The organism is Streptomyces sp. NPDC056600, assembly GCF_042792855.1.
Classification (GTDB): domain Bacteria; phylum Actinomycetota; class Actinomycetes; order Streptomycetales; family Streptomycetaceae; genus Streptomyces.
In genome coordinates this window covers 1-57671 of sequence record NZ_JBHTVQ010000011.1, presented here as the reverse complement: position 1 = coordinate 57671, position 57671 = coordinate 1, and the positions used below count along the sequence as shown (strand labels likewise).

The 57671-nt window shown below is 72.3% G+C and carries 48 protein-coding genes (1 of these 48 running past the window's edge); 38 read left to right on the top strand and 10 right to left on the bottom strand.

What is annotated here, in order from left to right; genetic code table 11:
* The 3 genes from mnmA to ACFRAV_RS08600 all read left to right on the top strand — a co-directional run.
* A protein-coding gene (gene mnmA, locus ACFRAV_RS08610) for a tRNA 2-thiouridine(34) synthase MnmA (RefSeq protein ID WP_382552783.1) crosses the window boundary here: on the top strand, nucleotides 1-913 show its 3' portion. The gene continues 218 nt to the left of window position 1, outside the view; only the last 913 of its 1131 coding nucleotides appear in the window; its start codon lies off the left edge, out of view; it ends in the stop codon at nucleotides 911-913.
* 144 nt (nucleotides 914-1057) lie between these two features.
* Nucleotides 1058-1267: a hypothetical protein gene (locus ACFRAV_RS08605; RefSeq protein WP_382552781.1), complete on the top strand. Its 210-nt coding sequence runs from the start codon at nucleotides 1058-1060 to the stop codon at nucleotides 1265-1267.
* A gap of 94 nt (nucleotides 1268-1361) precedes the next feature.
* Nucleotides 1362-2015, top strand: a complete 654-nt coding sequence (locus ACFRAV_RS08600) for a class I SAM-dependent methyltransferase (protein WP_382552779.1) — start codon at nucleotides 1362-1364, stop codon at nucleotides 2013-2015.
* Nucleotides 2016-2074: 59 nt separating this feature from the next.
* Here the strand turns inward: ACFRAV_RS08600 and ACFRAV_RS08595 are convergent, their stop codons facing one another.
* Both ACFRAV_RS08595 and ACFRAV_RS08590 read right to left on the bottom strand, forming a co-directional pair.
* Complete coding sequence (locus tag ACFRAV_RS08595) at nucleotides 2075-2605, bottom strand: SRPBCC family protein (RefSeq protein WP_382552777.1); 531 nt, start codon at nucleotides 2603-2605, stop codon at nucleotides 2075-2077.
* Nucleotides 2606-2726: 121 nt separating this feature from the next.
* Complete coding sequence (locus ACFRAV_RS08590; RefSeq protein ID WP_382552775.1) at nucleotides 2727-3656, bottom strand: ketopantoate reductase family protein; 930 nt, start codon at nucleotides 3654-3656, stop codon at nucleotides 2727-2729.
* A 181-nt stretch (nucleotides 3657-3837) separates the two neighbouring features.
* Between ACFRAV_RS08590 and ACFRAV_RS08585 the strand changes: the two genes are divergently transcribed.
* From ACFRAV_RS08585 to gatB, 12 genes are all read left to right on the top strand, one after another.
* Nucleotides 3838-4842: an ABC transporter ATP-binding protein gene (locus ACFRAV_RS08585; RefSeq protein ID WP_382552773.1), complete on the top strand. Its 1005-nt coding sequence runs from the start codon at nucleotides 3838-3840 to the stop codon at nucleotides 4840-4842.
* Complete coding sequence (locus ACFRAV_RS08580) at nucleotides 4839-5585, top strand: ABC transporter permease (protein WP_382552771.1); 747 nt, start codon at nucleotides 4839-4841, stop codon at nucleotides 5583-5585. The genes ACFRAV_RS08585 and ACFRAV_RS08580 overlap by 4 nt, the downstream gene beginning before the upstream one ends.
* A gap of 39 nt (nucleotides 5586-5624) precedes the next feature.
* On the top strand, nucleotides 5625-6164 hold the full coding sequence (locus ACFRAV_RS08575) for a TIGR00730 family Rossman fold protein (RefSeq protein WP_351111944.1): 540 nt from the start codon (nucleotides 5625-5627) through the stop codon (nucleotides 6162-6164).
* A gap of 27 nt (nucleotides 6165-6191) precedes the next feature.
* A complete protein-coding gene (locus tag ACFRAV_RS08570) occupies nucleotides 6192-6881 on the top strand; it encodes an SDR family oxidoreductase (RefSeq protein ID WP_382552769.1) in 690 nt (229 codons plus the stop codon).
* 5 nt (nucleotides 6882-6886) lie between these two features.
* Complete coding sequence (locus ACFRAV_RS08565) at nucleotides 6887-7303, top strand: hypothetical protein (protein ID WP_382552767.1); 417 nt, start codon at nucleotides 6887-6889, stop codon at nucleotides 7301-7303.
* A gap of 37 nt (nucleotides 7304-7340) precedes the next feature.
* On the top strand, nucleotides 7341-8345 hold the full coding sequence (locus tag ACFRAV_RS08560; protein ID WP_382552765.1) for a methionine synthase: 1005 nt from the start codon (nucleotides 7341-7343) through the stop codon (nucleotides 8343-8345).
* Nucleotides 8346-8359: 14 nt separating this feature from the next.
* Nucleotides 8360-10636 (top strand): NAD-dependent DNA ligase LigA, encoded by a 2277-nt coding sequence (gene ligA, locus ACFRAV_RS08555; RefSeq protein ID WP_382552763.1) that lies wholly within the window; start codon nucleotides 8360-8362, stop codon nucleotides 10634-10636.
* A 299-nt stretch (nucleotides 10637-10935) separates the two neighbouring features.
* A complete protein-coding gene (locus tag ACFRAV_RS08550; protein WP_382552761.1) occupies nucleotides 10936-13215 on the top strand; it encodes a putative bifunctional diguanylate cyclase/phosphodiesterase in 2280 nt (759 codons plus the stop codon).
* A gap of 111 nt (nucleotides 13216-13326) precedes the next feature.
* Complete coding sequence (gene gatC / locus ACFRAV_RS08545; protein ID WP_108954271.1) at nucleotides 13327-13626, top strand: Asp-tRNA(Asn)/Glu-tRNA(Gln) amidotransferase subunit GatC; 300 nt, start codon at nucleotides 13327-13329, stop codon at nucleotides 13624-13626.
* A gap of 2 nt (nucleotides 13627-13628) precedes the next feature.
* The gene (gatA, locus tag ACFRAV_RS08540; protein WP_382552759.1) at nucleotides 13629-15122 is read left to right on the top strand and encodes an Asp-tRNA(Asn)/Glu-tRNA(Gln) amidotransferase subunit GatA; all 1494 of its coding nucleotides are present in this window, start codon (nucleotides 13629-13631) and stop codon (nucleotides 15120-15122) included.
* Entirely contained in the window at nucleotides 15119-15358 is a 240-nt protein-coding gene (locus ACFRAV_RS08535) for a hypothetical protein (RefSeq protein WP_351111954.1), read from the top strand. Before gatA ends, ACFRAV_RS08535 begins: the two co-directional genes overlap by 4 nt.
* A gap of 15 nt (nucleotides 15359-15373) precedes the next feature.
* Nucleotides 15374-16888 carry an Asp-tRNA(Asn)/Glu-tRNA(Gln) amidotransferase subunit GatB gene (gene gatB / locus ACFRAV_RS08530; protein WP_382552757.1) on the top strand — a complete coding sequence of 505 codons (1515 nt, stop codon included), beginning with the start codon at nucleotides 15374-15376 and terminating at the stop codon, nucleotides 16886-16888.
* A 110-nt stretch (nucleotides 16889-16998) separates the two neighbouring features.
* On the opposite strand, the gene ACFRAV_RS08525 is transcribed toward gatB, so the two are convergent.
* Together ACFRAV_RS08525 and ACFRAV_RS08520 are read right to left on the bottom strand one after the other, a co-directional pair.
* Entirely contained in the window at nucleotides 16999-18162 is a 1164-nt protein-coding gene (locus ACFRAV_RS08525) for a PQQ-dependent sugar dehydrogenase (protein ID WP_382552755.1), read from the bottom strand.
* Between the two features lie 203 nt (nucleotides 18163-18365).
* A complete protein-coding gene (locus ACFRAV_RS08520; RefSeq protein WP_382552753.1) occupies nucleotides 18366-19364 on the bottom strand; it encodes an aldo/keto reductase in 999 nt (332 codons plus the stop codon).
* Between the two features lie 97 nt (nucleotides 19365-19461).
* Between ACFRAV_RS08520 and ACFRAV_RS08515 the strand changes: the two genes are divergently transcribed.
* The 6 genes from ACFRAV_RS08515 (at nucleotide 19462) to serA (ending at nucleotide 29548) form a co-directional block, all read left to right on the top strand.
* On the top strand, nucleotides 19462-20403 hold the full coding sequence (locus tag ACFRAV_RS08515) for a 2-hydroxyacid dehydrogenase (protein WP_382552751.1): 942 nt from the start codon (nucleotides 19462-19464) through the stop codon (nucleotides 20401-20403).
* 373 nt (nucleotides 20404-20776) lie between these two features.
* Nucleotides 20777-23977, top strand: a complete 3201-nt coding sequence (locus ACFRAV_RS08510) for a putative bifunctional diguanylate cyclase/phosphodiesterase (RefSeq protein ID WP_382552749.1) — start codon at nucleotides 20777-20779, stop codon at nucleotides 23975-23977.
* Nucleotides 23978-24220: 243 nt separating this feature from the next.
* Nucleotides 24221-26071 carry an acetolactate synthase large subunit gene (locus tag ACFRAV_RS08505; protein WP_382552747.1) on the top strand — a complete coding sequence of 617 codons (1851 nt, stop codon included), beginning with the start codon at nucleotides 24221-24223 and terminating at the stop codon, nucleotides 26069-26071.
* 20 nt (nucleotides 26072-26091) lie between these two features.
* Complete coding sequence (ilvN, locus tag ACFRAV_RS08500) at nucleotides 26092-26616, top strand: acetolactate synthase small subunit (RefSeq protein WP_108954261.1); 525 nt, start codon at nucleotides 26092-26094, stop codon at nucleotides 26614-26616.
* A gap of 117 nt (nucleotides 26617-26733) precedes the next feature.
* Nucleotides 26734-27732 (top strand): ketol-acid reductoisomerase, encoded by a 999-nt coding sequence (ilvC, locus tag ACFRAV_RS08495; protein WP_382552745.1) that lies wholly within the window; start codon nucleotides 26734-26736, stop codon nucleotides 27730-27732.
* A gap of 226 nt (nucleotides 27733-27958) precedes the next feature.
* Nucleotides 27959-29548: a phosphoglycerate dehydrogenase gene (gene serA / locus ACFRAV_RS08490; protein ID WP_351111969.1), complete on the top strand. Its 1590-nt coding sequence runs from the start codon at nucleotides 27959-27961 to the stop codon at nucleotides 29546-29548.
* A 135-nt stretch (nucleotides 29549-29683) separates the two neighbouring features.
* Here serA and ACFRAV_RS08485 read toward each other — a convergent pair whose 3' ends face one another.
* Nucleotides 29684-31204 carry an MFS transporter gene (locus ACFRAV_RS08485; RefSeq protein ID WP_382552742.1) on the bottom strand — a complete coding sequence of 507 codons (1521 nt, stop codon included), beginning with the start codon at nucleotides 31202-31204 and terminating at the stop codon, nucleotides 29684-29686.
* Between the two features lie 95 nt (nucleotides 31205-31299).
* Between ACFRAV_RS08485 and ACFRAV_RS08480 the strand changes: the two genes are divergently transcribed.
* Nucleotides 31300-31887: a TetR/AcrR family transcriptional regulator gene (locus tag ACFRAV_RS08480; protein ID WP_382552740.1), complete on the top strand. Its 588-nt coding sequence runs from the start codon at nucleotides 31300-31302 to the stop codon at nucleotides 31885-31887.
* 25 nt (nucleotides 31888-31912) lie between these two features.
* Here the strand turns inward: ACFRAV_RS08480 and ACFRAV_RS08475 are convergent, their stop codons facing one another.
* On the bottom strand, nucleotides 31913-33043 hold the full coding sequence (locus ACFRAV_RS08475; protein ID WP_382552738.1) for a PucR family transcriptional regulator: 1131 nt from the start codon (nucleotides 33041-33043) through the stop codon (nucleotides 31913-31915).
* A 149-nt stretch (nucleotides 33044-33192) separates the two neighbouring features.
* Between ACFRAV_RS08475 and ACFRAV_RS08470 the strand changes: the two genes are divergently transcribed.
* The 7 genes from ACFRAV_RS08470 (at nucleotide 33193) to ACFRAV_RS08440 (ending at nucleotide 42314) form a co-directional block, all read left to right on the top strand.
* Nucleotides 33193-34119, top strand: coding sequence for a proline dehydrogenase family protein (locus tag ACFRAV_RS08470; protein ID WP_382552736.1), 927 nt, complete (start codon nucleotides 33193-33195; stop codon nucleotides 34117-34119).
* Between the two features lie 57 nt (nucleotides 34120-34176).
* Nucleotides 34177-35817 carry an L-glutamate gamma-semialdehyde dehydrogenase gene (pruA, locus tag ACFRAV_RS08465; RefSeq protein ID WP_382552734.1) on the top strand — a complete coding sequence of 547 codons (1641 nt, stop codon included), beginning with the start codon at nucleotides 34177-34179 and terminating at the stop codon, nucleotides 35815-35817.
* A gap of 371 nt (nucleotides 35818-36188) precedes the next feature.
* A complete protein-coding gene (locus tag ACFRAV_RS08460) occupies nucleotides 36189-36341 on the top strand; it encodes a hypothetical protein (protein WP_382552732.1) in 153 nt (50 codons plus the stop codon).
* Nucleotides 36342-36430: 89 nt separating this feature from the next.
* Nucleotides 36431-37474 (top strand): 3-isopropylmalate dehydrogenase, encoded by a 1044-nt coding sequence (locus ACFRAV_RS08455; protein ID WP_382552730.1) that lies wholly within the window; start codon nucleotides 36431-36433, stop codon nucleotides 37472-37474.
* A gap of 269 nt (nucleotides 37475-37743) precedes the next feature.
* Entirely contained in the window at nucleotides 37744-38838 is a 1095-nt protein-coding gene (locus ACFRAV_RS08450; protein WP_382552728.1) for a branched-chain amino acid aminotransferase, read from the top strand.
* A gap of 392 nt (nucleotides 38839-39230) precedes the next feature.
* The gene (gene cimA / locus ACFRAV_RS08445) at nucleotides 39231-40829 is read left to right on the top strand and encodes a citramalate synthase (protein WP_382552726.1); all 1599 of its coding nucleotides are present in this window, start codon (nucleotides 39231-39233) and stop codon (nucleotides 40827-40829) included.
* Between the two features lie 69 nt (nucleotides 40830-40898).
* Entirely contained in the window at nucleotides 40899-42314 is a 1416-nt protein-coding gene (locus ACFRAV_RS08440; RefSeq protein WP_382552724.1) for a hypothetical protein, read from the top strand.
* 81 nt (nucleotides 42315-42395) lie between these two features.
* On the opposite strand, the gene ACFRAV_RS08435 is transcribed toward ACFRAV_RS08440, so the two are convergent.
* Complete coding sequence (locus tag ACFRAV_RS08435; RefSeq protein ID WP_382552722.1) at nucleotides 42396-43532, bottom strand: serine hydrolase domain-containing protein; 1137 nt, start codon at nucleotides 43530-43532, stop codon at nucleotides 42396-42398.
* Between the two features lie 339 nt (nucleotides 43533-43871).
* Between ACFRAV_RS08435 and ACFRAV_RS08430 the strand changes: the two genes are divergently transcribed.
* Nucleotides 43872-44333, top strand: a complete 462-nt coding sequence (locus ACFRAV_RS08430) for a hypothetical protein (RefSeq protein WP_382552720.1) — start codon at nucleotides 43872-43874, stop codon at nucleotides 44331-44333.
* Nucleotides 44334-44405: 72 nt separating this feature from the next.
* Here ACFRAV_RS08430 and gltX read toward each other — a convergent pair whose 3' ends face one another.
* From gltX to ACFRAV_RS08415, 3 genes are all read right to left on the bottom strand, one after another.
* On the bottom strand, nucleotides 44406-45881 hold the full coding sequence (gene gltX / locus ACFRAV_RS08425) for a glutamate--tRNA ligase (protein WP_382552718.1): 1476 nt from the start codon (nucleotides 45879-45881) through the stop codon (nucleotides 44406-44408).
* Nucleotides 45874-46650 (bottom strand): fumarylacetoacetate hydrolase family protein, encoded by a 777-nt coding sequence (locus tag ACFRAV_RS08420; RefSeq protein ID WP_351111997.1) that lies wholly within the window; start codon nucleotides 46648-46650, stop codon nucleotides 45874-45876. Before ACFRAV_RS08420 ends, gltX begins: the two co-directional genes overlap by 8 nt.
* 117 nt (nucleotides 46651-46767) lie before the next feature.
* A complete protein-coding gene (locus ACFRAV_RS08415) occupies nucleotides 46768-46950 on the bottom strand; it encodes a hypothetical protein (protein ID WP_351111999.1) in 183 nt (60 codons plus the stop codon).
* A gap of 630 nt (nucleotides 46951-47580) precedes the next feature.
* Between ACFRAV_RS08415 and ACFRAV_RS08410 the strand changes: the two genes are divergently transcribed.
* From ACFRAV_RS08410 to ACFRAV_RS08375, 8 genes are all read left to right on the top strand, one after another.
* The gene (locus ACFRAV_RS08410; protein ID WP_382552716.1) at nucleotides 47581-51240 is read left to right on the top strand and encodes a nitrate- and nitrite sensing domain-containing protein; all 3660 of its coding nucleotides are present in this window, start codon (nucleotides 47581-47583) and stop codon (nucleotides 51238-51240) included.
* A complete protein-coding gene (locus tag ACFRAV_RS08405; RefSeq protein WP_108954246.1) occupies nucleotides 51241-51663 on the top strand; it encodes a roadblock/LC7 domain-containing protein in 423 nt (140 codons plus the stop codon).
* Between the two features lie 108 nt (nucleotides 51664-51771).
* Nucleotides 51772-52164, top strand: a complete 393-nt coding sequence (locus tag ACFRAV_RS08400) for a DUF742 domain-containing protein (RefSeq protein ID WP_108954245.1) — start codon at nucleotides 51772-51774, stop codon at nucleotides 52162-52164.
* Nucleotides 52145-52723: an ATP/GTP-binding protein gene (locus ACFRAV_RS08395; RefSeq protein ID WP_382552715.1), complete on the top strand. Its 579-nt coding sequence runs from the start codon at nucleotides 52145-52147 to the stop codon at nucleotides 52721-52723. Before ACFRAV_RS08400 ends, ACFRAV_RS08395 begins: the two co-directional genes overlap by 20 nt.
* A 462-nt stretch (nucleotides 52724-53185) precedes the next feature.
* Entirely contained in the window at nucleotides 53186-56248 is a 3063-nt protein-coding gene (locus ACFRAV_RS08390; RefSeq protein ID WP_382552713.1) for a nitrate- and nitrite sensing domain-containing protein, read from the top strand.
* Between the two features lie 10 nt (nucleotides 56249-56258).
* Nucleotides 56259-56672, top strand: coding sequence for a roadblock/LC7 domain-containing protein (locus ACFRAV_RS08385; RefSeq protein ID WP_166021041.1), 414 nt, complete (start codon nucleotides 56259-56261; stop codon nucleotides 56670-56672).
* A gap of 96 nt (nucleotides 56673-56768) precedes the next feature.
* Entirely contained in the window at nucleotides 56769-57371 is a 603-nt protein-coding gene (locus ACFRAV_RS08380; RefSeq protein ID WP_382552712.1) for a DUF742 domain-containing protein, read from the top strand.
* Nucleotides 57352-57671 (top strand): ATP/GTP-binding protein (locus tag ACFRAV_RS08375; RefSeq protein ID WP_382552710.1); only part of this gene is annotated, 320 nt, incomplete at its 3' end. The genes ACFRAV_RS08380 and ACFRAV_RS08375, both read left to right, overlap by 20 nt.

Below are 57671 nucleotides of genomic sequence, written 5' to 3'. Positions count from 1 at the left end.
CATCCCCTTCTACGTGTGGGACCTCGCCGACCGGTTCAAGGAGGACGTGGTCGACGACTTCGTCGCCGAGTACGAGGCCGGGCGCACCCCCAACCCCTGCCTGCGCTGCAACGAGAAGATCAAGTTCGCCGCGCTCCTCGACAAGGCGCTCGCCCTCGGCTTCGACGCCGTCTGCACCGGCCACTACGCCAAGGTGGTCCTCCGCGAGGACGGCTCCCGAGAGCTGCACCGCGCCTCGGACATGGCCAAGGACCAGTCCTACGTCCTCGGCGTCCTCGACGACCGGCAGCTCGCGCACGCCCTCTTCCCGCTCGGCGACACCGTCACCACCAAGGACGAGATCCGCGCCGAGGCCGCCCGCCGGGGCCTCGCGGTGGCGAAGAAGCCCGACTCGCACGACATCTGCTTCATCGCCGACGGCGACACCCAGGGCTTCCTCGCCAAGCGGCTCGGCAAGGCCGAGGGCGACATCGTCGACGAGTCCGGCGCCAAGCTCGGCACCCACGAGGGCGCCTACGGCTTCACCATCGGCCAGCGCAAGGGTCTGCGGATCGGCACGCCGGCCGCCGACGGCAAGCCGCGCTACGTCCTGGACATCTCCCCGGTGAACAACACGGTCACCGTCGGCCCCGCTGCCGCGCTCGACGTCACCGCGCTGACCGCGATCAAGCCCCGCTGGTGCGGCACGGCGCCCTCCGGCCCCGGCGCGTACACGGCCCAGCTGCGCGCCCACGGCGACGAGACCCCGGTCACCGCGGAGCTGGTCGACGGCACCCTGCACGTCGCCTTCGCCGAGCCCGTCCGCGGCGTCGCCCCCGGCCAGGCCGTGGTCCTCTACGACGGCACCAGGGTCGTCGGCTCGGCGACCATCGCCTCCACCACGCGGGCGACGGAGCCGGCCGCCACGGCCTGACGCCGTCGGCGCCCCGGGGCCGAACGGGACTCGTGGCGAGGGGAGTCGGTCCGACTGTTCCCGGAAGTGCCGGGCACCCGTACCTCCGACGATCCCGGTGCCGGAGGTGGACAGCCGCCCCGGTCACAGCTGAAGGGCGGCCTCATGCCTCGTTTGAGCTGGACCATGGAACAGCGGGCCACGGTGAAGCGGTACATGCTTCTCACCACGCTGTTCGCGGTGGCGGGCGTCGCCCTCGGGGTCTTCCTCGCCGCCTCCGGGAACGCCGGAGGATGGGTGGTGCTGGGGATGTGCCTGTGCATATGGGCGGCGTGCGTGCTGTTCGTCGGCTCCGTCCGGCGCGACCAGCCGTGAGAGTCCGGCCGTCGCGGCACGGGTCATGACGAAGGGCGTGCGGGCCCTCTTCCTCGCCCGGGGCGCTGTCGGACCCCACTGGCACGATGACCGGATGACCCACTCCACCGCGATCGCCGCCTACTGGAACGCCGCCGCCCACGCCTTCGACGAGGAGCCCGACCACGGGCTGCGCGGGGAGGCGACCCGCGCCGCCTGGGACCGGCTGCTGCGCCGGTGGGCGCCGCCGCTGCCCGCGGACGTGCTCGACCTGGGCTGCGGCACCGGCTCCCTTTCCGTGCTGCTGGCCGGGGCCGGGCACCGGGTGACCGGTGTGGACCTCGCCCCCGCGATGGCCGAGGCCGCGCGTGCGAAGCTGGCCGCCGCCGGGCTGCCGGGGGTCGTCCACGTCGGGGACGCGGCCGCGCCGCCGGTGGGGGAGGACCGCTTCGACATGGTCGTCGTGCGGCACGTGCTGTGGACGCTGCCCGACCCCGAGGCAGCCCTGCGCCACTGGGCGGGCCTGCTCCGCCCCGGCGGCACGCTGCTGCTGGTCGAGGGCCGCTGGCGACAGTCGGCCGACGCCGCCCCGTACGTCGACGGGGCGGAGGCGCTGCCGTGGACCGGCGGGGTGCGGCCGGAGACGCTGCGGGAGGCGGTCGCGCCGTACGCCTCCGAGACCGAGATCGAGGACCTGACGACCGACCCCGACCTGTGGGGCCGCGAGGTGGACGACATCCGCTACGCGCTGGTGGCGCGCGTGGGGTGAACCACGAGGGGGACCGGGCGGCCCGGAGGACGCCCTCCCGGCCGCCCGGTCCACAGCGTCTACTCCGCCTTCTCGGCCGTCTCCTTGACCGCCCGCAACGTGGCGTCCATGCCCTCGCCCATCTCGCGGAGGCGGTAGGCGATCACGGCCTCCTCCTTCTCCGGCATCTTCGCGATCACCCGGGTGAGCCCTGAAGGACCCGGCCCGATCACCGTCGACTCCCGGAGCAGCGTGCCGCCCTCGACCGGCGTGAGACCGAACGACCAGGTGGCCATCCGCTTCTCCAGCGCCTCCGCCGGGTCGCCGAAGCGGCCGTCGACGTCCAGGACGGCCCAGGTGAGCCGTCGGCCGGGCTCGAACTCCGTGATGTGGGCCATGGTGCGGCCCTTGCCGGCGATCGGGTGTTCGTTGTGGCCGATGTACCGCGCGCCGAGGGCCGGGCCGGTCGCCCCGTCCAGCCACTCGGTGCGCTTCAGCTCCGGGCTGCCCTTGGACATCTCCTCGATGTCGCTGACCACGGCCCACACCCGGGCGGGCTCCGCCGCGATGTGGATCTCGCGCTCGGTCGCAGGACCGTCGGAATAGCGCACCTCAACCCCCACTTCCGGGGCACGGTCGCTCGCCGGCCCCGCAGGGCGATGCTAGGCCCGCCAACTTCCCCGCGAAGGTGTGCGGTTGGCCACACCGTCGACCTTGGCGGGACGCGGCGGATCAGGCTCCCGCACCGCCGTACCGCTGCCCGACCTCGGCCACCAGCCGCGCCGTGACCGGCGCCGCCACCCCCTCGCCCTCGGCCGCGCGCAGGACGGCGCCGCCGATGGCGTCGAGCTCCAGGGCCCTGCCCGCCTCGGCGTCCCGCCGCATGGAGGACAGCATCCCGGGCGGGCAGTTGTCGTACATGGCCAGGGTCTTCGCCGGGGCCAGCGAGGCTCCGCGGGCGGACGCCACCGCGGCGATCTCCTCGGTGAGCGCGACCAGATCCTCCCGGTGCGTGGTGCGCACGCCCTGCGCGTCGGTCAGGTGGCGGGTGGTCAGCAGCGCGAAGGGGGCGAGGAACGCCAGCTTCCCCCAGAGCGCCGAGGCCTCCGAGGAGGCGATCCGCGCCCGCACCCCCGCCGACCCCAGCAGCTCCGCCACCCGTCCGAGCACCGGCTCGGGCAGCCCTGCCAGGTCGACGTCGCAGAACGGGCTGCCGTGCTCCACCACACCCGGCGCGACGCGGGTCGCCTCGACCCGGATCACTCCCGCCGCCACCTGCTCCGCGCCGTAGCGGGAGCGCAGCAGCTCGACGTGCTCCACCCCGTTCAGCAGCGGCACCACCACCGTGCCGGGGACCACGACCGTGGCCGGCACGCGCTCCAGGGCGGCGTCCAGCGAGGTCTGCTTGACGGCGACGAGGAGCAGGTCCACCGGCTCGCGCAGCTCGGTGTCCGCCTCCACCGCCGCGGTGAAGTCGCCGAAGGCCCCGCTGCGCACGGTGATCCCGCTCTCCCGCAGCACCGAGGCCGTCTCCTCGCGGGCCAGGCAGATCACCCGGTGGCCGGCGCGGGACAGCACGGCGGCGAGCAGCCCGCCGACACCGCCCGGGCCGAGCACCGCGACGGTGGCGGGGGAGGTGGTCTGGTGGGTGGGGGACGACATGGCGGTGGGGCTCCTTCCGGACGACCGGAGCCCGGACCCGGGCCCCACCGAGATGATCAGGGGCCGATGCCCCCAGGGCAAGCCCAGGCTTCGATGGCCGTACCCGAGCGAAGACTTGGGTCCGACGGCCCGTTCCGGTAACTCCCGGCGGCGTGCGGTGATCGCGTTTAGGGTGCGCCCCATGACAACCACGCGGGGGAGTACGCCAGTTGTGGCGTTCAAGGGCGCCGTCAAGGACTACGGCGCCGTACGCGCCGTCGACGGGCTGGACCTGGAGTTCAGGGCAGGGGAGCGGGTCGCCCTGCTGGGGCGCAACGGCGCGGGGAAGTCGACCTCCATCGCGCTGATGCTGGGGCTCGACGAGCCCACGGCGGGGACGGTCGAGCTCTTCGGGGGACCGCCGCGTGACGCGGTGGAGGGCGGCCGGGTCGGAGCGATGCTCCAGGACTTCAAGCCGGTCTCCCGGATCACCGTCGGGGAACTGATCGGCTTCGTGGGCTCCGCCTACCCGGCGCCGCTGCCCGTCGCCGAGGTACTGGAGCTCGCCGGGATCGCCCACCTCGGCGGGCGCCGGGTGGAGAAGCTCTCGGGCGGCCAGATCCAGCGGGTCTGCTTCGCCGTCGCGCTGTCCGGCGACCCGGACCTGCTGGTCCTGGACGAACCCACCGCGGCCCTGGACGTGCAGGCGCGGCAGGAGTTCTGGCGGTCGATGCGCGCCCTCACCGACCGCGGCAAGACGGTGCTGTTCTCCACCCACTATCTGGAGGAGGCCGACCGCAACGCCGACCGCATCGTGATGATCGACCGCGGCCGGCTGATCGCCGACGGCGGCAGCGCCGAGATCAAGCGGACCGTCGGCAGCGGTTTGGTGACCTTCGACGCGGTGTTCGGCACGCTTCCCGAGGGCGTCGCGGCGCTCCCCGGAGTGCGGACGGCGGAGGTGCGGGACGACAGGGTCGTGTTGCGGACCACCGACCCGGACGCGACCACGATCGCCCTGGTCGGGCTGCTGACACCGACCGGCCTGGAGGTCACCCAGGCCGGTCTCGAGGAGGCCTTCCTCACCCTGACGTCCGAGGCGTCCGACGCCTTCGGGGCGTCCCGTGCCTCCGAGACGTCCGGGTCCCCGGCGTCCGGCCCCGCGGTAGCGACCGCCACCCCCGCAGAGAAAGGTTTCACCCGATGAGCGCCGGAACCGCGGTCGTCTCCCGTTACGTCGGTCTCGAACTCAGGCGCACCTTCCGCGACCTCGGCTTCGTGATCTTCGGCATCGGCACGCCGGTGCTGATGTACAGCATCTTCACCTCGGTGGGAGACCAGGGCGAGGCCGCCGGCGGCTGGGACGTCCTCGCCATGGTCGGCATGGCGTCCTACGGTGCGCTGGGCGCCGCACTGACCGCCGGTTCGGCCGTCGCCGAGGACAAGGCCAACGGCTGGCTGCGGCAACTGCGCGTCACCCCGCTCACGCCCGCCCAGGTGGTCGCCGGGCGGACGCTGACCGGGTCGCTGATGGTGCTTCCGGCGGTCATGGCGGTCCTGCTCACCGCCCGGCTGCTCAACGGGGTGGACCTGGCGCTGTGGCAGTGGCTCGCCCTGACCGGGCTGCTCTGGCTGGGGTCCCTGCCGTTCACCATGCTCGGCATCGCCAACGGCTACCTGCTCTCCCAGCAGGCCGCCAACGTCACCAACGTCACCTGCAACCTGGCGCTCGCCCTCATCGGCGGACTCTGGTTCCCGCTCACCGAGTTCCCCTCCGGCCTGGCCGCCGTCGGCGAGTGGACCCCCGGGTACCTCTTCGCCCGGCTCGGCCACGACACCGTCGCCGGGCACGCCCCCGGCCTGGTCACCGTGGCCGGACTGGCCGCCTGGCTGCTGGTCTTCGGCGCCTACGCGGCGCACGGCTACCGCAGGGCGGGCCGCCGGGCCTGACCGTCCGGCCTGTGGGGGTGAACGAGTACGGTGAACGGCATGAACATCTGCGTCTTCCTCTCCGCCGCCGACCTCGACGAGAAGTACACCCGGCCCGCCCGGGAGTTCGCCGAGCTCATAGGCCGGGGCGGGCACACCCTGGTGTGGGGCGGGTCCGACTCCGGTCTGATGAAGGTGGTCGCGGACGGCGTGGAGGAGGCCGGGGGCGGGCTGTACGGCGTCTCCGTCGACTTCCTGTCGGCCAAGGCGCGGCCGGGCCTGGACACCATGGTCGTGGCCAAGGACCTGCCCGAGCGCAAGCGGCTGATGCTGGAGCGGGCCGACGCGGTCGTGATCATGGTGGGCGGAACCGGCACGCTGGACGAGGCCACCGAGATCATGGAGCTGAAGAAGCACGGGCACACCGAGATGCCGATCGTGCTGCTCAACACCGCGGGCTTCTACGACGGCCTGCACCAGCAGTTCCTGCGGATGGAGGCCGAGGGCTTCCTGTTCCGGCCGCTCACCGAGATGATCTTCTTCGCCGAGGAGCCGCTGGGCGCGATGGCCTACCTGGAGGAGAGCCTCGGGCACGTGTGACGAGGGCCGGATGCGAGCATGGGGCGCATGGCAACTCATGTGATCACCGGTGCCGGCTCCGGCATCGGCGCGGCCGTCGCCCGTCGGCTCCTGGAGCGCGGCGACGAGCTCGTGCTGCACGCCCGCGACGCCGGCCGGGCCAAGGAACTCGCGGCCCGCTTTCCCGGGGCGCGCACCCTGGTCGGCGACCTGAACGACCCGGACAAGCTGTCCTGGGCCTTCTCCCACCAGACCCTGCCCGAGCGGATCGACTCGCTGCTGCACGTCGCCGGCGTCGTCGACCTCGGGCCGGTCGGCGACCTCACGCCCAAGGCGTGGCGGCACCAGCTGAACGTCAACCTGATCGCCCCCGCGGAGCTGACCCGGCACTTCCTGCCGCAGCTGCGGGTCGCCAAGGGGCACGTCGTCTTCGTCAACTCCGGCGCCGGGCTCGCCGCCCACGCCCACTGGTCCGCGTACGCCGCCTCCAAGCACGGCCTGAAGGCGCTCGCCGACTCCCTGCGCCAGGAGGAGCACGGCAACGGCGTGCGGGTCACCTCCGTCTACCCGGGCCGCACCGCCACGCCCATGCAGGCCAAGGTCCACCAGCAGGAGGGCAAGGAGTACGACGAGGCCCGCTGGATCGACCCCGGGTCGGTGGCCACCAGCATCCTCATGGCCCTCGACCTGCCCCGCGACGCCGAGGTCAACGACCTCACCGTCCGCCCGGGCCGCTGACCGGCGTGCCGGCCGCCGCCGAGGAAGCGATACGCGCCTGGCTCGAGGACGTCCGGTCCCGGGCCGGGGCCGCGCTGCTCCTGGCCGGGGGCGAGCTCGGGCCGCCCCTCGACCGGCGGCCGGTGCTCGCCGAGGTCTTCGACCCGGGCGCCCTCGCCGGGCTGCTGGCGCTGACCACCCGTGGCGCCTTCACCGGCGACGTCTGCCGGTGCCTGGGCAGCGTGACGGTGGCTCTGCTCGACCAGGACGCCGAGTTCACGGCGAGCGCGTCGCTGCACGGCACGGACACCGTCTCGTGGGAACGGACCCGTTTCCGCAACGACCTCACGGTGGCCGACCCGGCCGGCCTCGCGGCGTGGCTGAGGCGGGCCGGGCTCGACCTCGGGCCCGGCCCGAGCGGGCCCGCCCGCGGCGGTGCCTGACTTTCCGCCCCACCGGCCCCTTCCGTACGCTTCCGACGTGAGCGAAAAGCGCAGGTACACCTTCGGGGCCGCCACCGGGGTCGGCTCCCTCCCCGGCGAGGACGCGCAGGAGGCCGCGAGGACCGCCGTCGGGTCCTTCGAGACGTTCGCGTTCCTCCCCGAGCTGCCCGCCCGCGGCCCGGGCGCCGACATGATCGGCCGGACCGCCGGCCTCCTGGTCGAGATGTACGCCCGCGTCGAGCCGAGCGGCTGGCGCCTCGGCGACCGCCCCGGCCGCGACACCCGCCGCGCGCACGCCTGGCTGCGGCAGGACCTGGACGCCCTCGAGGAGCACACGCAGGGCTACCAGGGCCAGTTGAAGGTGCAGGCCGTCGGGCCGTGGACGCTCGCCGCCGCGCTGGAGCTCAGGAACGGCGAGGCGGTCCTCTCCGATCCGGGCGCCGCACGCGACCTGACCGGCTCCCTCACCGAGGGCCTGCGCGACCACCTCGCCGGACTGCGCCGCCGTGTCCCCGGCGCCGGGATCGTGCTGCAGCTCGACGAGCCCTCCCTCACCGCCGTGCTCCGCGGCCAGGTGCGCACCGCCAGCGGCTACCGCACCCACCGCGCCGTCGACCGGCAGGTGGTGGAGGCCGGGCTGCGCGAGGCGATCGGCGTCCACGACGGCCCCGTCGTCGTCCACTCCTGCGCCCCCGACGTCCCGTTCGCCCTGCTGCGCCGCTCCGGCGTCGACGCGGTGTCCTTCGACTTCTCGCTCCTCACCGAGCGTGACGACGACACGATCGGCGAGGCCGTGGAGGACGGCATGCGGCTGTTCGCCGGAGTCGTGCCGGGGACCGACGCCCCGTTGTCGGACCCTGCGGGTAGCGTCATGGGTGTCAGGACGCTGTGGCGCAGGCTGGGACTGCGTCCGGGACTGCTCCCGGAGGCGGTCACGATCACGCCCGCGTGCGGACTCGCGGGGGCCACCCCCGGGTACGCGCGCAAGGCGCTCGCGCATTGTGTCCGGGCGGCGACATCGCTCGCGGACAACCCTGAGTGACGGGAGGACCGACAGTGGCCGGCGACGAGCAGGCGAACACGGCGGACGGCGTGGCGGGCGGCACGCCGGAGAGTGCGGTGCCCAGCGAGGCCCGGGACCGGCACGCGCAGCTGGCCGAGCAGATCGAGGAGCACCGCTTCCGTTACTACGTGAAGGACGCTCCCGTCGTCAGCGACGCGGAGTTCGACCGGCTGCTGCGCTCGCTCGAGGCGCTGGAGGAGGAGTACCCCGAGCTGCGCACGCCCGACTCGCCGACCCAGAAGGTCGCCGGGGCGTACGAGACGGAGTTCACCGCCGTCACCCACCGCGAGCGGATGCTCTCCCTGGACAACGCCTTCGACGCCGAGGAACTCGCCGCCTGGGCGGACCGCGTGGCCAAGGAGATCGGCGCCTCCGCCCACCACTTCCTCTGCGAGCTCAAGGTCGACGGCCTCGCCGTCAACCTGACCTACGAGCAGGGCCGCCTCACCCGCGCCGCCACCCGCGGCGACGGCCGCACCGGCGAGGACATCACGCCCAACGTGCGCACCATCGCCGAGATCCCGCACCGGCTGCACGGCGAGGACCTCCCCGACCTGGTCGAGATCCGCGGCGAGGTCTACTTCCCGATGGAGGCGTTCGAGGAGCTCAACGCCCGCCTGGTCGCGGCCGGCGACAAGCCCTTCGCCAACCCCCGCAACGCGGCGGCCGGTTCGCTGCGCCAGAAGGACCCCAAGGTGACCGCCACCCGCCCGCTGCACATGGTGGTGCACGGCATCGGCGCCCTGGAGGGCTACCGCGGCTCGGGCATGTCCCGGCTCTCCGAGGCCTACGACCTGCTGCGGTCCTGGGGGCTGCCGACGGCCCGGCACAACAAGGTGGTCGACGGCCTCGACGGGGTGCGCGCGTTCATCGCCCACTTCGGCGAGAACCGCCACTCCGTGGAGCACGAGATCGACGGCGTGGTCGTCAAGCTCGACGAGATCCCGCTGCAGGGCCGCCTCGGCTCCACCTCGCGCGCGCCGCGCTGGGCGATCGCCTGGAAGTACGCCCCCGAGGAGGTCAACACCAAGCTGGTCAACATCCGCGTGGGTGTCGGCCGCACCGGCCGCGTGACGCCGTACGCCCAGGTGGAACCGGTCACGGTGGCCGGCTCCGAGGTCGAGTTCGCCACCCTGCACAACCAGGAGGTCGTCAAGGCCAAGGGCGTCCTCATCGGCGACACGGTGGTGCTGCGCAAGGCCGGCGACGTCATCCCGGAGATCCTCGGCCCGGTCGCCGACCTGCGGGACGGCAGCGAGCGGGAGTTCGTGATGCCCGCCGAGTGCCCCGAGTGCGGCACGGCGCTGCGGCCCATGAAGGAGGGCGACATCGACCTGCGGTGCCCCAACGCCCGGGCCTGTCCCGCCCAGATCCGCGAGCGCCTCTTCTACCTGGGTGGCCGCAAGGCGCTGGACATCGAGAACTTCGGCTACGTGTCCGCCGCCGCGCTCAGCCGGCCGCTGGAGCCGTCCGAGCCGCCGCTGCGCGACGAGGGCGACCTCTTCGACCTCACCATCGAGCAGCTGCTGCCCATCAAGGCGTACGTCCTGGACAAGGACAGCGGACTGCCCAAGCGGGACCCGAAGACCGGCGAGGACAAGATCGCGACGCCCTTCGCCAACAAGGAGGGCGAGCCGCGGAAGAACGCCGTGGCCATGCTGGAGAACATCGCCGCCGCCAAGGAGCGGCCGCTGGCCCGCGTCCTCACCAGCCTCTCCATCCGCCACGTCGGCCCGGTCGCCGCCGAGGCGCTGGCCCGTGAATTCCGTTCGCTGGAGCGCATCGAGGCGGCCACCGAGGCCGAACTCGCCGCCACCGAGGGCGTCGGGCCCATCATCGCCGCCTCGCTCAAGGAGTGGTTCGCCGAGGACTGGCACCAGGAGATCCTCCACAAGTGGCGCGCGGCCGGCGTCCGCACGGAGGACGAGGCCACCGGCGAGGACGAGGGCCCGCGCCCGCTGGAGGGTCTGACCGTCGTGGTCACCGGGACGCTCACCGCCTACACCCGGGACGGCGCCAAGGAGGCCCTGGTGAGCCGGGGCGCCAAGGTGACCGGGTCGGTGTCGAAGAAGACCTCCTTCGTGGTGGTCGGCGACAACCCGGGGTCCAAGTACGACAAGGCGATGCAGCTGAAGGTGCCGGTGCTCGACGAGGACGGGTTCGCCGTGCTGTTGGAGCGGGGCCCGGAAGCCGCCCAGGAGGCCGCCCTCCCCGCCGAGGGGGCCGCGGAGCCCGCAGCGGCCGAAGCCGGTGCCGAGGAGGCGGAGTAGCGGCGCCCGGGCGCCCGGCAGCGGGCGCCGCCCTCGCTCCGCCCCTCGCGGAGACCGGACGAACAGGTGGGGAACGGGCCTTCCGGGCAGTTCGGGGGCAAGCGGGCAACCGTCGGTGACCGGTGCCCAGGAGGCCGTCCGCCGCCTACTGTGGGGACGGTGCACCGACCGCCTCCAGGCGTCGGGGCACGCCCACCGCCGCGGGATCGGCCGCGGACCAGAGGGTTCGGACACGCGCGGCCGCGAGGTCGCGCGCCGGCCGTGCGGCGTGGCGCCGCCGGCCGGGAGAGGGACGGGGTATGGAACCGACCGAGAACGCCGCGTCGGGCCCTGGGCTGCGCGCACGCGTGACAGGCGCCCTGCGGCGGGTGTTCTCCCGGCTCGCCCCCGCCACCGCCGGCCGTCCCGACGCCCCCGCCCTCCGTCCGGTCCGCCCGGCCCCCGCGCCGTTCGGCGGGCAGTGGGCCGGCACCGGGCCCGCCACCCTCGCGGCCGCCCCCCTCGCCCGCCCCGCGTCCACCGTGCGCCGGGACCTCGGCGAGGACGGCGACCGGCAACCGCCCGCCTGGCCCGTACTGCCCGTGGTGGTGGTCGCCGCCGCCGGTTTCGTGCTGGGGGCCGGCTTCTACCGCGCCTTCTCCGGCCCGCACGCCCTCTTCCCGCCCGGCGCCGTCGGCTGGTCGCTGGCCCTGCTCACCGGCGTGATCGTCGGCCACCTGGTGCTCCTCGGCCGGACCCGCTGGTGGGGCGGCACCGGAGCCGGCGCCGCCCTCACCCTCGCCGTCCTGCTGCTCTACGGCTGGGTGCCGGCCGGCCTGGTCAGCATCACCGTGGTCGTCTTCTCCGGAATGGCCCGCAGACGCAGCAGACGTCAGAACCTGCTGTGCGGCGCCGTCGACATCCTCGGCATCGCCGTGGGGGCGCTGGTGCTCGCCCTGTTCGGCAGGTTCCCCTCCGTCGAGGCCCCCTGGCAGGCGCAGTACTGGACCGGGTCCGTCGCCCCCGAGGTCGCCGCGGTCGCCGTCGCCTACCTCGCCGTCACCCGCGTCCTGCTCTGGTACCTCCAGGCGCCCTGCGGCGACAGCCTCCCCGTCCTCACCCGCACCGACGTCACCCGGCAGGGGCTGCTCGCCGCCGCCCTGTTCGGCATCGCCCCGCTGATGTGCGTGGTGGCCTCCGTGCAGCCGATGCTGCTGCCGCTCTTCGCCATCCCGCTGATCGCCCTGGACCGCACCCTGTGGATGGCCCGGGCCCGCGCCGAGGAACAGCTGCGCGACCCGCTCACCGGCCTGCCCAACCGTCAGTGGCTGCTGGAGCGCACCTGGAGCGCCCTGGACGACGCCGAACGGATGGACGCCCGGACCGCTTTGGTCCTCATCGACCTGGACCGCTTCCGCTCGGTCAACGACACGCTCGGCCACATGGCGGGCGACCGCCTGCTGGTGCAGACGGCCGACCGCCTGCGCCGCGCCCTGCCCGACGGGGCCGAGGCCGCCCGGCTCGGCGGCGACGAGTTCGCCGTCCTGCTGCCGCTCACCGACTCCACCACCTCGGCCACCCGGGCCGCCCGCGCCCTGGTCGCCGAACTGGGCTCCCCGCTCGACCTGGACGGGCTCACCCTGGTCCTGGAGGCCAGCGCCGGCGTGGCGCTCTTCCCCGACCACGCGCCGGACGCCGAAGGGCTGCTGCGCCGGGCCGACGTCGCGATGTACCAGGCCAAGCGCGACCGCACCGGCGTGGAGGCCTACGAGTCCAAGCGGGACTCCAACACCCCCGACCGCCTCGGGCTCCTGGGCGACCTGCGCAGGGCGCTCGACGCCCACGAGGTCGAGCTCCACTACCAGCCCAAGGTGCGCTTCGACGGACAGGTCGCCGGCCTGGAGGCGCTGGTGCGCTGGGTGCACCCCGACCGGGGCAAGGTGCCGCCCGACGAGTTCATCGCCATCGCCGAGTCCTCCGGGCTGATGCCGCACCTCACCGAGTACGTCCTGGAGACCGCCCTCGCCCAGGTCGCCCGGTGGCGCGCGCAGGGCCTGATGGTCCCGGTCGCCGTCAACGTCTCGCCGCGCGACGTCCACACCCCCGGCTTCGCCGGGTCGGTGGCCGCGCGGCTGGCCCGGCACGGCGTCCCGACGGGCGCCCTCCAGCTGGAGATCACCGAGCACGTGCTGCTGGAGGACCCGCAGCGGGCCGCCGACACGCTGGCGGCGCTCAGCGGCCACGGCGTCAAGCTGTCGCTGGACGACTTCGGCACCGGATACTCCTCCCTGGTCCACCTGCGGCGGCTGCCGGTCAGCGAACTGAAGATCGACCGTTCCTTCGTCGCCAGGCTGGCCGTGGACTCCCAGGACGCCGAGATCGTGCGCTGCACGGTCGACCTGGCCCACTCGCTGGACCTGCTGGTCGTCGCCGAGGGCGTGGAGGACGACGAGACCTGGGAACGCCTGCGGGACCTGGGCTGCGACGCCGTCCAGGGCTGGCTCGTCTCCGCGGCGATGCCTCCCGACGAGACCACCGCGTGGCTCAAGGCCCGGGGCGTCCGGCGCTCCCCGGCCGCACTCGACCCGGGCCGGGGCTGAGGCGGGCGGCCCGGAAACGGCTCCCTGGGGGAAACCGGTGCGTGGTCACCTGGCCGTGAGCCATAGGATTGGGGTCCACACCACAGAACTCTCACCCCAGAGGATCGCTGCATGCCTGGCATCACGCGCGAGGAGGTCGCCCACCTCGCCCGGCTGGCGCGTCTGGAGCTGAAGCCCGAAGAGCTCGACCACTTCGCAGGCCAGCTCGACGACATCATCGGCGCGGTCGCCCGCGTCAGCGAGGTCGCCGACCAAGACGTGCCCCCGACCTCCCACCCGCTCCCGCTGACCAACGTCATGCGCGCGGACGAGGTCCGTCCCTCGCTCACCCCCGAGCAGGCGCTCTCCGGCGCCCCTGCCCAGGAGCAGCAGCGTTTCAAGGTGCCGCAGATCCTGGGTGAGGAGCAGTAGTCATGACCGACATCATCAAGCTCACCGCGGCCGAGACGGCCGCGAAGATCGCCTCCGGCGAGCTCACGGCCGTCGAGGTGACCGAGGCCCACCTGGCCCGTATCGAGGCCGTCGACGAGAAGGTCCACGCCTTCCTGCACATCGACCGCGAGGGCGCGCTCGCGCAGGCCCGCGAGGTCGACGCCAAGCGTGAGCGCGGCGAGAAGCTCGGCCCGCTGGCCGGCGTGCCGCTGGCGCTCAAGGACATCTTCACCACCGAGGGCATCCCGACCACGGTCGGCTCCAAGATCCTCGAGGGCTGGATCCCGCCGTACGACGCCACGCTGGTCAAGCGCCTGAAGGCGGCCGACGTCGTCATCCTCGGCAAGACCAACATGGACGAGTTCGCGATGGGCTCCTCCACCGAGAACAGCGCCTACGGCCCGACCGGCAACCCCTGGGACCTGACCCGGATCCCCGGCGGCTCCGGCGGCGGCTCCTCTGCCGCGCTGGCCGCCTACATGGCCCCGCTGGCCATCGGCACCGACACCGGCGGCTCCATCCGCCAGCCGGCCGCCGTCACCGGCACGGTCGGCGTCAAGCCGACCTACGGCGCGGTCTCCCGCTACGGCATGGTGGCGTTCTCGTCCTCCCTGGACCAGGGCGGCCCCTGTGCCCGCACCGTCCTCGACGCGGCCCTGCTGCACGAGGCGATCGCCGGCCACGACCCGATGGACTCCACCTCCATCGACGCCCCGGTCCCGCCGGTCGTCGAGGCCGCCCGCAACGGCTCGGTCGCCGGCATGCGCGTCGGCGTGGTCAAGCAGTTCCGCGGCGAGGGCTACCAGGCCGGCGTGGTGCAGCGGTTCGAGGAGTCGGTCGAGCTGCTGAAGTCGCTCGGCGCCGAGATCGTCGAGCTGGACTGCCCGTCGTTCGACCTCGGGCTCTCCGCGTACTACCTGATCGCGCCCTCCGAGTGCTCGTCCAACCTGGCCCGCTTCGACGGCCTGCGCTACGGCCTGCGGGTCGGCGACGACGGCGGCAACTCGGCGGAGACGGTCACCTCGCTCACCCGCGAGGCCGGCTTCGGCGACGAGGTCAAGCGCCGCATCATGCTCGGCACCTACGCGCTCAGCTCGGGCTACTACGACGCCTACTACGGCAGCGCGCAGAAGGTCCGCACGCTGATCACGCGCGACTTCGAGAAGGCCTTCGAGCAGGTCGACGTCATCGTCTCGCCGACCACGCCGACCACCGCCTTCCCGATCGGCGAGCGCGCCGACGACCCGATGGCGATGTACCTCGCCGACCTGTGCACCATCCCCACCAACCTGGCGGGCAACGCGGCCATGTCGCTGCCCTGCGGACTCGCCCCGGAGGACAACCTCCCGGTCGGTCTGCAGATCATCGCCCCGGCGATGCAGGACGACCGTCTGTACAAGGTCGGAGCGGCCGTCGAGGCCGCCTTCGTGGAAAAGTGGGGACACCCGCTCATCGAGGAGGCTCCGTCGCTGTGAACTCGCTGAAGAAGGCCAAGGGCTTCAAGAAGTCCCGCAACGGGACGTACCTGTCCATCGCCACCACCGCCTTCGGTGCCGTGACGGTCGTCAAGCAGATCCGCAGGGCCCGTCAGGAGAGCGACTCGCTGCGGCTGCTGGACGCCGCCGTCTCCGGCGTCGCCATCGTGACCGGCATCGCCCTGCTGCTGCGCGACCTGAAGCAGCTGGGCGACGACGACGTCCTGCTGGGCTGAGAGGGAAGTTACACCGTGACCACCACGACCGACCTGGTGTCGTACGAGGACGCGCTGGCGTCCTACGACCCCGTCATGGGCCTCGAGGTCCATGTCGAACTCGGCACCAACACCAAGATGTTCTGCGGCTGTTCGACCGCGCTCGGCGCGGAGCCGAACACCCAGACCTGCCCGATCTGCCTCGGCATGCCCGGCGCCCTCCCGGTCGTCAACGCGACCGGCGTGGAGTCGGCGATCAGGATCGGTCTCGCGCTGAACTGCGAGATCGCCGAGTGGTGCCGCTTCGCCCGGAAGAACTACTTCTATCCGGACATGCCGAAGAACTTCCAGACCTCCCAGTACGACGAGCCGATCGCCTTCAACGGCTACCTCGACGTGCAGCTGGAGGACGGGGAGACCTTCCGCGTCGAGATCGAGCGCGCCCACATGGAGGAGGACACCGGCAAGTCGACGCACGTCGGCGGTGCCACCGGCCGCATCCACGGCGCCTCCCACTCGCTGCTGGACTACAACCGCGCCGGCATCCCGCTGATCGAGATCGTCACCAAGCCCATCGAGGGCGCCGGCGAGCGCGCGCCCGAGGTCGCCCGGGCGTACGTGCGCGAGCTGCGCGAACTCATCCGTGCCCTCGGGGTGTCCGAGGCCCGCATGGACAAGGGCCAGATGCGCTGCGACGTCAACCTGTCGCTGCGCCCGCACGGCCGGGAGAAGTTCGGCACCCGCAGCGAGACCAAGAACGTCAACTCGCTGCGCTCGGTGGAGCGCGCCGCCCGCTTCGAGATCCAGCGGCACGCGGCGGTGCTGTCCTCGGGCGGCACCATCGTGCAGGAGACCCGCCACTTCCACGAGGACACCGGGTCGACGACCTCGGGCCGCGTGAAGGAGGAGGCGGAGGACTACCGCTACTTCCCCGAGCCGGACCTGGTCCCGGTCGCCCCGTCCCGCGAGTGGGTCGAGGAGATCCGGGCCCAGCTGCCGGAGATGCCGCTGGCCCGCCGCAACCGGCTGCGCGAGGAGTGGGGCGTGTCGGCCACCGACATGCAGGCCATCCTCAACGCCGGTGCGCTGGACCTGATCGTCGGGACGATCGACGCCGGTGCCGACGCGGCCTCCGCCCGCAAGTGGTGGATGGGCGAGCTGGCCCGCAGCGCCAACGAGGCGGGCGTCGCGCCCGAGCAGCTGGCGATCACCCCCGCCCAGGTGGCCCGGGTGTCCGAGCTGGTCGCCAAGGGCGAGCTCAACGACAAGCTGGCCCGCCAAGTCATCGAGGGCGTGCTGGCCGGCGAGGGTTCGCCGGACGAGGTCGTGGAGAAGCGCGGCCTGAAGGTCGTGTCCGACGAGGGCGCGCTCGGCGCGGCCGTGGACGAGGCGATCGCCGGCAACCCGGGCGTCGCGGACAAGATCCGCGGCGGCAAGGTAGCGGCGGCCGGCGCGCTGGTCGGCGCGGTCATGAAGGCCACCCGCGGCCAGGCCGACGCGGCCCGCGTCAAGGAGCTCATCCTCGAGAAGCTCGGCGTCACCGAGGGCTGACCCCTTCGACCGCCCGCGTGACGCACGGCGCCCCGAGCCCTCCGGCCCGGGGCGCCGTCGCGTCCGGCGGCCGCCGTGCGGGCGCCCCTGACCGCCATCCGTGGAAACCGTCAGGTGACCCGGAGCTCCAGGACGCGGTCGTCGCCCTTGCGCGGCTCGCCGCGGGTGTCGGTGTTGGAGGTGACCAGCCACAGCCGGTCCCCGCCCGCCGCGAGCACCGTCCGCAGACGCCCGTACTTCCCCTCCAGGAAGGACTGCGGTTTCGCCGACGCCTTGGTGCCGTCCAGCGGGATCCGCCACAACCGCTCGCCGCGCAGCCCGGCCAGCCACAGCGAACCCTCGGCGTAGGCCAGGCCGCTGGGGGAGGCGTCCTCGGTCCTCCACTGGGCGAGCGGGTCGCGGAACTCCGGGCCGCCTCCCTTGCCCTCCTGCTCGGGCCAGCCGTAGTTGCCGCCCGGCACGATCTGGTTCACCTCGTCCCAGGTGTCCTGCCCGAACTCCGCCGCGAACAGGCGTTGCTTGCCGTCGAAGGCCAGACCCTGCACGTTGCGGTGACCCCACGAGAAGACGGGGGAGTCCGGGAAGGGGTTGCCCGGCGCGGGCTCGCCCTCCGGGGTCAGCCGGAGGATCTTGCCGCCGAGCGACTCCCGGTCCTGCGCCAGCGGTCGGTCGCCCGCCTCGCCGGTGCCGACGTACAGCAGCTTGTCGGGCCCGAAGGCGATGCGTCCGCCGTTGTGCACGAAGGCCTTGGGGATGCCCCGGAACACCGTGTCCGGCTCGCCGAGTTGCTCTCCCGCCGGCCGGTCCGGGCGGTAGAGCATCCGCACGATCCGGTTGTCGGAGGCCGAGGTGAAGTAGGCGTAGAGGTAGTGGTCCGAGGAGAAACCCGGGGACAGCGCCAGCCCGAGCAGCCCGCCCTCGCCCTCGGGGGACACCCCCGGTACCTCGCCGACCTCGGTCTTCTTCCCGTTCCTGGTGTCGATCCGGGTGATCGTGCCCTCGTCGCGGGAGGCGACCAGCAGCGCGTCGTCGCTCGGCGCCGCCACACCCCAGGGCGACTTCAGCCCGGTGGCGACCGTCCGCACCACCTCCACCGACCCCTTGGCCGGAGGCGTCCTCGGGCCCGGGCTCGCCGACGGCGAGGGGGCCGCCGCTCCGCTGCTCGTGGACGTGGGGGACGGTCCCCTCCCGCCCTCGTCACCGGAGGAGCAGCCGGCCGTCAGCAGGAGCGCGGACGCGGTCAGGGCGGCGGCCGCGGCAGTTGGACGTCGCACGAGGAGGTCCCTTCGGTCGGGTCGGTCACGGCGGGGGCCGAGCGGCACCGCACGGGTTTCGGGCCCACCCTGTCCTACACCGGACGGCCGCCGAAAGTTCCCGCACCGCGCGGACCGCACCGCGCGGACCGCACCGCGCGGACCGCGCCGCTCGCCCCCGGATCCTCCGCGCCGACCGCGCCGCCCGCGCCGACCGCGCGCGTTCAGTCCAGCGCCGCCGGCAGGTCCCGCAGCTCCGCGAGGTCCTCGGCGGTGAGCCGCAGCGCGGCCGCGGCGGCGTTCTGCCCGGCCCAGCGCTCCTGCTTGGTGCCCGGCACCGCCACCACGTGCGGCCCCTGCGCGAGCACCCACGCCAGGGCCACCTGCGCCGGGGTCACGTCCTCCCCGTGCCGCGCGGCGACCCGGCGCAGCCCGGCGACGATCGGCTGGTTGGCGGCCATCATCTCCGCGGTGAACCGCGGGTGACGGGCCCGCGCGTCGTCCGGCTCGAAGCCCTCGCCCGGGGTGAGCGTGCCGGTGAGGTAGCCGCTGCCCAGCGGCGTCGCGGCCAGGAACGCGACCCCGTGCCCCGTGCACCAGGGCAGCAGGGTCTCCAGCGCCTCCCGCGACCAGACGGACAGCTCCGCCTCGACCGCGGTCACCGGGAACACCCGCTGCAGGCGGCTCAGCTGCTCCAGCGTCCCCCGGTGGGGTCTCGCCCCCGGCCGCCGCCCGGAGCGGGCGCCGCCCACCGCGCACAGCCCGAGCGAGCGGACCTTTCCCTCGCGCACCAGCTCGGCCATGGCCCCCCAGGTCTCCTCGACCGGGACCTCGGGATCCGCGCGGTGCAGCTGATAGAGGTCGATCACGTCGGTCTGCAGCCGCCGCAGCGAGGCGTCGCAGGCCCGCCTCACGTAACCGGGACGGCCGTTGGCGACCAGATGCCCCTCGCCCACGAGGAGCCCCACCTTGGTGGAGACGAACGCCTCGGAGCGGCGCTCCTTGAGCACGCGGCCCAGCAGCAGCTCGTTGGTGAACGGCCCGTACATGTCGGCCGTGTCGAGGAGGGTGGCCCCGCCGCCCAGGTCCAGGGCCCGGTGCACGGCGCGCAGCGACTCCCCGCCGCGCTGCCGCGAGGTGCTGTACGCCCAGCTCATCGGCATGCACCCCAGCCCGACGGCGCCGACCTCGAGCGTCGTCGAGCCCATCCTCCTGCGCTCCACCTGCCCGCGACCCTCCCTAGGCCTGCCCTGCCCGCCACCGCACGCGGGATCCCAACCTAACGTCTGCCGTCCGGCGCCACTCACCTAGCCTCGGGGCATGACTGCTGACGTGTGGCTGCCCTACCGCGAGGACGAACTGGAAGGACTGCCGGAGGGCCTCGTCCCCTGGTTCTGGGACGGCCAGGACGCGTACCCCGCGGACCCCGCCGACTGCGCCCTCTATGTCGTGCCGTACCTCAGGCCCGGTTCCGTGGCCGTCCGCCCGATGCCCGAGATGACCTCGCTGAAGGTGGTGCAGACGCTGTCGGCCGGCATCGACCACATCGAGACGGGACTCGCCTCGCTGCCCGGCGGCGTCCAGGTCTGCAACGCCCGCGGCGTCCACGACGCCAGCACCGCGGAGCTCACCCTGGCCCTGATCCTCGCCCAGCTGCGCGGCATCCCCGACTTCGCGCGCGCCCAGGAACGGGGCGAGTGGCTGGGCGGTTTCCGGCCGGCGCTCGCCGACCGGACCGTACTGATCGTCGGCTACGGAGCCATCGGCTCGGCGGTCGAGGACCGGCTCGTGCCTTTCGACGTCGCGCGGGTGGTGCGCGTCGCGCGCTCCGCCCGCGCCACGGCGCGCGGCCCGGTGCATCCGCTCTCCGAGCTCCCGGGGCTCCTGCCGGAGGCGGACGTGGTGGTACTGCTCACCCCGCTCACCGAAGCCACCCGGGGCCTGGTGGACGCGAAGTTCCTGGCCGGGATGAAGGACGGGGCCCTGCTGGTGAACGTCTCGCGCGGTCCGGTGGTGGACACCGAGGCCCTGCTCGCGGAGGTGCGGACCGGCCGGCTCCGGGCCGCCCTGGACGTCACGGACCCCGAGCCGCTGCCGCCCGGCCACCCCCTGTGGACCGCGCCCGGAGTTCTGATCAGCCCTCATGTCGGCGGCCCCACCAGTGCGTTCGCCCCGAGAGCCAAGAGGCTGCTGGTGGACCAGTTGTCACGGTTCGCCGACGGACGCCCCCTGCGCAATGTGATGCTGACGACCGGTCCCTGACGCATGGTCCGGTCCGGTTCGGGTACTCTCCGCTGTCCCATGGACGCGGAACGTTCCGAACTTCCGGTACGTCATCACGGAGAGTAGATGAAGTATGTCCCTGAGTGACGATGCTGGTGTATCGTCACTCGGGGGCTGCGCCGCGCACCGGGGCGCCGGAGAGGATCTGGACCGAACTGCGAGGGGGGCGACGGGCGATGTACGGCCGAGCGACCGGACCACGGACCCATCATGCCGCGGCCTGCCGCGCCGCGACCCGCAACTCGGCGCCGCAGGGCGGCCGTCGGGGGCCCAGGTGCGCGACGGCGCACGCCAGGGCCTTCCGTCGCCGATCGAGTGCCGCCCGCCGCCCCGGCGCCTGCGGGAGGCCCCGGTGAGCTCCCCGTCCCTTTCCCCGCCCGTGCTCGACGGCGGAGGGTGCGCGGCCCAGGAGCCGCGCCTGCCGTCGGTCGCGTCCGTCCCGTCCCGGACGGAGACCGGGCTGCGCCGGGCCGCGGCGCTGGCGCCGCTGCTCCTCCTCGCCGTCGTGTGCGCGGGCTACGCACTGGGCTCCGCGGTGGGCTGGGGCTCGCCCCGCGCGGCTCTGGTGATGGGGGACTTCGGTCTGAGCGCCGCCGGCGCGGCCGCGGCCGTCTCCTGTTTCCTCTACTCCCGCCGCCAGGGCGACGAAGTCCGCCCGGCGTGGCTGCTGTTCGCCCTCTCCTCGGCCATGGCCAGCCTGGGCAACCTCGTCTGGGGCTGGTACGAGGTCGTGCTCGAGGCGGAGATGCCGCGGCCCAGCCTCGCCGACCTCTTCTTCCTGTGCTTCGCCCCGCCCGCCATCCTCGGCCTGCTGATGCTGGCCCGTCGCCCGCTGACCAGGGCGGGCTGGGTCTGCCTGGTGCTCGACGCCTGGCTGATCGGCGGCTCGTTGCTGACGCTCTCCTGGAGCCTGGCCCTGAGCCGCAAGGCCGGGGCGGCCGACCAGGGTGTCGCGCACGCCGCCTTCCAACTGGCCTATCCGATACTGGACATCGCGCTGGTGAGCGTGGTCCTCGCGCTGCACTTCCGGCGCACCGCGGCCAACCGCGTCGCCGTCAACACCGCGGTCGGCGCCCTCGCGCTGACCGTGGTCTGCGACGCCCTGTTCACCTCGCCCCTGCTCCACCAGAGCTACCGCTCCGGACAGTTGCTCGACGCCGGCTGGTTCGCCGGCTCGCTGCTGCTCGCCTACGCCCCCTGGGCCGCGGCCTCCTCGCGCGAGCAGGACGGCCGCGGTGGCGACCGGCCGCGCCGGGGCGGCCGCACGTGGTGGTCCGGGCTGTCGCCGTCGCCGAGGCGCCACACGGCCGGGGCGGAACCACCGGGCGAGCCCGCCGCCCAGGGGCCCACGTCCGGGCCCGCGGCGGCCCCGGCCGGCGCCTGTCCCTCCACCCCGGGGCCCCCTGCGCCGGGTGTGGAGGCCGGTTACTACGAGCCGACACGGCCCATAGCGGGATCGCTGGCCGCGCTGCTGCCCTACCTGGCCGCCGCCGTCTGCACCCTGGGCATCCTCTACAACGTCCTGGCCGGCCGCAGCGTGGACCAGGTCGTGCTGCTCACCGCGGGCGCCGTGGTCCTGGCGCTGCTCGTCCGGCAGGGCATCATGCTGCTGGACAACATGGCGCTCACCCAGAAGCTGGCCGAGAAGGAGAACCACTTCCGGTCCCTGGTGCAGGGCTCCAGCGACGTCATCATGATCGCGGCCCCCACCGGCCGCCTGAAGTACGTCAGCGACGCCTCCCAGGGCGTCTACGGCCTCCGTCCGCAGGAGCTGGTCGGCCGTGAGCTGGCCGCGCTGATCCACCCCGAGGACCTGCCGGGCGTCCTGCACGAGCTGCGCCGCTTCCTGGCCGCCGGCCCGCCGGACGACCCCACCACCCGCATCGAGTACCGCTTCCGGTCCGGCGGCGGAGGCTGGCTCAACGTCGAGTCGACGGTCAACCGGCACCAGGGCGGCCTCATCCTCAACAGCCGGGACGTCACCGAACGCGTCCGCCTGCAGGCCCAGTTGCAGCACAACGCGGAGCACGACCCGCTCACCGACCTGCCCAACCGGGCCCTGTTCACCCGGCGCGTCGGGCAGGCGCTCGCCGGCCGCCGGACCTCCGACCAGGGCACCGCGGTGCTCTTCATCGACCTGGACGGCTTCAAGGCGGTCAACGACACCATCGGTCACCAGGCCGGGGACGAGCTTCTGGTCCAGGCGGCCCGCCGGCTGCACGAGGCCGTCCGCAAGGGTGACACCGCCGCCCGGCTCGGCGGTGACGAGTTCGCCGCGCTGATCATCGGCGACGGCGTCAGCGGGCGGGCCGCCCGCGAGCGGCACATCGTGGAGCTGGCCGACCGGCTGAGGCTCCGGCTCTCCCAGCCGTACGACATCGAGGGCAACGACGTCCGGGTGGCCGCCTCCATCGGCGTCGCCTTCGCGGAGCCGGGCCTCGGCGCCGGCGAGCTCCTGCGCAACGCGGACCTGGCGATGTACCGGGCCAAGGCGGCCGGCAAGGACCGGGTCGAGCTGTACGCGCCCCAGATGCAGCAGGACGTGGTGCGCCGGGCCGAGGTCGCCGCCCGGCTGCGCACCGCCCTGCACCGCAAGGAGTTCGCGCTCCTCCACCAGCCGGTGGTGGCGCTGTCCGACGGCCGGATCACGGCCCTCTCGGCGCAGGCCCGCTGGCGGTCGGGGCAGGGCTCGCTCTTCACCCCCGCGGAGTTCCTGCGGGTCGCCGAGGAGGGCGACCGGACGGCGGCGCTCGGCCGCTGGATGCTGGAGGAGGCCGTCGTCCAGGCCGCCGACCGGTCCCGCGCCGGCCTGCGCACGCCGGTCTCGGTCCGCATGGCGGCCCGGCGCCTGCTGGACCGGTCGCAGACGCTCACCTCCATAGAGGAGCTGCTGACCCGGCACGGTCTCGCGCCCGGGTCCCTGATGATCGAGCTCACCCAGCTCGGACCCGGCACCGCCCTGGACGAGCTGGAGAGCCGCCTGAAGGTGCTGCGCCGCCTCGGCGTCCGCTTCGCCCTGGACGGCTTCGGCGTGGGCTTCGGCGGCGTCACGGCGCTGCGGCGGCTGCCGGTGGAGATCATCAAGCTCGACCGGAGCATGGTCGAGGGCGTGGTGGAGTCGGCCCGCCTCTACAAGATCACCAGTGGTCTGCTGAGGATCGCCGCCGACCTCGGGATGCAGACGGTCGCCGACGGTGTGGACCTGCCCGACCAGGTGAGCGTGCTGCGGGCCATGGGCTGCACCCACGGCATGGGCGGCGCCTTCTCCGCGCCGCTGGACGAGTACCGCATCCGCCGGGCGCTCGCCGAGGGGCGCTGTCCCGTGCCGCCCGACGTCGTCCGGCACGGCGCGGGCGGCAGCGGCAGGCCCGGCGGCCCGGGGGCGCACCGCGCCTCCGCCGCGGGCCGTACGGCGCCGTCCACGGCCGGTCCGGGCGGCGGTCCCGGCAACCGCCCTCCGCTGCCTCCCGCGCGGGCCGGGGGAGTGCCGTACGGAGGCTGGCAGTACGGCGGTCTTCGGCCACATAGTGAGACCGTCGTCCCACCCACTTGACACCCGACAGGCGTCGGGGGGAGGGTCAAGGTCATGCGCACCCGAATTCTCGTACTTGGACAGCGCGTCGGCTGAGCTGGACCTCCGGAGGAGAACCGGAGATCCAGCGCCCTACCGCCCGACGCGCTCCCCTCGCTTGCCTCACGGCACGAGGGGTTTTTTGTTGCACGGGGGCGACGCGCCCAGAGAACAGAACTCGCGAACAGCTCGCACACACCACCTCGCATCGAGAAGAGAATGCCGATGACCGAGCAGGCCACCGGGGCCCACCATCCGCAGCCGCGGCCCCGCAACGGAGGACTCCAGCAGTCGCCGACCGAGCACGTCACGGGCGCCCAGTCGCTCATCCGCTCGCTCGAGGAGGTAGGGGTCGACACGGTCTTCGGCATTCCCGGCGGCACGATCCTTCCGGCGTACGACCCGATGATGGACTCCACCCGGGTGCGCCACGTCCTGGTCCGGCACGAGCAGGGCGCCGGCCACGCGGCCACCGGCTACGCGCAGGCCACCGGCAAGGTCGGCGTCTGCATGGCCACCTCGGGACCGGGCGCCACCAACCTGGTCACCCCGATCGCCGACGCCAACATGGACTCGGTGCCGCTGGTCGCGATCACCGGGCAGGTCGTGTCCGCGGCGATCGGCACGGACGCCTTCCAGGAGGCGGACATCGTCGGCATCACCATGCCGATCACCAAGCACAGCTTCCTCGTCACCCGCGCCGAGGAGATCCCCCGGGTCATCGCCGAGGCCTTCCACATCGCCTCCACCGGCCGCCCCGGCCCGGTCCTGGTCGACATCCCGAAGGACCTCCTCCAGACGAAGACCACCTTCTCCTGGCCCCCGGCCGTCGACCTGCCGGGCTACCGTCCGGTGACCAAGCCGCACGCCAAGCAGATCCGCGAGGCCGCCCGGCTGATCACCTCGGCGAAGCGTCCCGTGCTCTACGTCGGCGGCGGCGTCCTCAAGGCCGGCGCCACCGCCGAGCTGAAGGTGCTCGCGGAGCTGACCGGGGCGCCGGTCACCACCACGCTGATGGCGCTGGGCGCGTTCCCCGACAGCCACCCGCAGCACGTGGGCATGCCCGGCATGCACGGCTCGGTCGCCGCGGTCACCGCGCTGCAGAAGGCCGACCTGATCGTCGCCCTCGGCGCCCGCTTCGACGACCGCGTCACCGGCAAGCTGGACAGCTTCGCCCCGCACGCGAAGATCGTCCACGCGGACATCGACCCTGCGGAGATCGGCAAGAACCGCGAGGCGGACGTCCCGATCGTCGGCGACGCCCGAGAGGTGATCGCCGACCTGGTCCAGGCCGTGCAGAAGGAGCACTCCGAAGGCCACCGCGCCGACCTGGGCGCCTGGTGGGCGGACCTGGACCGGTGGCGGGAGAACTACCCGCTGGGCTACGAGCTGCCCTCCGACGGCTCGCTCTCCCCGCAGCAGGTCATCGAGCGGATCGGGCAGCTCGCTCCCGAGGGCACGATCTTCACCGCGGGCGTCGGCCAGCACCAGATGTGGGCGGCCCACTTCCTGCAGCACGAGACGCCGGCCACCTGGCTGAACTCCGGCGGCGCCGGGACCATGGGCTACGCGGTCCCCGCCGCGATGGGCGCCAAGGCCGGCCGGCCGGAGCGCGCGGTCTGGGCGATCGACGGCGACGGCTGCTTCCAGATGACCAACCAGGAGCTCACCACCTGCGCCCTGAACGACATCCCGATCAAGGTCGCCGTCATCAACAACGGCGCCCTGGGGATGGTCCGCCAGTGGCAGACGCTCTTCTACAACCAGCGCTACTCCAACACCGTGCTGCACTCCGGCCCCGGCGCCGACCAGACGGGCCCGAGCGCCGGCACCCGCGTCCCCGACTTCGTCAAGCTGTCCGAGGCGATGGGCTGCTACGCCATCCGCTGCGAGTCGCCCGAGGACCTCGACAAGGTCATCGAGGAGGCCAACTCCATCAACGACCGCCCCGTCGTCGTGGACTTCATCGTCCACGAGGACGCGATGGTCTGGCCGATGGTCGCGGCCGGCACCTCCAACGACGAGATCATGGCCGCCCGGGACGTCCGCCCCGACTTCGGCGACAACGAAGAGTGATGGGACGAGGAACACCTGACATGTCGAAGCACACGCTCTCCGTCCTGGTGCAGAACACCCCGGGCATCCTGGCGCGGATCGCCGCGCTCTTCTCCCGCCGCGGGTTCAACATCGACTCGCTCGCCGTGGGCGTCACCGAGCACCCCGACATCTCCCGCATCACCATCGTGGTCGGCGTCGAGGACCTGCCGCTCGAGCAGGTCACCAAGCAGCTCAACAAGCTGGTCAACGTCCTGAAGATCGTCGAGCTGGACCCGGTCCAGTCGGTCCGGCGCCAGCTGGTCCTGGTCAAGGTGCGCGCGGACAACGAGACCCGTTCGCAGATCACCCAGATCGTCGACCTGTTCCGCGCCAAGACGGTGGACGTCTCCCCGGAGGCCGTCACCATCGAGGCGACGGGCGGCAGCGACAAGCTCGAGGCCATGCTCCGGATGCTGGAGCCCTACGGCATCAAGGAGCTGGTGCAGTCCGGGACGATCGCCATAGGGCGTGGCGCGCGGTCGATCACCGACCGCTCGCTGCGCGCCGTCGAGCGCGCCTCCTGACCCGCTCCGCACCTCAGGAACCACCGGCTCGCCCGCATGGCGAGACCGTCAGCCCTCTTCCGCCGCCCGGTCATACGCTGGGCGCAGCACCTGTGACACAACTAGGAGTGAACCGAAGTGGCCGAGCTGTTCTACGACGCCGATGCCGACCTGTCCATCATCCAGGGCCGCAAGGTCGCGGTCATCGGCTACGGCAGCCAGGGCCACGCCCACGCCCTGTCGCTGCGTGACTCGGGTGTCGACGTGCGCGTCGGTCTGCACGAGGGCTCCAGGTCCAAGGCCAAGGCCGAGGAGCAGGGCCTGCGCGTGGTCACCCCGGCCGAGGCCGCGGCCGAGGCCGACGTCGTGATGATCCTGGTCCCGGACCCGATCCAGTCGCAGGTCTACGAGGAGTCCATCAAGGACAACCTGAAGGACGGCGACGCGCTGTTCTTCGGCCACGGCTTCAACATCCGGTTCGGCTTCATCAAGGCCCCGGCCGGCGTCGACATCTGCATGGTCGCCCCCAAGGGCCCGGGCCACCTGGTGCGCCGTCAGTACGAGGAGGGCCGCGGCGTCCCGTGCATCGCGGCCGTCGAGCAGGACGCCAGCGGCAACGCCTTCGCGCTGGCCCTGTCGTACGCCAAGGCGATCGGCGGCACCCGCGCCGGCGTCATCAAGACGACCTTCACCGAGGAGACCGAGACCGACCTGTTCGGTGAGCAGGCCGTGCTCTGCGGCGGCACCGCGGCGCTGGTCAAGGCGGGCTTCGAGACCCTCACCGAGGCGGGCTACCAGCCGGAGATCGCCTACTTCGAGTGCCTCCACGAGCTGAAGCTGATCGTCGACCTCATGTACGAGGGCGGCCTGGAGAAGATGCGCTGGTCGGTCTCCGAGACCGCCGAGTGGGGCGACTACGTCACCGGCCCGCGGATCATCACCGACGCCACCAAGGCCGAGATGAAGAAGGTCCTGGCCGAGATCCAGGACGGCACCTTCGCGCGGCAGTGGATGGACGAGTACCACGGCGGTCTGAAGAAGTACAACGAGTACAAGGACCAGGACTCCCAGCACCTGCTGGAGACCACCGGCAAGGAGCTGCGCAAGCTCATGAGCTGGGTGGACGAGGAGGCCTGAGCCGCCTCACGGGGCCGGAGCGCCGCTCCGGCCCCGTTCACCCGTCCGTGCGGAAACCGCACGGACGGGTGATCCTTCCGCAGGGGCGCGGGACGACGACCGGGGCCCCACTACACTGCACTGCATACGCGTCAGGCCCACAGCGTCGTGCGTCTTCCACGCGGCTAGCACCCCTCCACGCCTGCGGCCGTCGGGACGGCCGTCCGCAACGCAATTGAGGACTCACGTGAGCTCGAAACCTGTCGTACTCATCGCTGAAGAGCTGTCGCCCGCCACTGTCGACGCGCTCGGTCCGGACTTCGAGATCCGGCACTGCAACGGAGCCGACCGGAGCGAACTGCTCCCGGCCATCGCCGACGTCGACGCGATCCTGATCCGCTCGGCCACCAAGGTCGACGCCGAGGCCATCGCCGCCGCGTCCCGCCTGAAGGTCGTCGCCCGCGCGGGCGTCGGCCTCGACAACGTCGACGTCTCCGCCGCCACCAAGGCCGGCGTGATGGTCGTCAACGCCCCCACCTCGAACATCGTGACCGCGGCCGAGCTGGCCTGCGGTCTGCTCCTCGCCACGGCCCGCAACATCCCGCAGGCCAACGCCGCGCTCAAGAACGGCGAGTGGAAGCGCAACAAGTACACCGGCGTCGAGCTGGCGGAGAAGACCCTCGGCGTGGTGGGCCTCGGCCGCATCGGCGCCCTGGTCGCCCAGCGGATGTCGGCCTTCGGCATGAAGGTCGTCGCCTACGACCCCTACGTGCAGCCCGCCCGGGCCGCGCAGATGGGCGTCAAGGTACTCACGCTGGACGAGCTGCTCGAGGTCTCCGACTTCATCACCGTCCACCTCCCCAAGACCCCCGAGACGCTCGGCCTGATCGGCGACGAGGCGCTGCGCAAGGTCAAGCCGACCGTGCGCATCGTCAACGCCGCGCGCGGCGGCATCGTCGACGAGGAGGCGCTGTACTCGGCGCTCAAGGAGGGCCGGGTGGCCGGCGCCGGCCTCGACGTCTACGCGAAGGAGCCCTGCACGGACTCCCCGCTCTTCGAGTTCGACCAGGTCGTCTCCACCCCGCACCTCGGCGCGTCCACGGACGAGGCGCAGGAGAAGGCCGGCATCGCCGTCGCCCGCTCGGTGCGCCTGGCGCTCGCCGGCGAGCTGGTGCCGGACGCGGTCAACGTCCAGGGCGGCGTGATCGCCGAGGACGTCAAGCCGGGTCTGCCGCTGGCCGAGCGGCTGGGCCGCATCTTCACGGCGCTGGCCGGCGAGGTCGCGGTGCGGCTCGACGTCGAGGTGTACGGCGAGATCACCCAGCACGACGTCAAGGTGCTGGAACTCTCGGCGCTCAAGGGCGTGTTCGAGGACGTCGTCGAGGACACCGTCTCCTACGTCAACGCCCCGCTGTTCGCGCAGGAGCGCGGTGTCGAGGTGCGGCTGACCACCAGCTCCGAGTCCCCGGACTTCCGGAACGTGGTCACCGTCCGCGGCACGCTGGGCAACGGCGCGGAGGTGTCGGTCTCCGGCACGCTGGCCGGGCCGAAGCACCACCAGAAGCTGGTGGCGGTCGGCGAGTTCGACGTGGACCTGGCGCTCACCGACCACATGGTGGTGCTGCGCTACGCGGACCGTCCCGGCGTGGTCGGCACCGTCGGCCGGGTGCTCGGCGAGTCCGGTGTCAACATCGCCGGCATGCAGGTCGCCCGCGCGGCGGCCGGCGGCGAGGCGCTCGCGGTGCTGACGGTCGACGACACGGTGCCGGCGGCGGTGCTGTCGGAGCTGGCCGAGGAGATCGGCGCGACCTCCGCCCGGGCCATCAACCTGACCTGAGCGAGAGCCCCTCGGGGCACGAGGAAGGACCCGCCCGCCGCGTGAAGCGGTGGACGGGTCCTTCCCCGTTTCCCGGACGACCGGTGACGTCCCCTTCCTGCCTGTTGCCGTTCCTGCCTGTTCCGGGCCGGCCGCTCAGTCGCGGTCGCCGCAGTCGGCGGCCGGCCGGATCCCGCGGAGGGTGAGCGCGGCCGCCACCGCGGCCACGGTGAGCAGCGCCGCACCGGTCAGGCCCGCCACGTGCATGCTGTCGGTGAACGCCGCCCGCGCCGCCTCGGCCAGCGACTCGCCCGCCCGGCCGGGCAGTTCGGCGGCGGTGGCCAGCGCGCCGCCGAGGGTCTCCCGTGCCGTCCCGGGGGCCGAGGCCGGCATGGCGTCCCGGTACACGGCGGTTCCCACGGATCCCAGCACCGCCATGCCCAGCGCCCCGCCGAACTCCGCGCCCGTCTCCAGCACCGAGGAGGCGGCGCCCGCCTTGTCCACCGGCGCGGCGCCCAGTGCCAGGTCCGTCATCTGCGACATGACCAGGACGATGCCGCAGGCCAGCACCCCCGCGGCGACCAGGATCAGCACCAGCGAGTCGGTCCCCGGGGCGGCGAGCAGCGCGTAGCCGGCGGCGGCGACGGCGAACCCGGCAGTGACCACGTGGACCCGGGGCACGCCCCTCTGGACCGCCGCGGCGGCGGCCGGCGCGGCGGCGGCGATCGGCAGGGAGGGCGCCAGCGACCACAGGGCGGCCTCCAGGGCGCTCATGCCCAGCACCGACTGCAGGTACTGCGTGGTGAAGAGGGAGGAACCCATCATGCCCAGCGCGGAGACGGCGTTGAGCGCCACCGCCGGGCCGAAGCCGCGTGAGCGGAACAGGCCGCGCGGGATCATCGGGGAGGCCGCCCTCCTCTGACGCCACACGAAGAGCGCCCCGAACAGCAGTCCGGCTCCGAGGAACGCGCCCTGCTCGGGCTCCCAGCCGTGGGAGGCGAACTCCTTGACGCCGTGGATCAGCGGCAGCACCGCCGCCAGCGAGAGCGGCACGCTCAGCAGGTCGAACCGGCCCGGCGAGGGGTCCTTGGACTCCGGCAGCAGCACCGGACCGAGGACCAGCAGCAGCGCCATGGCCGGCAGGTTGACCAGGAACACCGAGCCCCACCAGAAGAACTCGACCAGCAGACCGCTCATCACCGAGCCGAGCGCGACGCCGCCGGTCATCACCGCGCTCCACACGCCGACCGCCTGGGCGCGCTGGCCGGGGTCGGCGAACATCGTGCGCACCAGCGCCATGGTGGACGGCATCAGGGTGGCCCCGCCGATGCCGAGGACGGCGCGGGCGGCGATCAGCGTCGGCGCGCTGTCGGCGTAGGCGGCGACCAGCGAGGCCGCGCCGAACGCCGCCGCCCCGAACAGCAGCAGCCGGCGGCGGCCGATGCGGTCGCCGAGCGAGCCCATGGTCATCAGCAGGCCGGCCAGGACGAAGGCGTAGATGTCGAACATCCAGAGCTGCTCGGTGCCGGTGGGCGCGAGGTCCGCGTTGATCGCGGGGATCGCGAAGAACAGGACCGAGACGTCCATCGAGACCAGCAGCAGCGGCAGCATCAGGACCGCCAGCGCGGTCCATTCACGGCGTCCGGCCCGGGCCGGAGAAGGCGTTGTCGTCGTCATGGCGGTGACGGTACACGCGTCTTATACGCTTGTCTATGACGCTTGTACAAGACGAGCGTCAGGGACGCTTGTACAGGGACGGATAGGGTGGGCGCATGGGTCATCGTGAGGATCTGCTCGACGGCGCCAAGCGCTGTCTGCGGGAGAAGGGTTTCGCCCGGACCACCGCGCGCGACATCGTGCGGGAGTCGGGGGCCAACCTGGCGTCGATCGGCTACCACTACGGGTCCAAGGACGCCCTGCTCGCCCAGGCGTACGTGGGGCTGATGGAGGAACAGGCCGAGCACTTCGACTGGGAGGCCGGTGCGGCCGGGACCGCCCCGGGCTCGCCGGAGCGGATCCGGAAAGTGCTGAAGACGGTCCTCGAGTCGTTCGACCGGCCCGACTCGGTCTGGCACCTCAGCATCGAGGTCATCACCATGGGGGACCGGTTCCCGGAGATCACCCGCAACCTGGTCGCGGCCCAGCGGGAGGGCGGCCGCGGCCTCGCCGCGCTGCTGCTGGGGCTTCCGGAGGAGAGCCTCGACGACGAGACCACCGACACCGTCGGAAGCCTGATCATGGTGCTGCTCGCGGGCATGATCGCCCAGCACTCGCTGGACCCCGCCCTCGCCCCGACCGGCGATCAGCTCACCGACGGCCTGTTCCGGCTGGCCGGCGGCCCGCCCGCGCAGGAGCGCTGACCGGTGGCCGCCCTGGCGCCGGCGGTCAGAGGCGGGCGGCCTTGACGCCCATGTGGAGCAGCAGGCGGTGCTCGCCGTCGTCGAGGTCGAGGCCGGTGAGCTGTTCCACGCGGGAGAGCCGGTAGTAGAGCGTCTGCCGGTGGATGCCCAGGGCGGCGGCGGTGCGGCCGGCCTGGCCGGCGTGGTCGAGGTAGACCTCGACCGTGCGGGCGAGTTCCGGACGGTCGAGCAGCTCGCGCAGCGCCGTGTCCTCGGCCGCGCCCGCGGGGAGCCGGGTGAGCAGGCGGTACGGGCCGATCGCCGACCACTGCGCCACCGGCCCCAGACGCGGTTCCGCCGTGACGGCGCGGGCCGCGGCCAGCGCCTGGTCCCACAGCTCGCCCGTCTCCCCGGCCCCGCGCCGCGGCCCGCCCACCCCGGCCGCGGAGCCGGGCGCCAGCCGGGCCGCGGCGGTCAGTACCGAGGCCGGCACCTCGGCGCCGGTGCGCACCCGCACCAGCAACGCCAGCATCTGCGGGCCGCCGGTCAGCGGTGCCGCGACGGCCGCCGCGGTGCCCGGCACCCGGCGGGCCGACGGCGGCTCCTCCTCGGTCCACGGCGTCACGCACAGCACGGTGTACAGGTCGCCCGCGTCCGGCCCGAGCGCCGACCGGAGCGCGCCCAGCGCCGTCTCCCGCTCCCGCCCCGCCCCGCCGCTCTCCAGGACCCGGCGGAACTCCCGGGTCACCGCGTCCTCGGCGGAGGCCTCCTCGGCGAGCAGCGCGCCGATCCGCCCGGCGACCCGCATGGCCGCCGCCAGTTGGGCCTCGGTGGGACCCGGATCCGGCTCCAGCAGCCAGACGTATCCCTGGACGACGTCCCGGGACCGGGCCGGCAGGCAGATCCGGCCCCGCAGCACACCGGCCTCCGGCGCCGGCGGGATGCGCACGGGGCCCGTCGCCCGGGCGATGCCGAAGCCCTCGAACCAGGCCCTGACCTGCGCCGACGAGCTGCGCGCCAGGATGGTCCTGGTCCGCACGGGGTCCAGCGCCGCCTCGTCGCCGAGGCCGTCGTGCACCCCGAAGGCGATCAGACCGAAGTCGCGCCCCTCGAGGGTGGCCGGCACGCCCAGCAGGGCGGAGATCTCGTCGACCAGTTCCTGGTAGTCCGGTTTCACGGCTCCATTGTCCTCCCTCTTCATACAGATGTCTGAGAGGAAAGGCGTCGACTCGTGACAGGTGTCGATAGGTGAAACACAACCCGGATCCCTACCGTTCGAATCGGCGGTCCACGCCCTCGTCACTTTCGTATTTCCAGGAGGTCCCCGTGCTGGGTCCCGTGATTCTCGCCGCCTCGCGCAGCGACAGGATGCGTCGTCTGGTCACCGCGGCCCCCGGCACCAAGCAGGTCGTGGACCGGTTCATCCCCGGCGAGACCGTCGGCGACGTCCTGCCGATCGTGCGCGAGCTCACCGAGCAGGGCCTGGAGCTCACCATGGACGTGGTGGGCGAGGACATCACCACGCCCGAGCAGGCCGAGGCGGCCCGCGACGCCTACCTGGAGCTGATCGCCCGCCTCGAGGAGCTGGAGCTCGGCGCCCGCGTCGAGATGTCCGTCAAGCTGTCGATGTTCGGCCAGGACCTGGAGAACGGCGTCGAGCTCTCCCGCGCGAACGTCCGTCCGGTCGTCGAGGCCGCCGCCGCGATCGGCACCACGGTCACCCTGGACGCCGAGGACCACACCACCATCGACAAGATGCTGGCCACCCACGCCTGGCTGCGCGAGGACTTCCCGCAGACCGGCTGCGTGATCCAGGCGATGCTGTACCGCACCGAGGAGGACGCCCGCGCTCTCGCGGCGAGCGGCAGCCGGGTGCGCGTCGTCAAGGGCGCCTACAAGGAGCCCGCCGAGGTGGCGTACCAGTCGAAGGCCGAGATCGACAAGGCGTACGTGCGGATCATGAAGATCCTCATGGAGGGCGACGGCTACCCCATGATCGGTTCGCACGACCCGCGGATGATCTCCATCGGACAGGAGCTCGCACGCCGCGCAGGGCGCAAGATGGACGAGTACGAGTTTCAGATGCTGTTCGGCATCCGCGGCGACGAATCGCTGCGTCTCGCCGCCGAGGGTCACCGGATGCGTGTCTACACCGCGTACGGCACCGACTGGTACGGCTACTTCATGCGCCGTCTCGCGGAGAAGCCGTCGAACCTCCGGTTCTTCCTGCGTTCGATGGTCAGCAAGGGCTGAGCCCCGCACCGCCCGACCGCACCCACCGCTCAGAGCTCTCACAAGGAGAAGGAACCCATGGACGCTGTGACCCAGGTCCCCACGCCCGTGAACGAGCCGGTGCACGGCTACGCCCCCGGCTCGGCCGAGCGCTCCCGGCTGGAGGCCAAGCTCAAGGAGCTGGCCGACAACCCGATCGAGCTCCCGATGACCATCGGCGGCGTCAAGCGCCTCGGTGGCGGCGAGGAGTTCAAGGTCGTCCAGCCGCACAACCACCAGGCGGTCATCGGCACCGGCCGGGGCGCCACCCGGCAGGACGCCCAGGACGCCATCGACGCGGCCCTGGCCGCCGCCCCGGCCTGGCGCGCCATGTCCTTCGACGACCGCGCCGCGATCATCCTGCGCGCCGCCGAGCTGCTGTCCGGCCCGTGGCGCGAGACGCTGGCCGCCTCCACCATGCTCGGCCAGGGCAAGACCGCCCAGCAGGCCGAGATCGACACCCCCTGCGAGCTGGTCGACTTCTGGCGCTTCAACGTGCACTACGCGCGCCAGATCCTCGCCGAGCAGCCCCCGGCCAACTCCCCGGGCGTCTGGAACCGGCTGGACCACCGCCCGCTCGAGGGCTTCGTCTACGCGATCACGCCGTTCAACTTCACGGCCATCGCCGCCAACCTGCCGACCGCGCCCGCGCTGATGGGCAACGTCGTGGTGTGGAAGCCGTCCCCGACGCAGACCCACGCCGCCGTCCTCACCATGCGCCTGCTGGAGGAGGCCGGTCTGCCCAAGGGCGTCATCAACCTGGTCACCGGTGACGGCATCGCGGTCTCGGAGGTCGCGCTGAACCACCGCGACCTGGCCGGCATCCACTTCACCGGCTCGACGAAGACCTTCCAGCACCTGTGGAAGACGGTCGGCGCCAACATCGAGAACTACCGCGCCTACCCCCGTCTGGTCGGCGAGACCGGCGGCAAGGACTTCGTCGTCGCCCACCCGAGCGCCGACCGCGCCGTGCTGAAGACCGCGCTGACCCGCGGCTCCTTCGAGTACCAGGGCCAGAAGTGCTCCGCCAGCTCGCGCGCCTACATCCCGGCCTCCATCTGGAACGACGGGTTCAAGGAGGAGTTCGCGGCCGAGGTCGACGGCATCACGATGGGTGACGTCACCGACCTGTCGAACTTCATGGGCGCCGTGATCGACGAGCGCGCCTTCGCCAAGAACAAGGCGGCCATCGACCGCGCCAAGGCCGACGACGCCTGCACGATCGTGGCCGGCGGCACCTACGACGACTCGGTCGGCTACTTCGTCCGCCCGACCGTCATCGAGTGCACCGACCCGGAGAACGAGGTGTTCACCACCGAGTACTTCGGCCCGATCCTCGCGGTCCACGTGTACGACGACAGCTCTCCCGAGAAGTACGAGGAGATGCTGACCCAGATGGAGTCGGCCTCCGACTACGCCCTCACCGGCTCGGTCATCTCCGGTGACCGAGCCGCGGCCGCGTACACGATGGACAAGCTCCGCTACGCGGCGGGCAACTTCTACATCAACGACAAGTCGACCGGCGCCGTGGTCGGTCAGCAGCCGTTCGGCGGCGGCCGCGCCTCCGGTACCAACGACAAGGCCGGCGCCCCGCAGAACCTGCAGCGCTGGACCCTGACCCGGGCCATCAAGGAGACCCTGGTCGCGCCGACCGAGTACGGCTACCCGCACATGGGCTGACCGCTCGCACCGGACCGGCTCCGCCCCCGCCTCTCCCCCACGAGGCGGGGGCGGAGCCCTTTGCGCACCGCCCGCCGCCACGGCCGCCGCCCGCCGCCACGGCCGCCGCCTGCCGGGCGCCGCCCGCCGGGTGGGCCCTTCGTGCACATCTGAGCCCGTTGGGGTGGCATCTGTCTCGGATAGTAGGACGTCCGACTAATGGTGGAGACAACGGCGCTCGGCTCGCCTAGCTTTGTAGGAGCCGAACATGTCGCCCCATCCGGCGAACGGCGTTGGCGAGCCACGCCCCCGCGCAGGCCACCCCTGCGGCGTGACGCTCCCCGCCCCTTCCGGCGCTTCCGCCACTCTTCCTCCGAAGGAGCCGACGCGTCATGCCCGAGACCACAGCAGTCCAGCACGCCCACTCCGCCGCCCGTTCCCGCGCCCGCCGCGCCCGGTTGGCCGACGCCGACCGCCGCAACGCCGCGGCCGCCCTCCAGCGCGCCCTCGACCGTCGTGACAACGGCGGCGCGACCGGCCACTGAGCAGGCCGGACGACTGGACCCCGAGGACCCGCTGTCCGCATCGCGGACGGCGCGTGCCACCCCTTGGGACGACGCATTAGGGTGCCGACATGTCTCGCAGCATCGATCTCGCAGTGATCCCCGGTGACGGCATCGGGCAGGAAGTCGTGGCCGAAGGCCTGAAGGTCCTCTCCGCCGTCCTCCCGCAGGATGTGAAGCTGGAGACCACGGAGTACGACTTCGGCGCCCGCCGCTACCACGCCACCGGTGAGACCCTCACCGACGACGACCTGGCCGCGCTCAAGGGGCACGACGCCATCCTGCTCGGCGCCATCGGCGACCCCTCCGTGCCGTCCGGCGTGCTGGAGCGCGGCTTCCTGCTCAAGCTCCGCTTCGCCTTCGACCACCACGTCAACCTCCGCCCGTCCAAGCTGCTGCCGGGTGTCGCCACGCCGCTGGCCGGCGAGCCGGAGATCGACTTCGTGGTCGTCCGCGAGGGCACCGAGGGCCCCTACACGGGCAACGGCGGCACCATCCGCAAGGGCACCGAGCACGAGGTGGCCACCGAGGTCTCGGTGAACACCGCCTACGGTGTCGAGCGCGTGGTCCGCGACGCCTTCGCCCGCGCCCAGGCCCGCCCGCGCAAGAAGCTGGCGCTCATCCACAAGAACAACGTGCTGACCTTCGCCGGTCACCTGTGGACCGACGTGTTCAACCGCGTCGCCCAGGAGTTCCCCGAGGTCACCACCGAGTACATGCACGTCGACGCGGCGACCATCTACCTGGTCACCCAGCCCGAGCGGTTCGACGTGATCGTCACCGACAACCTCTTCGGCGACATCGTCACCGACCTCGCCGCCGCCGTCTCCGGCGGAATCGGCGTGGCCGCCTCGGGCAACATCAACCCGAGCGGCGCCTACCCGTCCATGTTCGAGCCGGTCCACGGTTCGGCCCCGGACATCGCCGGCCAGGGCAAGGCCGACCCCACGGCCACCGTCCTGTCCGTCGCCCTCCTGCTGCGCCACCTCGGCTACGAGGCCGAGGCCGCGCGCATCGACGAGGCCGTCGCCGCCGACCTGGTCGAGCGCACGGGTCTGCCCGCCCGCTCCACCGAGGAGATCGGCGACGCGCTCGCCGCACGAGTAGCCGGCTGACGCCCGGCTCGCTCACCTACGAAAGCCGCCGGGACGCACCTCGCACCCGGCGGCTTCCGCCATGTCCCGCCGGGTGCCACCATCGAAACGCAGGGTCGTACCACCGCACCGTCCTTCACCGGGCACCCTCTTGCGATAATCGGACGTGGAGTCGCGTTCGATCATCGCCAGAACGTGCCGACCGGGCGTCCTGAGAGACGTCCGACGACGGCGGGAAGCACGAGCGGAGACGCGGCCCGTCACTACAACGGTGAAGGACAGTTCTGCTGATGACGACGACGCCCACGATCGAGCTCAAGCCCACCTCGCACCCGCTGCCCGCGGCCGAGCGGGAGGCCGTCCTGGCCAACCCCGGGTTCGGCCGCCACTTCACCGACCACATGGTGTCGGTCAAGTGGACCGAGGGCCGCGGCTGGCACGACGCCGAGCTCGTCCCCTACGGCCCGCTCTCCCTCGACCCGGCCAACATGACCCTGCACTACGCGCAGGAGATCTTCGAAGGGCTCAAGGCCTACCGCCGCGCCGACGGCTCGGTGGGCATCTTCCGCCCGGAGAAGAACGCCCTGCGCTTCCAGGCCTCCGCCCGCCGGCTGGCCATGCCGGAGCTCCCGGTCGAGACCTTCATCGAGGCGTGCGACGCGCTGGTCCGGCAGGACGAGGCATGGGTCCCGGCGCACGGCGGCGAGGACTCGCTGTACCTGCGCCCGTTCATGATCGCCACCGAGGTGGGGCTCGGCGTCCGGCCGGCCAAGGAGTACCTGTTCCTGGTCATCGCCTCCCCGGCCGGCGCGTACTTCCCCGGCGGGGTCAAGCCGGTCTCCATCTGGGTCGCCGAGGAGCACGTGCGCGCGGTTCCCGGCGGCATGGGCGACGCCAAGACCGGCGGCAACTACGCCGCCTCCCTGATGGCCCAGGCCGAGGCCGCCAAGGTGGGCTGCGACCAGGTCTGCTACCTCGACGCCATCGAGCGCCGGTGGATCGAGGAGCTCGGCGGCATGAACCTGTACTTCGTCTACGAGGACCGGATCGTCACTCCGGCCCTCAGCGGCTCCATCCTCGAGGGCGTCACCCGTGACTCCCTGCTGCGGGTGGCCGCCGACCTCGGCCTCGCCCCCGAGGAGGGCAAGGTCTCCGTCGACCAGTGGCAGGCCGACGCGCAGAGCGGCGCCCTCCGTGAGGTCTTCGCCTGCGGCACCGCCGCGGTGATCACCCCGGTCGGCACCGTGAAGCGCAGCAGCGGCGCGGAGTGGAAGCACGGCACCGGCGAGCCCGGCGAGGTCACCCTGCGCCTGCGCGACGCCCTGCTGGACATCCAGCGCGGCACCGCCGAGGACAAGCACGGCTGGATGCACAAGGTCTGCTGAGACAGCGAACGGCGGACCGACGGCGGACCGACGGCGGTCCGGCGGCCCCGGGAGGCGTGCGGCGCTCCCCGGGGCCGCCTCGCGTGGTGGGACGGTTCGCCCGGATCCTGAGACACCCGGTTTGAGGCCGCGCAACCTGTGCCAGACTGGCGATGTGCCCTCGTTCGCCATGATTATCGGCAGCAGGCGCGCCGGTCCGCAGTGACCGCCCGTACGCACCCCGTACGCGTGGTCACCCTCGTCGTCGACCCGCGCGCAGACCTCTCGCACCCGCGAGGGGTTTTCTTTGTTTCGGCCCCACCCACGGCCGGGACGGAGGGCGCGCGAGCGTCGGGGGCGGTGGAGCCGGTTCTTCCGGTCCGACCGAGACGACCAGTTCAGGAGTTCCTGCCATGACGGAAACCAGCCGACCCGACGACGCCTTCCACGTCTTCGACACCACGCTGCGCGACGGAGCCCAGCGGGAGGGCATCAACCTCACCGTCTCCGACAAGCTCGCCATCGCGCGGCACCTGGACGAGTTCGGCGTGGGATTCATCGAGGGCGGCTGGCCGGGCGCCAACCCGCGGGACACCGAGTTCTTCGCCCGCGCCCGCGAGGAGATCGACTTCCGGCACGCGCAGCTGGTCGCCTTCGGAGCCACCCGCCGGGCCGGCGGCTCCGCCGCCGAGGACCCGCAGGTCAAGGCACTCCTGGACTCCGGCGCCCCGGTGATCACCCTGGTCGCCAAGGCCCACGACCGGCACGTCGAGCTGGCGCTGCGCACCACCCTGGACGAGAACCTCGAGATGGTCCGCGACACCGTCGCCCACCTCAGGGCCGCCGGCCGCCGGGTCTTCGTCGACTGCGAGCACTTCTTCGACGGCTACCGGGCCAACCCCGAGTACGCCAAGGCCGTGGTGCGCGCCGCCTCCGAGGCCGGCGCCGACGTGGTCGTCCTGTGCGACACCAACGGCGGCCTGCTGCCCGCGCAGATCCACGCCGTGGTCGCCACCGTCCTCGCCGACACGGGGGCGCGCCTGGGCATCCACGCCCAGGACGACACCGGCTGCGCCGTCGCCAACACCCTGGCCGCCTTCGACGCCGGCGCCACCCACGTGCAGTGCACCGCCAACGGCTACGGCGAGCGGGTCGGCAACGCCAACCTCTTCCCGGTGGCCGCCGCGCTGGAGATCAAGTACGGCAAGCGGGTGCTGCCCGAGGGCCGGCTCCGTGAGATGACCCGGATCTCCCACGCCATCGCCGAGGTCGTCAACCTCACGCCCTCCACCCACCAGCCCTACGTCGGCCTCTCCGCCTTCGCCCACAAGGCCGGACTGCACGCCTCCGCGATCAAGGTCGACCCGGACCTGTACCAGCACATCGACCCCGAGCAGGTCGGCAACACCATGCGGATGCTGGTCTCCGACATGGCCGGCCGGGCCTCCGTCGAGCTCAAGGGCAAGGAGCTCGGCATCGACCTCGGCGACGACCGGGAGCTGGTCGGGCGGGTCGTCGAGCGGGTCAAGGAGCGCGAGCTCAAGGGCTACACCTACGAGGCCGCCGACGCCAGCTTCGAACTGCTGCTGCGCGCCGAGGCGGGCACGCTGCCGGTCTACTTCGCGGTGGACTCCTGGCGCGCCATCACCGAGGACCGCCCCGACGGCAGCCACGCCAACGAGGCCACCGTCAAGCTGGTCGCCAAGGGCGAGGTCATCCACGCCGCCGGCGAGGGCAACGGCCCGGTGAACGCCCTGGACCGGGCGCTGCGCGCGGGCCTGGAGCGGATCTACCCGGAGCTGGCGAAGATCGGGCTGGTCGACTACAAGGTCCGCATCCTGGAGGGCCGCTCGGGCACCGACTCGACGACCCGGGTGCTGATCTCCACCTCCGACGGCCGCAACGAGTGGTCCACGGTCGGCGTCGCCGACAACGTGATCGCGGCCTCCTGGCAGGCGCTCTCCGACGCCTACACCTACGGCCTGCTGCGGGCAGGGGTCGAGCCGGCGTAACCAGGCGCGCCGGGTCTCCACCGGTGACCCATTTCACCCTTATGGGTCATCGGGCGTACCTTCGTACGTATGAAGGGCACCCCGACCCGCCGGCGTCTCGGGCGACCGGCCTCCATAGCAGCCGCAGCGCTCCTCACCACGTCGGCCGGCCTGGCGACCGGCGTGCCCCTTGCCTCCGCCGCGCCCACCGGGACAGTGGCCGCGGCGGAGTCCCGCCCGGCCGCCGCCCCCGCCGCGACCGACATCCAGGAGATCGGCGAGCGCCTGCGGGACAACCCCGTCTACGTCGACCCGCAGGCCGCCGGCCAGCTCTCGCAGGCCGAGGCGGCCGACCTCACCGACCGGATCGAGAACGCGGACCGCGCGGTGTTCCTGGTGGTGCTGCCCGCCGACTACCCCACCGACAACATCTTCGGCGACCTGCGCGCCGCCACCGGCATCACCGGCGTCTACGGCATACGCCTGGGCGACCGGTTCGACGCGCGGGCCGACTCGTCGGTGATGTCCCGCCAGGCCGTGAGCAACCTGGCCCGCAGCGTGGACGGCGAGCCGGCCCCGCAGCAGCTGAGCAACTTCACCGACCGGGCCCTGGACACCATGAGCGGGTCCGCACCCGACAGCTGGAACGGGCGCGGGGCCGGCGCGGCCAACGGCGTCGGCGCCCTGGTGACCGTCGGCGCGCTCGCCGCGGTGGTCGGGGGCAGCGCGCTGGTGGTCACCCGCCGCAGCCGCCGCCGGGCCGAGGCGGACCGGCGCGAGGCGCTGGAGCGGCTGCGGGTCGTCGTGGACGAGGACATCACCGCGTACGGCGAGGAACTCGACCGGCTGGACTTCCACCCGGGCGAGCCCGGCGCCGATGACGCGATGCGCGCGGACTACGCGCGGGCGCTGGACAGCTACGAGGACGCCAAGACGAAGATGGCGGCCGCCCAGCGGCCCGAGGACGTCAAGGGCGTCACCGAGACCCTGCAGGACGGCCGGTTCGCGCTCGCCGTGCTGGCCGCGCGGCGGGAGGGCCGTCCCCTGCCGGAGCGGCGCGCACCCTGCTTCTTCGACCCGCGGCACGGGCCGTCGGTGGCCGACGCGCGGTGGACGCCGCCCGGCGGCACGGCGCGTGACGTGCCGGTGTGCGCCGCGGACCAGGCGCGGCTGGCCGACGGGCTCGACCCGATGATCCGCGAGGTCGACACCGGGTACGGCACCCGCCGCCCGTACTGGGACGCGGGACCGGTCTACGGCCCCTGGGCCGGCGGCTACTTCGGCGGCGCGCTGCTGCCGGGACTGCTGGTGGGCACGATGCTCGGCGGCATGATGGCGGGACCCGCCTACGGGGCGGGATGGGGCGGCGGCTACGGCGACGGCGGCGGGTTCGAAGGCGGCGACTTCAGCGGCGGCGACTTCAACTCCGGTGACTTCGGCGGCGGGTTCGGCGACGGCGGTGGCTTCGGGGGCGGCGGAGGCGGAGACTTCGGCGGCGGCTTCTGACGCCGGCCCGTCCGGGAATCATGGCGAAGGGGGCGACTCACATGTAGCGGCCGCCCCCAAGGGCTCGTTACGTCAGATACGTCAGACCGCCGCGTAGACGGCGGAGAGGTACTGCGCCCCCTGCTCGGACCCGACCAGGCCCGCCTTCATCTCGTTCATCACGTAGCAGAAGGTCATCCTCCGCTCGACGTCCATGACGATCTGCGAGCCGCCCCAGCCGCCCCAGAAGCAGATCCGGCCCTCCGGGATGAACGGCACCCCGGCCGGCTCCGGCAGCGCGTAGCCGATGCCCCAGCGCAGCGGGACGCCCAGCACCCGGTCGACGCCCCGTGCCTGCTCGCGGAAGATCAGCTCCACCGTCTCCGGCGACAGCAGCCGCACCCCGTCGACCTCGCCGCCGCGCGAGATCACGGAGAGGACCCGCGCGATCGAGGCCGCGTTGCCGTGACCGTTGGCCCCGCCGATGTCGGCCCGACGCCACTGCTCCGTGTTGGCGACCTCCGCCCGCAGCGGCGCGCTCGTCAGCGTCCTCATCAGCACGCTCGACGGGTCGATCGCGCTCTGGTCGACCGGCGGCGGGGGCGGCGGGATGATCTCCGCGCAGCGGTCCCGGTCCTCCTCCCGCGCGCCGATGCGGAAGTCCGCGCCCAGCGGGCCCGCGATCTCCTCGTCGACGAACCGCTTGAGCGGCCTCCCGTCGACCCGGCGGACCACCTCGCCGACCAGGTGACCGAAGTTGAGCAGGTGGTAGCCGGAGCCCTCGCCCGGGGTCCACCACGGCTCCTGCGCGGCGAGGTGCGCGGTCGAGCGCTCCCAGTCGAAGATGTCCGCCGCGTCGAACGGCGCCGCCCAGCCGGAGACGCCGGACGTGTGGCTCAGCAGGTGCCGGACCAGCACGCCCTCCTTGCCGCCCGCCGCGAACTCCGGCCAGTACTTGGCCACCGGGGCGTCGACGTCCAGCTCGCCGCGGTCCACGAGCATCAGCGCGGCCAGTGAGGTCAGCGTCTTGGTCGTCGACCACACGTTGACCAGGGTGTCCCGCTCCCAGGGGCGGGTGCGCGCCCGGTCGGCGTGACCGCCCCACAGGTCGACCACCCGCTCGCCGTCGACGTCCAGGCAGATCGACAGCCCGGTCTCCGTCCCGGCGGCCAGGTTGGCCTCCGCCGCCTCCCGCACCGCCGCGAAACGCTCGTCCACGAATCCGTTCAGCTCGCCCACGCGCTGCCCCTCGTCCCTTCCCAGTCCGGGGCCCGACCCGAGCGCCCGCCCCGCCGACGACTGCACAGTAAGAGGTCAGGACCTCGCCGGGGAACGCGCCGGAGGCGATCCGGTGCACGCGCACAGCTCCGAGCCGCGCTTCATGGCCCGAAGTCTCCTCGTAGGACCCGATGGCTACGACTCACCGGTTCTCCGGCCGTCCTCGCGCGGGCACACGGCCTCCACGCCTGGAACCGTGGACGCCATCGCCCTTGTCCCGAACGGTTGTTGACCCGATTTCAGGAAGCTAGGGTTCGATCTTCGCATCGACAGCTCAAGCTCCCCGCCTCAGGAGGCACCGTGCAAAACCGTCAAGGCTCCCCTGTTCGCCGGCTGTTGCTCGTGATGCTGACATCCGTCGGCTTGGTCTTCACGGCCAACGGCACCGCGTCGGCGGCCACCACGTTCAACATATACGGGTACAGCCTCAATCCCGACGGCCGACAGATCGAAGTCCTCCGCGACGGCAGTTATCGGGGCCAGGGCCTGTACAACGCGGACCCACAAGACGGGGTCCAGCCCGTGCCCGGTGACGCGTTCCGGGCCTGCGACTCGTACGCGGACGGTAAGGGCATCGAAATCCACCGCAGAGTGGGCGGTGGCTCGTGGCAGGTCATGTCGAGCACCCGTGGGAAGAGCTCGCCGTGGTGCGACCTCTGGAACAGCGCGAACTTGGCCGAGGGCACCGCGATAGACATTCGCGCGTGCATCGTCGACGGGGACTCCGCCACCTGCTCCGCCGCCGAGAGAACCTACGCCTGACAGCGGAACCGGAGGAGTGGCAGCCCATGGACCTCGGGCTGCCACTCCTCCGGTTCGGCCAACCGGCCTCCGCTACCCCGCCAGCTTCGCCAGCGCCGCGTCGACGCGGGCGAGGGTCGCGTCCTTGCCCAGGACCTCCAGGGACTCGAACAGCGGCAGGCCCACCGTGCGGCCGGTGACCGCGACGCGGACCGGGGCCTGGGCCTTGCCGAGCTTGAGGCCGTGGGCCTCGCCGGCGGCCAGGACGGCCTCCTTGAGGGACTCCGCGGAGGACCAGTCGGCGGCCTCCAGCTTCTCGCGCGCCGTGCGCAGCAGCGCGTCCGAGCCCTCCTTCATCGCCTTGTTCCACGAGGCCTCGTCGAAGACGGGCTCGGGCAGGAAGAGGAAGTCGACGTTGGAGGTGATCTCCGACAGGACGCGCAGACGGGTCTGCGCGTGCGGGGCGATCGCCGCCCACTTCGCCTCGTCGAAGTCCTCAGGGGCCCACGGGGCGAACGGCGCCCGCAGCCACGGCTCGCAGCGGGCCGCGAACTCCTTCGGGTCCAGCAGCCGGATGTGGTCGCCGTTGATGGCCTCGCACTTCTTGAGGTCGAAGCGCGCCGGGTTCGGGTTGACGTCCTTCAGGTCGAAGGCGGCGACCATCTCCTCGATGGAGAAGACGTCCCGGTCGGCGGAGAGGGACCAGCCCAGCAGCGACAGGTAGTTCAGCAGGCCCTCGGGCAGGAAGCCCTGCTCGCGGTACAGGTTGAGCGAGGCCTGCGGGTCGCGCTTGGAGAGCTTCTTGTTGCCCTCGCCCATCACGTACGGCAGGTGGCCGAAACGCGGGACCGCCTTGGCGATCCCCAGCTCGATCAGCGCGCCGTACAGCGCGACCTGGCGGGGGGTGGAGGAGAGCAGGTCCTCGCCGCGCAGGACGTGGGTGATCTCCATCAGCGCGTCGTCGACCGGGTTCACCAGGGTGTACAGCGGGGCGCCGTTGGCCCGGACGATGCCGTAGTCCGGCACGTTCTCCGGGGTGAAGGTCAGCTCGCCGCGCACCAGGTCGTCGAAGGTGATCGTGGTGTCGGGCATCCGGAAGCGCACGATCGGCTTGCGGCCCTCCGCCTCGTAGGCGGAGACCTGCTCGGCGGTCAGCTCACGGCAGTGGCCGTCGTAGCCGGACGGGCGGCCGGCCGCGCGGGCGGCCTCGCGGCGCTCGTCGAGCTCCTCGGCGGAGCAGTAGCAGTGGTAGGCGTAGCCGCCGTCCAGCAGCTTCCGCGCCACGTCGCGGTAGATGTCCATCCGCTGCGACTGCCGGTACGGCGCGTGCGGGCCGCCGACCTCGGGGCCCTCGTCCCAGTCGAAGCCCAGCCAGCGCATCGCGTCGAGGAGCTGCTCGTACGACTCCTCCGAGTCGCGGGCCGCGTCGGTGTCCTCGATGCGGAAGACCAGGGTGCCCTGGTTGCGCCGGGCGAACGCCCAGTTGAACAGGGCGGTGCGCACCAGGCCCACGTGGGGGTTACCGGTGGGGGAGGGGCAGAAACGTACACGGACTGGTGCGCTAGCCACGCTTGACAACCTTGTTGGTGAGAGTGCCGATGCCTTCGATGGTGACGGCGACCTCGTCGCCGTCCTGGAGCGGGCCGACGCCCGCCGGGGTGCCGGTGAGGATCACGTCGCCCGGCAGGAGCGTCATCGCCGCGGAGATGTTGACGACCAGGTCCTCGACGGAGTTGACCATCTGCGCGGTGGTGCCCAGCTGGCGCTGCTGCCCGTTGACCGTGCACTGGACGGCGAGGTCGGAGTGGTCGAGCTCGGTCTCGATCCAGGGACCGAGCGGGCACGAGGTGTCGAAGCCCTTGGCGCGCGCCCACTGCTGCTCACGGCGCTGCACGTCGCGGGCGGTGACGTCGTTGGCGCAGGTGTAGCCGAGGATGACGTCCTTGACGCGCTCCTTGGGGACCTCGCGGCACATCCGCCCGATCACCACGGCGAGCTCCGCCTCGTGGTGGAGTTCCTGGGAGAAGGACGGGTACTGGATGACGTCGCCGGAGCCGATCACCGAGGTGGACGGCTTGAAGAAGGCGAACGGGTCCTGCGCCGCCTCCCCGCCCATCTCGGCCGCGTGCTCCGCGTAGTTGCGGCCGAACGCGACGACCTTGCTGGGCAGCACGGGCGGCAGGAGGCGGACCTTGCTCAGCGGGACCTTGGTGCCGGAGAGCTCGAATTCCGCGAACGGGATGCCCTTGATGATGTCGAGGACGAGTTCGTCCTGCTTGTCGCCCTCGACCACGCCGAAGGCGACGTTCCCGTCGATGGAGAATCTGGCGATGCGCACGGGATCCTGGTGCCCCTCACTGAGCTGCCGGCCGGAGTCTGACGCTCCAGGCTAACGCGGAGGGAGGGGCCGGTGGTGCGCGCCGTCCGGACGGGCGGCGGGAGTGCCGCGGCGCCGCTACTCGGCGGTCGCGCGGACCGGGACCTCGTTGAGGATCGTGCGGCGGGGGTTGGCCGTCTGGGCCGGCAGGTCGACGGAGTGCTCCAGCTCCTCGCCGAGCAGGTGCGCGGCGTCTTCCAGGTGCGCCAGGGTGGTGCGGCGCGGGTTGGCGGTGTTGCGAGAGCTCATGTTCGTCTTCACTGTCGTTCGGACCCCTCTGATGGCGGGTGCTGCTGCGTCGGGTGCGGCATCGGGCGGACGTCGGCGGCCCGCCGACGTTCCCTCTCCAGGGTCAGGCTAAAACGTCAGACTAAACGCGCGTTTCACCGTCCAACCGGTGAAGGGTACGTGAATCCTTAGTGATTTTCCTCACGTGACCACCCGTCATTCCGGGCCGAACGGGCGAAACGGTCACGGGGCGATAGCGGACATAAGTAAGTGAAAGTCTCCATTCCGCTCCTGATCATGGCGACTGGGACACCTGTGCGAGCCATGCGGTACCTGGGGGAACACCCGTTTTGCCCGGTGTAAGCCTCCACGGGGTGTGACGCGGCCGGTACAACGTGTCATCTGGGTCACGGCCTGCCCTACGGGCCTTGTTGAGGATCGGCCACTGTGCTGGAATTCCACGGACCGTCGTGGAACCAGCCGACGCTCCGGTGCGCCGACAGCTCCGGGCGGAGGTCAGGAGGGGGAAGAAGCGCCGGTCCATCACGACCACGTAGGTCACTTCACGACCACACAACGGGGGCGCAGCCCGAACGCGCCCTCGCATACGCCGACACCGTCCCTTCCCCCGGAGGGACGCCTGGTCCAGAGGTTGCGACGCTAGTGCAGGGACGTTTCAAGAGGGATGGCAGCGCTTCGGCGGAGCCGGAGCCACACAACGGGACCGCACGCGGTGCCTCGCCCCAGCACGCCCAGGGCCAGGAACCGGACGGCGACGCGGCCGCCCCGGTGCTGAAGCCGGCCGGCGGCGGATCCACGGGCCCGGGCTCCCGCATAGCCCTGCGCAACTGGCGCATCTCCACCCGACTGGTCTCGCTGCTCGCGCTGCCCGTGGTCGCCGCGACCACGCTGGGCGGACTGCGGATCAGCGACTCGCTCGAGGACATGCAGCAGCTGGAGAACATGCAGCTGCTGACCGAGATGACCAAGCAGGCCACCGAGCTCGCCACCGCGCTCCAGGAGGAGCGCGACGTGACGGCCGGCCCGCTGGCCCACGGCGGCGCGGACCGCGACTACAAGGTCAAGACGCCGCGCGAGAAGACCGACCGCGCCAAGAGCACCTTCCTCAAGGACACCGAGGCCGTCGACGACCAGCTCACCGAGGGTGAGCTGCAGGGCGTCCGCGACAGCCTCGTCGGCCTCGTCGGCGAGCTGCGCGACCTCGACAAGCTGCGCAAGAACGCCTACGACTCCAAGGGCAACGCCACCCAGACGGTGGAGTCCTACCACCGGCTCATCACCCAGCTGCTCGACCTCTCCACCGACATGGCCGAGGCGACCAGCAACCCGGAGATGATCCAGCGCACCCGTGCCCTGGCCGCCTTCTCCTCCGCCAAGGAGTACGCGTCCATGCAGCGCGCGGTCATCGCCGCCGCGCTCCCCAAGGACGCCGCCTCCTTCGCCAAGCTGTCCGAGAACGACCGCCTCTACGGCGAGGCCGCCATCGGCAGCGAGAAGAGCGAGCTGGACGCCTTCCAGACGATCTACGGCTCCGGCGCCAAGAAGACCCTCGAACCGCTCGGCAACAACAGCGTCATCGAGGCCGCGGACAAGTACGCGGACACCGTGCTCAGCCCCAAGGGCACGCGCAACGTGAACCGGCAGTCCTACCAGGACTGGGTGGACGACGCCTCCACCAAGCTCGAGTCGATGGAGAGCATCGAGCACACGCTCCTCGAGGAGATGGAGCAGAAGGCCCGCGAGCTCCAGGACGAGGCCCAGCGCGAGGCGCTGATCTCCGGTGTCCTGATCCTGGTCGTCCTCGGCGTCTCCCTGGTCGGCGCCTTCGTCGTGGCCCGCTCCATGATCCGCTCGCTGCGCCGCCTGCAGGACACCGCCACCAAGGTCGCCAAGGACCGCCTGCCCGAGCTGGTCAAGCAGCTCTCCGAGAACGACCCGCAGGACGTCGACACCACCGTCGAGTCGGTCGGTGTGCACTCCCGGGACGAGATCGGACAGGTGGCCTCGGCCTTCGACGACGTGCACCGCGAGGCGGTCCGCCTCGCCGCCGAGCAGGCCCTCCTGCGAGGCAACGTCAACGCGATGTTCACCAACCTCTCGCGCCGTTCGCAGGGCCTCATCCAGCGCCAGCTGACGCTGATCTCCGAACTGGAGTCCCGCGAGGCCGACCCGGACCAGCTGTCCTCCCTCTTCAAGCTGGACCACCTCGCGACCCGTATGCGCCGGAACGGCGAGAACCTCCTCGTCCTCGCGGGCGAGGAGCCCGGCCGCCGCTGGACCCGTCCGGTCCCGCTGGTCGACGTCCTGCGCGCCGCGGCCTCCGAGGTGGAGCAGTACGAGCGCATCGAGCTGTCCACGGTCCCCAAGACCGAGATCGCCGGCCGCGTCGTCAACGACCTCGTGCACCTGCTCGCCGAGCTGCTGGAGAACGCCACCTCGTTCTCCTCCCCGCAGACCAAGGTCCGGGTCACCGGTCACGCGCTGCCCGACGGCCGCGCGCTGATCGAGATCCACGACACCGGCATCGGCCTCTCGCCGGAGGACCTCTCCGCGATCAACGAGCGCCTCGCGGCGCCGCCCACGGTGGACGTCTCCGTCTCCCGCCGCATGGGTCTGTTCGTGGTCGGCCGCCTCTCGCAGCGTCACGGCATCCGCATCCAGCTGCGTCCCTCGGACTCCGGCGGCACGACCGCGCTGGTCATGCTCCCCGTGGACGTCGCCCAGGGCGACAAGAAGGCCGTTCCCGGCAAGGGCCAGGGCGGCGGCGGTGTCGCCGCGGCCGCGGCCGGTGCGGCGGCGGCCCGTCGCGGCGGCGCCGGCGCGGCCCTCGGCTCGGGCGCGCGTCCCGCGCTGCCCGCCCGTGACTCCGGCGGCGGAGCGTTCGGCCAGGGCGGCTCCGGCGGCCAGGGCGGCACGCCCGCCGGCGCTCCCGGCCAGGGCCGTCCCACCGCGGGCGCCGGTTTCGGCGGTCCCTCCGCGCAGGCCCCGCAGGCCGGCTTCCCGGCCGGCCCCGCGCAGCAGCAGAACCGCGGCTCGGTCCCGGCGCAGCGCACCCCGCAGCAGGGCCAGGGCGTGGGTCCGGCCGGCGGTCAGGGCAGGGGCCAGGGCCCCGGCGCCGGGCAGCAGAACCGCGCCCAGGGCGGCCAGTCCGGTCAGCGCCAGCCGCAGCTGCCGCCTCCGGGCGGCCCGCGTGCCGAGCTCCCCGGCGGCGCCCGTCCGGCCGACGGTCCGCGCGGTCACGACGACTTCGGTCACACCTCGCAGCTGCCGCGCGTCGACGACCAGCAGGGACCGGGCTCCACCGCCCAGTTCCCGCGCCCCGACTTCGACGGCCCCGCGCCGCAGCGGCAGCCCCAGGCGCCCGGCGTCCGCGGCCCCCAGCAGGGCGCCCGGCCGCAGGCCCAGCAGCCGCAGGCCCCTCAGCAGTACGGCAACACCGGCGCTCCCGCCGGCGGCCAGTACCCGCAGCAGGGCTACCCGGCCGCGCCGCAGGACCCGTCGTCCACGGGGCAGTTCCCCGCGCCGGGCCAGTACCAGGACCCGTCGTCCACGGGGCAGTTCCCCGCGCCGGGCCAGTACCAGGACCCGTCGTCCACGGGGCAGTTCCCGGCCCCGGGCCAGTACCAGGACCCGTCGTCCACCGGGCAGTTCGCGCAGCCCCCGGCCGACGGCCGGCAGCAGTACGGCGGCGGCTACGGCGCGCAGCAGCAGCCCGCGCAGGGCGACCTGCCGCCGGTCAACGGTCACACCGACGGCGGGACCCCGCTGTTCGACTCGCTGGAGACCAACTGGTTCCGCGGCCAGCAGCAGCAGGCCCCGGGCCCGCAGGGGCAGCAGCAGTACCAGCAGCAGCCGCAGGCCGGCCGGCCCGCCCCGCAGCAGCAGGCGCCGGGCCAGCCCCGCCGTCCGCAGCAGCCGCAGGCCCCGCAGCGCTCCCCCCAGCAGCCGGCGCAGCAGCCGCCGGCCCCGCAGCGGCCCGGCGCCCAGGCCGCCCAGCGGCCGTCCGCGGCCCCCTGGCGCAGCTCGCCAAACGACGAGCTGTCCCGCCAGGCCGAGCGCGCCCGCAAGCCCAGCGCGGGCGGCGTCACCACGTCCGGCCTGCCCAAGCGGGTGCCCAAGGCGAACCTCGTCCCGGGCACCGCGCAGCAGAACCAGCACACCGGCGGGCCGCAGGTCTCCCGCGCGCCCGACGCCGTGCGGGGCCGGCTGACCAATCTCCGCCGGGGCATCGCGCAGGGACGTCAGGCCACTTCGGGCCAGACCGGTTCCTTCCCGAACCCCACTCACCAGCAGGAGCGCTAGTTGAGCCCGATGAGCCAGGCTGCACAGAACCTGAACTGGTTGATCACGAACTTCGTGGACAACACGCCCGGGGTCTCCCACACCGTCGTCGTCTCCGCCGACGGTCTGCTCCTGGCGATGTCCGAGGGCTTCCCGCGTGACCGCGCCGACCAGCTCGCCGCGGTCGCGTCGGGCCTGACCTCGCTGACCGCGGGAGCCTCGCGGATCTTCGAGGGCGGTCACGTCAACCAGACCGTCGTCGAGATGGAGCGCGGCTTCCTGCTGATCATGTCCGTCTCGGACGGCTCGTCCCTGGCTGTCCTGGCCCACCCGGAGTGCGACATCGGCCTGGTGGGCTACGAGATGGCTCTCCTCGTCGACCGTGCAGGCGCCGTCCTCACGCCCGACCTGCGCGCGGAGCTCCAGGGCAGCCTGCTCCGCTGAGCTGCCCGCGCCATGTGACCGACACCCCCCACCGTCCGGCCGTCATGCACGCAACCCCCCACCGGCCCGCGGCACTTCAACCCGACTTGCTGTCCGCCCGGAGGATCAATGAACCCGCCTTCCGCCGCTCACGATCCGTACAGAGATCAGTACGGTGAAGAGGGGCCGCTGGTCAGGCCCTACGCCATGACCGGCGGCCGGACGCGGCCGCGCTACCAGCTCGCCATCGAGGCGCTGATCAGCACGATCGCGAATCCGGCACAGACCGGGGGACTCCTCCCCGAGCATCAGCGCATTTGTCACCTCTGCCACGAGGTGAAGTCGGTGGCGGAGGTGTCGGCCCTGCTGTCCATGCCCCTGGGTGTGGCGCGCATCCTCGTCGCCGACCTCGCCGAGGCGGGCATGGTCGCCGTCCACCAGCCGGGCGGCGACGAGAACAACGGCGGTGCACCGGACGTGACACTGCTCGAAAGGGTGCTCAGTGGACTTCGCAACCTCTGACGGAAGCCGGGCGACGACCTCGGCGAAGATCGTGGTGGCGGGCGGCTTCGGCGTCGGCAAGACCACGTTCGTCAGCTCCGTCTCGGAGATCAACCCGCTGCGCACCGAGGCGGTCATGACCTCCGCCTCGGCGGGCATCGACGACCTGAGCCACACGTCCGGGAAGACGACCACCACGGTCGCCATGGACTTCGGCCGCATCACCCTGGACCAGGATCTGATCCTGTACCTGTTCGGCACCCCCGGGCAGGACCGGTTCTGGTTCATGTGGGACGACCTGGTCCGCGGCGCCATCGGCGCGGTGGTCCTGGTGGACACCCGGCGTCTCGCCGACTGCTTCCCGGCGGTCGACTACTTCGAGAACTCGGGCCTGCCCTTCGTGGTCGCGCTCAACAACTTCGACGGGCAGCAGGCCTACCAGCCGGAGGAGGTGCGGGAGGCGCTGCAGATCAGCAGCGGCACCCCGATCATCACCACGGACGCCCGCCACCGCACCGAGGCCAAGGGCGCCCTGATCAATCTCGTGGAGCACGCGCTCATGGCGCGACTGCGCCCGTAGGCCCGCGGCCTGCGAAAACCCGGTCGCGCGCATGCCGGCGCGGCCGGGTTTCCGCTGTGCGGGAGCGGCGCGGAATTCGTGGGGGGTGCCGCGCGGAATGTGTTCGTGGTACACATCAAGTGCACCGTCGTGCACAGGAGTTATGACCTGCGTCAAAAGCCCCTTGTGGCCTTGGCCACCCGGGGGCAGGAGTTCATAACATTTCGACAGAGATATCTGTCACCTGATGACACAGGGCGCGGTCGGCCGGTGCCGCTACGCGTACGAACGCCCCGCCATTTGCCGGACGACACTCCTTATGTCCCTTTTACGGGTCCCTTTCGTTCCGTGGATCAGTCGCGTCCGGACGTTTGGAACTGTCCGTACCCACGTGCTGGAATGCCAGAACTGCCCATTGGTCACAAGGGCCCAGAGACACCGCGGCACGACGAAGGTGCCGACCGCCGAGAGGTTGTTGGTCGAGTGAGGCGAAGCAAGAACGGACCCGAGCCGTCGGCCCGGGGCAACTTCACGCCGCCCCCGCGGGCGGGGTCGGAGGAGCTGCCCGGTTCCGAGCCGGTGGTCACGCCCGATGCGGGCGGTGGCCGTTTCTCGCCCCGCAACTGGCGGGTGCGTACGCGTCTGAACGCGATCCTGCTGATACCCGTGGTCCTCGGTCTCATTCTGGCCGCCGTCGAGGTCAAGGGATCCATCGACACGTGGCAGGAGGCCGAGGACGCGGCCGCCACCGCGCGTGTCGTCCGCGGCGCCCTGAACTACGCCGACGCCCTGTCCGAGGAGCGTGACCTCAGCGCGGCCCCGCTCCTCGAGGGCAAGGGCAAGAACAACCCGGTCGTCAAGGAGCTCCGCGAGCGGAGCGACAAGGCCGCCGCCGAGTTCGAGAACCTCCTCAAGGACCTGCCGGAGACGCCGAGTCTCGAGCGCCGCCGCGACCTGTTCCTGGCGGCCGAGGAGATGCTCCCGGGCATCCGCCAGGTGGCGTACACCAAGCGAGCCCCCGGCACGACCACCGAGGAGGGGTACGTCAAGGTCATCCACCCCCTCATGGACTTCGCCAACGAGCTCACGCTCGACGAGGGCAACGTGTCCTCCTACGGCCGTACCGCGTACGCCATATCGCTCACCAAGGGCGCGCAGTCCCTGCAGCGCTCCATCGGCACCCACCTCCTGGTCAATCCGGACGCGGACGACAGTGGGCGGCTGAAGCAGCGCGTCACCCTCTCCTCGTACGCCTACCTCGAGCGCATCGCGATCGAGGAGTACACCGGCGCCGGTCGCGTCGAGGACCAGGAGCGCCTCGAGTCCGAGATGGTGGAGGTCAAGCGGAAGTTCGCGGAGACGGCGGCCGAGACGCCGTTCCACAAGAACCTCACCGACACCACCGAGATCATCGGCGCCATCCTCGTCAACGACCCGGGCACGACCGTGGGCAAGGCGACGCTGAAGCAGATCGGCATCACCGCCGAGACCTGGCAGGCGGTCAACGACCCGAAGTTCGAGGCCTACGGCAAGATCGAGTCCGATCTGACCGACGCCGCGGTGGAGGGCTCGCAGCAGGTCGCCGACGACGCCAGGACGGCTGCCTTCGTCGCCGCCGGCGCCGTGCTCCTCGCCCTGATCGCCGCCTTCGTGCTGGCCGGTCTCGTCGCCCGTCAGATGAGCCGCTCGATGCGCGACCTGCGCAACGCGGCCTTCGACGTCGCGGAGCAGCGCCTGCCGATGCTGGTCGACCAGCTCTCGCGCACCGACCCGGGCCGGGTCGACACCCGCGTGGTGCCGATCCCGATCAACACCACCGACGAGATCGGCGAGGTCGCCCGCGCCTTCGACCAGGTCCACCGCGAGGCGGTCCGGCTCGCCGCGGAGCAGGCACTGCTCCGGGGCAACATCAACGCGATCTTCACCAACCTGTCGCGCCGCAACCAGTCCCTGATCGAGGGCCAGCTGACCCTGATCACCGACCTGGAGAACAACGAGGCCGACCCGGACCAGCTGGAGAACCTCTTCAAGCTGGACCACCTGGCGACCCGCATGCGCCGCAACGGCGAGAACCTCCTGGTCCTCGCCGGCGAGGAGCCCGGCCGCCGCTGGGACCAGCCGGTCCCGCTGGTCGACATCCTGCGCGCCGCCTCCTCCGAGGTGGAGCAGTACGACCGCATCGAGCTGGCGGGCGTCCCGGAGGCCGAGATCCACGGCCGCGCCGTGACCGACCTCGTGCACCTGCTCGCCGAGCTGCTGGAGAACGCGACCACGTTCTCCTCCCCGCAGACCAAGGTCCGCGTCACCGCGACCCGTCTGCCGGACGGCCGCGTCATGATCGAGATCCACGACAAGGGCATCGGCCTCACCGCCGAGGACTTCGCCGACATCAACCACAAGCTGGCCAACCCGCCGACCGTGGACGCGGCGATCTCCCAGCACATGGGCCTCTTCGTGGTCGGCCGCCTGTCCGACCGGCACGGCATCCGCGTCCAGCTCCGCCCCTCGGGCGAGCAGGCCGGCACCACCTCGCTGGTCATGCTCCCGGACAACATCACGCACGGTGGCGCCGCGCAGAACGTGCCGGCCGACGAGTTCACGGTCTCGCAGATCATTCCGCAGCAGTACCAGCAGCAGGCTCCGATCGAGCAGGCCCCGCTGCGGACCGCCGCCGAGCTCGGCTTCGACGACAGCCGCTACCAGCAGCCGGGGGAGGACGCCCGCGAGCTCGACTCGGTGGGACGCCAGCTCCTGCGCGAGGAGCGCCGCGCCGCCCTCGAGGCCCAGACCCACCCGCAGGACTTCCCTGACGGCCAGGGCTACCAGGACGGCCAGGGCCAGGGCCAGGGGTACGACGAGGGTCAGGGCTACCAGGACGGCGGCTACGACCAGCAGGGCTACCAGGAGCAGCCGGGCTACGACGAGTCGTACTACGGCGCCGGCGAGCAGGGCTACGCGGAGCCCGGCCCGACGCAGCAGCAGGGCGACGGCCAGGACGGTTACCAGAACTACGGCGACCAGCCCTACCAGGGCGACTGGCAGCAGCAGGGCTACCAGAACGGCTACGCCGAGGGTTACCCGGCGGACGCGGGGGCGCCCCAGGGCGCTGACGCGGGCATGTCCAACGGCGTAGGCTTCGGCCAGGGCCCGGCGACGACCGACTCCGGGCTTCCGCGGCGCGGCGGCTTCGGTGACGGCGCCGGTCAGGGCAACGGCCAGGGCCCGGCAGCGGCCGGCGACGACTGGCGGTCCTCCAACGACGACCGCTGGCAGTCCGCCTCCAAGCTCAGCAAGCCCAAGGCGGGCGGAGTGACCTCCTCCGGCCTGCCGAAGCGGGTACCCAAGGCGAACCTCGTGGAGGGCACCGCCGAGGCGACCCCGCAGGGCGGTCCCCAGGTCTCCCGCAACCCCGACGAAGTGCGGGGCCGGCTGAGCAACCTGCGGCGGGGCGTCCAGCGTGGACGTACCGCCGGCAACGAAACGAACGGCCAGGCCGACGGGAACCAGTTCCGTGGTCCTGACAGCACCTACAACCAGGAGCGTTAGTGTGAGCCCGATGAGCCAGGCGGCGCAGAACCTGAACTGGTTGATCACCAACTTCGTGGACAACACCCCCGGTGTTTCCCACACCGTGGTGGTCTCCGCCGACGGCCTTCTTCTGGCGATGTCGGAAGGCTTCCCGCGTGACCGTGCGGACCAGCTCGCGGCGGTCGCCTCGGGTCTGACCTCGCTGACCGCGGGAGCCTCGCGGATCTTCGAGGGCGGCCATGTGAACCAGACCGTGGTCGAGATGGAGCGGGGTTTCCTCTTCATCATGTCCATTTCGGACGGTTCGTCACTCGCGGTGCTGGCCCACCCCGACGCGGACATCGGTCTGGTGGGGTACGAGATGGCACTCCTGGTCGACCGTGCAGGTACGGTACTTACGCCGGATCTGCGCGCGGAGCTTCAGGGAAGCCTGCTCAACTAGCAGGACCCGCGTGCGTCTTGGCGTCCCGAGACCGTAAGGTTTCGGGACGCGGCTTCCACACGTTGGGTGCCCGGCACAGTTGGAGGAGGAGAGAGAGTGGCAACACCCCCAGGCGGTCCGAACCAGGGCGGCTGGTCGTACGACCAGGGCCAGAACGGGCAGCACGGCGAGCAGTCGTACGACTTCTCCTCCGCTGCGAGCCACACGCACCAGCAGCCGTACGCTCCCCAGAACCCGCAGGGTCCGGGGCAGCAGCAGTCCCCTTACGGGCAGCCGGCTGCGCCGTACGACCGTCCTGTGGCTCCGCAGCGGAGGGCGCACGAGCCTTCGCCCGCCGGCGGCGCCTCACAGGCGGCCAAGAACCCCCTGGTGCGTCCGTACGCCATGACGGGCGGCCGTACCAGGCCCCGCTACCAGCTCGCCATCGAGGCGCTGGTGCACACCACCGCGCAGCCGCACCAGATGCAGGGGCAGCTGCCCGAGCATCAGCGGATCTGCAACCTCTGCCGGGAGATCAAGTCGGTCGCCGAGGTCTCGGCCCTGCTGCAGCTCCCTCTCGGCGTGGCCAGGATCCTCGTCGCCGACTTGGCGGAAGCGGGCCTGGTCGCCATCCATCAGCCCGGCGGCGACGAGAGCGCCGGCGGCCAGCCAGACGTGACACTGCTCGAAAGGGTGCTCAGTGGACTTCGCAAGCTCTGACGGTGGTCCTTCCCGCTCCACCACCTCAGCGAAGATCGTGGTGGCGGGCGGCTTCGGCGTGGGCAAGACCACGTTCGTCGGCGCGGTCTCGGAGATCAACCCGCTGCGCACGGAGGCCGTGATGACGTCCGCTTCGGCGGGCATCGACGACCTCACCCACACCGGGGACAAGAAGACCACCACGGTCGCCATGGACTTCGGCCGTATCACCCTGGACCAGGATCTGATCCTGTACCTGTTCGGCACCCCCGGGCAGGACCGGTTCTGGTTCATGTGGGACGACCTGGTCCGCGGCGCCAT

Excerpts from the sequence above, each read along its gene's own strand:
- ACFRAV_RS08605 (WP_382552781.1), top strand. The coding sequence starts at position 1,058 with ATGCCTCGTTTGAGCTGGACCATGGAACAGCGGGCCACGGTGAAGCGG.
- ACFRAV_RS08600 (WP_382552779.1), top strand. The coding sequence starts at position 1,362 with ATGACCCACTCCACCGCGATCGCCGCCTACTGGAACGCCGCCGCCCAC.
- ACFRAV_RS08590 (WP_382552775.1), bottom strand. The coding sequence starts at position 3,656 with ATGTCGTCCCCCACCCACCAGACCACCTCCCCCGCCACCGTCGCGGTG.
- ACFRAV_RS08585 (WP_382552773.1), top strand. The coding sequence starts at position 3,838 with ATGACAACCACGCGGGGGAGTACGCCAGTTGTGGCGTTCAAGGGCGCC.
- ACFRAV_RS08580 (WP_382552771.1), top strand. The coding sequence starts at position 4,839 with ATGAGCGCCGGAACCGCGGTCGTCTCCCGTTACGTCGGTCTCGAACTC.
- ACFRAV_RS08575 (WP_351111944.1), top strand. The coding sequence starts at position 5,625 with ATGAACATCTGCGTCTTCCTCTCCGCCGCCGACCTCGACGAGAAGTAC.
- ACFRAV_RS08570 (WP_382552769.1), top strand. The coding sequence starts at position 6,192 with ATGGCAACTCATGTGATCACCGGTGCCGGCTCCGGCATCGGCGCGGCC.
- ACFRAV_RS08550 (WP_382552761.1), top strand. The coding sequence starts at position 10,936 with ATGGAACCGACCGAGAACGCCGCGTCGGGCCCTGGGCTGCGCGCACGC.
- gatC (WP_108954271.1), top strand. The coding sequence starts at position 13,327 with ATGCCTGGCATCACGCGCGAGGAGGTCGCCCACCTCGCCCGGCTGGCG.
- gatA (WP_382552759.1), top strand. The coding sequence starts at position 13,629 with ATGACCGACATCATCAAGCTCACCGCGGCCGAGACGGCCGCGAAGATC.
- ACFRAV_RS08515 (WP_382552751.1), top strand. The coding sequence starts at position 19,462 with ATGACTGCTGACGTGTGGCTGCCCTACCGCGAGGACGAACTGGAAGGA.
- ACFRAV_RS08505 (WP_382552747.1), top strand. The coding sequence starts at position 24,221 with ATGACCGAGCAGGCCACCGGGGCCCACCATCCGCAGCCGCGGCCCCGC.
- ilvN (WP_108954261.1), top strand. The coding sequence starts at position 26,092 with ATGTCGAAGCACACGCTCTCCGTCCTGGTGCAGAACACCCCGGGCATC.
- ACFRAV_RS08485 (WP_382552742.1), bottom strand. The coding sequence starts at position 31,204 with ATGACGACGACAACGCCTTCTCCGGCCCGGGCCGGACGCCGTGAATGG.
- ACFRAV_RS08480 (WP_382552740.1), top strand. The coding sequence starts at position 31,300 with ATGGGTCATCGTGAGGATCTGCTCGACGGCGCCAAGCGCTGTCTGCGG.
- pruA (WP_382552734.1), top strand. The coding sequence starts at position 34,177 with ATGGACGCTGTGACCCAGGTCCCCACGCCCGTGAACGAGCCGGTGCAC.
- ACFRAV_RS08460 (WP_382552732.1), top strand. The coding sequence starts at position 36,189 with ATGCCCGAGACCACAGCAGTCCAGCACGCCCACTCCGCCGCCCGTTCC.
- ACFRAV_RS08455 (WP_382552730.1), top strand. The coding sequence starts at position 36,431 with ATGTCTCGCAGCATCGATCTCGCAGTGATCCCCGGTGACGGCATCGGG.
- ACFRAV_RS08450 (WP_382552728.1), top strand. The coding sequence starts at position 37,744 with ATGACGACGACGCCCACGATCGAGCTCAAGCCCACCTCGCACCCGCTG.
- cimA (WP_382552726.1), top strand. The coding sequence starts at position 39,231 with ATGACGGAAACCAGCCGACCCGACGACGCCTTCCACGTCTTCGACACC.
- ACFRAV_RS08440 (WP_382552724.1), top strand. The coding sequence starts at position 40,899 with ATGAAGGGCACCCCGACCCGCCGGCGTCTCGGGCGACCGGCCTCCATA.
- ACFRAV_RS08400 (WP_108954245.1), top strand. The coding sequence starts at position 51,772 with ATGAACCCGCCTTCCGCCGCTCACGATCCGTACAGAGATCAGTACGGT.
- ACFRAV_RS08385 (WP_166021041.1), top strand. The coding sequence starts at position 56,259 with ATGAGCCAGGCGGCGCAGAACCTGAACTGGTTGATCACCAACTTCGTG.